Origin of the sequence: Providencia sp. 2024EL-00732, assembly GCF_044006275.1 — a bacterium.
Taxonomy (GTDB): domain Bacteria; phylum Pseudomonadota; class Gammaproteobacteria; order Enterobacterales; family Enterobacteriaceae; genus Providencia; species Providencia huashanensis.
The window spans coordinates 1-57,671 of record NZ_JBIPDG010000016.1 but is presented as its reverse complement, the minus strand read 5'-3'; the positions used below and the strand labels follow the sequence as shown (position 1 = coordinate 57,671).

Below are 57,671 nucleotides of genomic sequence, written 5' to 3'. Positions count from 1 at the left end.
GCCGCCGAATTTGCTAACCCAGTGATGCTGTATTCTATTGGAAAAGATTCGTCTGTCATGCTGCATTTAGCTCGGAAAGCTTTTTACCCTGGGAAATTACCTTTTCCTTTGTTGCATGTAGATACAGGATGGAAATTTCGCGAAATGTATGAGTTTCGTGATGCAACAGCACAGAAATATGGTTTTGAATTATTGGTGTATCGTAACCCTGAAGGGGAAAGATTAGGGATTAACCCATTTGTACATGGCAGTGCAAAACATACCGATATCATGAAAACCGAGGGGCTAAAGCAGGCTTTAGATAAATATGGCTTTGATGCGGCATTTGGAGGGGCACGACGAGACGAGGAAAAATCCCGAGCAAAAGAGCGGATCTATTCTTTTCGTGACCGATCTCACCGTTGGGACCCGAAAAACCAACGCCCAGAACTTTGGCATAATTACAATGGGCAAATAAACAAAGGTGAAAGTATCCGTGTATTTCCACTGTCAAATTGGACTGAACTCGATATTTGGCAATATATCTATTTGGAAAATATCGATATTGTTCCATTGTATTTTGCAAAAGAGCGGCCTGTTATTCAACGAGAAGGGGCCTTGTTGATGGTTGATGATGACCGTATTGATTTACAAACGGGGGAAGTTATTCGCCAGCAAACAGTACGTTTTCGAACTCTTGGCTGCTGGCCTCTTACGGGAGCCGTACCATCAAATGCGCAAACCCTGCCTGAAATTATTGAAGAAATGTTGGTTTCTACTACCAGTGAACGGCAAGGGCGGTTAATCGATAGCGACCAGTCAGCATCGATGGAACTGAAAAAACGCCAAGGCTATTTTTAAGGCCTGTGGGGAAGGTTAATACATAACGTCAGGGTCAATACGCAAGGTCAGGAGAAAAATCATGGCACAGGCCGTTTATAACGAATCAATTGCACATCAAATTGAGCAGCAAGGTGGTGTGGAACCTTATTTACTGGCTCAGCAGCAAAAAGGGTTATTACGTTTTTTAACTTGTGGCAATGTAGATGATGGCAAAAGTACTTTAATTGGCCGTTTACTGCATGATACCCGCCAAATTTATCAAGATCAGCTCTCAACACTGCAAAGTGATAGTAAGCGTATAGGTACGCAAGGCGAAAAACTGGATCTTGCGTTATTGGTTGATGGGCTCGCAGCAGAGCGTGAGCAAGGGATCACCATCGACGTTGCTTATCGCTATTTTTCCACGGAAAAACGCAAATTTATTATTGCCGATACACCTGGTCATGAGCAATACACGCGTAATATGGCGACAGGCGCATCAACATGTTCACTTTCTATTTTGTTGATCGATGCGAGAAAAGGGGTACAAGAGCAAACTCGACGCCATAGCTTTATCAGTACTTTGTTGGGGATACGCCATCTTGTTGTCGCCGTAAATAAAATGGATCTGGTGGGTTACAGCGAAGCTGTATTTGAGAAGATCAAACAGGATTATCAACAGTTTGCAACAGAATTACCCGTTGAATTGAATGTATGGTTTGTGCCAATTTCAGCGCTTGATGGCGACAATATTGTGAATAGCAGCCATCACTTACCTTGGTATCAAGGCGAAACACTATTATCGATTTTAGAAAATGTTCAAGTGGAACAAAAGGCCGTAGAACAGGCAATGCGTTTTCCAGTGCAGTATGTTAATCGTCCAAACTTAGATTTTCGAGGCTACAGTGGAACGTTATCGTCAGGTATTGTACGGGTAGGGCAAAACATTAAAGTCTTACCGTCGGGGGCGACATCTCAAATTAAACAGATTGTGACTTTTTCTGGTCCACAAGAGTTTGCTATTTCGGGGGAAGCTATCACGCTCGTTTTAGCGGACGAAATTGATATTAGCCGCGGTGATTTATTGGTTGCAGAAAATGAAACCTTACAAGCGACACAACATGCGTCAGTTGATGTTGTGTGGATGTCTGAGCAGCCTTTAGTCCAAGGGCAGCAACTCGATATAAAAGTGGCTGGTAAGCGTAGTCGAGCCAAGGTTGAAAATATTCAATATCAAGTTGATGTGAATAATTTAACGCAAAAAGTTGCCACAGAGTTACCTCTAAATGGAATAGGTTTAGTGGAGTTTTCTTTTGATGAGCCGCTATTGTTAGAAAATTATCAGCGTAATGCGGATACTGGCGGTATGATCCTGATTGACCGGTTAACTAATGTCACCGTAGGAGCAGGGCTAGTTCGCGAGACACAAGCCCCTATTTTTGAGCCAACTAGTGAATTTAGTGAATTTGAAATTGAATTAAATAAATTAGTTCGTCGTCATTTTCCGCATTGGGGCGCTCGTGATGTTCTTGGTGGAAAATAACTATGATGACAAAAGCAAATAATATAGTTTGGCATCAACATGCTGTGACTCGACAGCTACGGGAAAGCAATAATGGGCACAAAGGTGCAGTATTGTGGTTTACAGGGTTATCGGGTTCAGGGAAATCTACCCTTGCAGGGGCGATAGAACATCAATTAGCTTCAATGGGGAATAAAACCTATTTATTGGACGGTGATAATGTTCGCCACGGGTTATGTCGTGATTTAGGTTTTAGCGAAGCAGATCGGCAAGAAAATATCCGGCGGATCGGGGAAGTGGCTAAATTAATGGTAGATGCAGGCTTAATTGTTGCTACTGCATTTATTTCCCCGTTTCAACATGATCGGCAAAAGGTGCGCGATTTATTTGAGCCGAACCAATTTTTTGAATTGTATGTGGATACTCCTGTCAGTATTTGTGAACAGCGCGACCCAAAAGGTTTATATCAACAAGCCCGAGAAGGTAAAATCAAGCAGTTTACAGGGGTTGACTCCCCCTATGAAGCCCCGCAATATCCGGAGCTACAGCTTAATGGTCAACAACCGATTTCAGACTCCCTTTCTCAAATTATTGCGTTATTATTGCGCAATCAAATCATTCAAGTGGATTATTAATTGCCTTTAAATATCCCTCTTTTTTATTAAATGGTAAAATAAGAGGGAATATTTAGTGCATTTAAACCAGACTTATTCTGACTTTTTATCACTATTTTAGTATCACAGTAGCGTCATTCGTTGAGTTATGGGATGATTAGCAAATCATTTCAGGGGGCAAGATGGGTAAATTAACGCTACTATTAATCGCGATATTAGCATGGTTACAATATTCCTTATGGTTAGGTAAGAACGGCATACATGATTACGTACAGGTCAAAGATGATGTTGCTGCTCAGGAAATTGTTAACTCGCGCTTGAAAATGCGTAATGAACAGCTATTTGCGGAAATTAATGATTTAAATGATGGGCAGGATGCGATTGAAGAACGAGCTCGTAGTGAGCTTGGGATGATCAAGCCTGGGGAATCTTTTTATCGGGTGGTTAAAGAAAGTAATAACCAAAAATCCACACAATAATAACGATGCAAAAATGGTATGCCCATTAGCCTGATTATTTCTGATGTAAGAATCTAATAATGATAAATCCAGACAATACCCCACAAACCCGAGCCCTACAAAACAATGACCCTCAAATTGTTGCGCTAATTCCTGCGGCAGGGATAGGGAGCCGCATGAATGCCGATTGCCCCAAACAATATCTACGGGTGGCTGGCAAAACGATCATTGAACATACACTGAGTGCATTGCTAGCAAATAATAATGTTAAACATATTATCATTGCACTAAGCTCAGAAGATGAATATTTTCAGCAGCTAGCTATTTCAACAAACCCTCGAATTACTGCGGTTATTGGTGGAAAGGAACGTGCAGATTCGGTCCTTGCCGGTGTCAATTTTTTAGCGGCGCAACCTGAACTCTCAAATTGTTGGGTGTTAGTCCATGATGCTGCTCGTCCTTGCCTCCACCAGTCAGATTTAAATAAAATTATTCAATTAACAACAGAACAAAACTGCTGTGGTGGGATACTCGCGGCGCCTGTTCGTGACACCATGAAACGCAGTTTAAAAGCCAGCCAGTTAATCGACCATACTGTTGAACGTGAGGCTCTATGGCATGCGCTGACACCACAATTTTTCCCGCTATTATTATTACGGGACTGTCTAAGTAAAGCCTTGAAAGAAAATGCAGTGATCACAGACGAAGCCTCTGCACTTGAATATTGCGGTTATCAACCGGTATTAGTTCCGGGGCGCGCAGATAATCTAAAAGTGACACGCCCAGAAGATCTCACCTTGGCGGAGTTTTATCTTTCAAGAATGAACAATTAAGGAAAAAAAATGAGAATCGGACACGGTTTTGACGTACACAAATTTGGTGGTGAAGGCCCTATCATCATTGGTGGCGTGCGCATCCCTTACGAGCAAGGCCTACTCGCGCACTCAGATGGTGATGTTGTATTGCATGCACTAACTGACGCAGTACTCGGTGCTGCTGCGTTAGGAGATATCGGTAAATTATTTCCAGATACTGACCCTGCATTTAAAGGGGCTGATAGCCGTGTGTTACTAAGGGAAGCCTTTTGTCATGTACGTGCTAAAGGTTATCGTATTGGTAATATTGATATTACCATTATGGCTCAGGCGCCTAAAATGTTGCCGCATATTGCTCAAATGCGGGTCAATATTGCTGAAGACCTTGAGTGTCATATGGATGATGTTAATGCGAAAGCCACGACGACGGAGCAGTTGGGGTTTGTGGGGCGTAAAGAAGGCATTGCCTGCGCCGCGGTTGTTCTTTTAGTCAAAGATAATAGTAATGAAAGCAATGAATGTTCAGTACCTGCATGGTAAGCCGTTGTCTTCTGGCACGCTAAAAAGTGTTCCTGAAGATTTTATTGTCAAAGAAGATTTAGGCTTTGAGCTCGATGGTGAAGGCGAACATGTCATGGTTCGTGTCGAAAAAACAGGGTGTAATACGCTGTTTGTTGCTGAGCAATTAGCAAAGTTTGCTAAAATTTCAGCTAGAGCTGTCAGCTATGCAGGTTTAAAAGATAGGCATGCGGTGACTGAGCAGTGGTTTTGCTTACAAATGCCGGGTAAGGAAACGCCAGATTTTTCTGCATGGCAGCTTGAAGGATGCCGCGTGCTTGCCACTACACGGCAAAAACGGAAATTACGTATTGGTTCCTTGAAAGGAAATCAATTTGAAATCACTTTGCGTGATATTTCAGATGCGAAAGATGTTGAACAACGCTTAGAAAAAGTCGCATTATCTGGAGTACCTAATTATTTTGGTGAGCAACGCTTTGGTCGTGGTGGGCAGAATCTGACCCAAGCATTACGTTGGGCAAACCAAGAGATTCATGTTCGTGAGCGGAATAAACGCAGTTTTTATCTTTCTGCGGCTCGCAGTGCAATGTTTAACCATATCGCGAGTGAACGTATTGCGAATAATACGGTACATCAAGTGCTATTAGGGGATGCATTACAACTAACGGGTCGGGGGAGTTGGTTTGTTGCAACTTCGGATGAGTTATTAACACTGCAAGAACGTGTGTTATCAACAGAGTTAAGTATTACTGCCCCTCTTCCTGGTGATGGCGAGTTAGGTTCGCAAGATGACGCATTAGGGTTTGAAATTCATTGCTTAGAAGATTATCAGCCATTTATGGCTTTAATGAAAAGTGAACGCGCATCTTTGGTGAGAAGAGCCGTTATTATCAAGCCTCAGGGATTGCAATGGCAATGGTTAGATAACACGACAGTAAAGCTAACATTTTTCTTAAACTCAGGTAGTTTTGCGACAAGTGTAGTAAGAGAAATTATCAATCAAAATGGGCAGGATAATGCCGATGCTAAAGATTTTATTGAGTAATCTTTATCCATAGGTATCCATTGATAGCCATAAAAAACAGGACAACCTTAAGTTGTCCTGTTTTTTTATGGCTCGTACTGATATCTCATACGGATATAAAAATAAAATCCCACAAACCAAAAGACAAAGCGTATAACGTCACTGATAGCGATGGCCGCCTTGTATTTTATTGGTAATTTAGATTAGGGCGTATTGTAGGGTAAATTTAATTGTTATTTATTGGGGGCTCGCGTTTTTTAATTAAGTGATCGGCTTACTTTTTTGATGGCGTCATTTTGACGCCGGTAATTATTTGTGCTAATTTTAACCTATGAAGTGAATAAGACCGAAAAGGAAGGTGACAACGACTAATCGAAAAAAAATTTCTAATCCTACTGGAGTTAAAATAATGAATACTAAGGTAATGAAAAATCGAACTAATAAAATGATAAGTAAAGAAAAAATCGAAAACGAAAGAATCACAATAAGAATGCCTAAAGAAAATAAAGAGCTTTTAGATACGGCGTTAGCCCTATCTGGTTTTAGTTCGTTAAGCAGTTTTATAGCGATGGCCGCCGCTAATGAGGCCAAGAAACTAATAGCTGAAAATGCGCTATTAAAGTTGTGTCAACGCGATGCTATAGCATTCGTTGAATTACTTGATAAGCCAACAGAAATGAATGAGAAATTCATAAGGGCGGCTAAAAGACATAAGGAATTAAGTAGTAATGGAAATAGTAAAGCTTGATAAGAACATTCATAATAGAGCTGCGTTTGATTGCGGAGAGTCTGACCTAAATAATTATTTAGGTCAGACGGCAAATCAACATGCTAAAAAAGAGGTGGCTCGAACTTTTGTGCTGAGTGACTCAACTATACCAAACAAAATAGTTGGGTTTTACGCTTTGGCTATCACCAAAGTTTCATTAACTGAATTGCCGCCTAAGCTTGCATCTTTATACCCAAATGAAGTTTATTGTGCTTTGATATCCCGTTTAGCGGTAGACTTAACTGAGCAAAATAAGGGGTATGGAGGAGTCGTCCTTATTGATGCTGTTAAAAGAATAATAGCGGCAGCTGAGGACATGCCTGTGCCGATGATCATCGTTGATGCAAAAAATACTAAAGCGAAAAAGTGGTACGAAGGGTATGGTTTTAAATCGTTGCCGAATCAGTCTAATCGACTGTTTATGACTGTAAAGGCAGCGCGTGATATGTTAGGGGCTGGATAGCCCTGAGTATCAATATATTGATGAGTTTTGGCCTGCTGCATTTTCTTTCCAGAACGTGTACATTTCCCATATTCCTTCCGAAAAAGAGTAGTTCCCCGCCTTATTTACGCCATTTAATCAGTTCTAACGATTTAGCGTTAAAGTTTTTTGAAGCGCATTCAAATAGTATTTCCCCCTCTGCCCAATATCGTCATTTTAGATGCTAGGGTGCTGAGCAATTCACGCTGATTAATCAGATTATTTAGTTCTTGAATGACCTTATTTTTTCGTTAGGTCTGCAATAGTCACGTTAACAAAAACAGATACTGGCTGGTATTTGGATAGAGTCGCCAATACTAACTAATAACTGTGCCGAAATTGTGACGCAAAAATGAGAGGGGCTGATAAAATAGCAAACTAGCCTAATCACATAATAGTGTTATATCATAAACGTGATGCTGATGCTTTTCAGTGTCATTTTATTGGTCACTAAAAATTTTTAGGACAACAGGCAGGACAATATCCTTGACCTTAAAAATAAACTTCAATTACATCAAAGGATAATGTCGATGCTAAAGATTTTATTGAGTAATGACGATGGCGTAAATGCACCGGGTATCCAAACCCTAGCGGCTGCGCTACGCCAATATTATCATGTTCAAGTGATTGCCCCAGACCGCAATCGCAGTGGTGCGTCGAATGCACTAACATTAGATAAGCCTTTGAGAATTCAAACGTTAAGTAATGGTGACCTTTCGGTACAAGAAGGCACGCCAACAGATTGTGTGTATATCGGGGTAAATAAAGTGGTGCGCCCACGGCCTGATATTGTGGTCTCAGGTATCAATTGTGGGCCGAACTTGGGGGATGACGTGATTTACTCAGGTACAGTCGCTGCGGCTACTGAGGGGCGTCACTTAGGCTTACCGTCGATTGCCGTGTCATTAGATGGAGATACTCATTATGAAAGTGCGGCAAGGGTAACATGTAATATCTTGATGTTGCTGCAAAAGAGCCCTCTGCGTGCGGGTAATATTTTAAATATCAACGTACCTGATATTCCTTATGAGGATATTAAAGGTATCAAAGTGACTCGCTGTGGAAGCCGGCATGCTGCATCTGAGGTATATAGCTTAGAAGACCCGAAAGGTAATATGCTGTATTGGCTAGGCCCTGTTGGTGAAATTCGAGATGCTGGTCCGGGGACCGATTTTGAAGCTGTACAACATGGCTATGTTTCGATAACCCCATTGCAAGTTGACTTAACAGCCTATAAAACGCACACGTTAGTGGAAGAATGGCTAGAAAAATCAGGAGTGCTAGTAAAATGATAACAGGGCTCATGAAAGATCTTTTGGCTCAATTACGCCAACAGGGAATTCACGATGAGCGCCTATTAGACGCAATTTCACTCGTGCCTCGAGAACGCTTTGTGGATGAAGCTCTTTCACATAAAGCCTACGATAATATTCCATTGCCGATAGGCTATGGTCAGACTATTTCGCAACCATACATAGTGGCTAAAATGACCGCCTTGCTGTCTTTGTCACCGAATGACAAGGTGCTTGAAATAGGGACAGGGTCTGGCTATCAAACGGCAGTACTTGCTCATTTAGTTGAGCATGTTTTCTCTGTTGAACGAGTGAAAAGTTTGCAATGGTCCGCAAAGCGGCGTTTAAAACAGCTTGATTTACATAATGTGTCAACTCGCCATGGTGATGGTTGGGAAGGGTGGCAATCAAAGGGCCCTTTCGATGCTATCATTGTGACAGCTGCGCCGACTGAAGTGCCAACCATGTTACTGGAGCAATTGAAAGATGGTGGGCGGATGGTTTTACCTGTTGGAGATAAAGAACAATCTTTAAAGCTCATTACCCGTCGTGGTAATGATTACCATGCTAATGTCATCGAGAAAGTGCGTTTTGTTCCATTAGTTGCGGGTGACCTTCTTTAATCTATTTGCAATGGTATTTATCCATCACCGCACTGGGTAATTTTGTATCATTAGTCTACATAAATACTATTGCGAATACTTCATTAACTCAAATAGCAGTAAAACTATTCTAAATATGATAGTTTAACCCTCTTAAATTGGATAATAGGCTCAAACTATTGAGTCATAATCTCAAATTGTTATATTTTTGATATATTTAACTTGTTCACTATTTTGTATTTCTGTTTTAATAAGTGAAATATTTTATGGTATCTCTATTACTGACATTATTTTGCATTGTCACGTCAGATTTTTCTTCACGGGAGAAGAAGCATGAAAATTGTTAGCCCTATAAGCAGAATTCGATGGGCAGTCATCTTTTCATTTAGCGGAGCACTATTGGCAGGCTGTTCCACGCCTTATCATACGGCAGCACCTATTTCCAGTGTGAATGATAGCCAATCTCGCCAGCCAACGACGCAAAGAGTGGCACCCGTATCGTCATCAAATACGGGGGTGAGTACGGCAATGCCGTCTGCACGCCCAAATTTATCAAGTAATACCAATACACAACCGGTTAGTCGTACTTCATCTTCAGGGCCTGTTACGACCAATGGAGAAGGGCGTATTGTGTATAACCGTGACTACGGCAATATACCAAAAGGCAGTTATAGCGGTAATAGTTATACTGTTCAGCGCGGTGATACGCTATTTTACATTGCTTATATAACGGGTAATGATTTCCGTGAGTTAGCATCTCGAAACAATATTCCTGAGCCATACAGCTTAAATGTAGGGCAAGTTATTAATATTGGTAACACAAATGTGAACTCGAGCACTCAATTAGCCTCAAATTCATCAAATAGTCATCAGCAACCGGTTGATCTTCGAACAACTAATGCGTATCCTGAAAATAGTGGTGGTCAAACTACAGGTAAGATGTTGCCTAATAATAAGAAACCTGCAACGCAAGTTTCAACGACGGCAACAGCTCCGACGACCACAACTGCTTCAACCGCAGCTAGTAGTACAAATAATTCGTCAATAAAATGGCGTTGGCCGGCAGATGGGAAAATGATTGAAAGTTTCTCAGATGCTCAAGGCGGGAACAAAGGGATAGATATTGCAGGTTCTCGTGGTCAAGCTGTACTTGCTGCTGCTCCAGGAAAAGTCGTTTACGCAGGTAATGCTTTGCGTGGATATGGAAATCTAATAATTATAAAACATAACGATGACTACTTGAGTGCCTATGCACACAACGATACGTTGCTTGTGCGTGATCAACAGGATGTCACTGAAGGTCAAAAAATAGCCACCATGGGTAGTACTGGAACAAGTTCGGTTAGATTACACTTTGAAATTCGTTACAAGGGAAAATCAGTAAACCCGTTGCGCTATTTGCCGCAGCGATAAACTGGGCGGAATGCTTTGACATTCTGTCCGCATTATCAAGGGTAGGAGTCACTGATGAGCCAAAGTTCGCTGAAAGTTAACGAGTTATATAATGACCTCGACGAAAGCAATTTAGATGATGCATTTGATGAGAGTCAGTTTAAAGAAGAGGATCTAGTTTCAGAGCAGGATGAAGAAATGGATTTACTCCAGAACACAAACCAACGTGTTCTGGATGCCACCCAAATTTATCTCAGTGAAATTGGATTCTCACCGCTCCTTACAGCTGAAGAAGAAGTCTTTTATGCAAGGCGTGCATTGCGCGGTGATGTTGCGTCGCGTCAACGCATGATTGAAAGTAATCTTCGTTTAGTTGTAAAAATATCTCGCCGTTATAATAATCGAGGTCTTGCTTTACTCGACTTGATCGAGGAAGGGAATCTTGGGTTGATCCGTGCTGTTGAGAAATTCGATCCTGAAAAAGGGTTTCGATTTTCGACGTATGCAACATGGTGGATACGTCAAACGATAGAACGTGCTATCATGAACCAAACTCGTACAATTCGCCTTCCTATTCATATCGTTAAAGAACTCAATATTTACCTTCGTACTGCACGTGAATTAGCCCAAAAGCTGGACCATGAGCCAAGCCCTGAAGAAATCGCTGAACAGTTAGATAAACCTGTCGAAGATGTCAGCCGGATGTTGCGCTTAAATGAACGTATTACGTCTGTTGACACTCCAATTGCAGGGGATTCAGAAAAATCTTTGCTTGAGGTATTGTCTGATGATAATGATTCAGGTCCAGAAAATACAATTCAAGATAATGATTTAAAAGAGAATATTGTTAAATGGTTATTTGAATTGAACCCAAAACAAAGGGAGGTTTTAGCACGACGTTTTGGGCTTTTAGGTTATGAAGCAGAAACTCTGGAAGAGGTTGGGCGCGAAATTGGGCTCACTCGAGAAAGGGTTCGTCAGATCCAAGTCGAAGGTTTAAGGCGGTTAAAAGATATTTTACATGGTGAAGAGCTGACATTAGAAGCATTATTCAACATGTAGAGCACTAACTAGGTTAGTTATTCAAAATCCCTATAGATGAAAGTTTATAGGGATTTTTTTATATCAATATGCACGAGTTAAAGTGATTGGTACACCACTATGAAACTTAAAATCATCATCAGGGGTAGAAATTAGTTCAGCTTCAATAATACCAAAGTAATTAATACGTTCAGTGATATCTTGTTTGCTAATTAATTGCGCTAAGTGTAAATAATCTTGGTAATGACGTGCCTCAGAACGCAATAATGAAATATAAAAGTTAGCCAGTTGCTCATCTAAATAAGGTGCCAGTTTCGCAAAGCGTTCACATGAACGGGCTTCAATATAAGCACCAATAATGAGTTTATCAACCAAGGTTTTAGGGTCATGAGGGCTAATATAGCTAAATAAGCTTTTTGCATAACGCCCTGCGGTTATCCCATCATAGGGAATATTCCTTTGGTGCATAATTTCAAGAACTTGATAAAAATGGTGAAGCTCTTCTTTGATAAGCAATACCATTTTATCAATTAAGTCTTGGCTATAAGGCGATTGTTTTTTCGCGAGTATTTGCTTGGAAATTTGGTTTTTATTTTTTAACGTATATATATCGCCAATTCGATCATAAGCGAATGCTTCATAGGGTTTAAACCATTCAAGTAATACAGTAGCACTTTGCTTATCTACCGCATATTTGCGAATTAAAAACATGGCACTTTGCGCGGCTTTTAGTTCGCATAATAGGTGGTCTTTTAAAATAATGGGTAAGCTTTCAGGTAAACATGCTTTTTGCACCCAAGCATCGGGTGTTTCACATTGCAAAAACTGGCGGATTGGCGCCAGTAATTGTTGATACTCATTCATGTTATATATTCATGTCCTTTAAACGATAAATCCAATCAAGGGCTTGGCGAGGTGTGAGTTTATCCGGGTCAATACTGTCTAATGCCGCTAGTGCGGGTGAGGGCTCGGCTTCTTCTGTGGTTAAGAAGCTAAGTTGCGCACTATCAACATGGCTGGTATTGGCATTATTGGAGATAACCTCAAGTTCTTTCAATTTCTGTTTAGCTCGCTTGATGACATCCTTAGGGACACCAGCAAGAGAGGCTACTGCTAGGCCATAACTTTTACTGGCGGCACCATCTTGGACATTATGCATAAAGGCAATAGTATCACCGTGTTCAATGGCATCAAGGTGGATGTTGACAGCACCTTCGAGCTTTTCTGGCAGTGTAGTTAACTCAAAATAGTGGGTAGCAAATAATGTCATTGCTTTGATTTTATTCACTAAGTTTTCAGCACAAGCCCAAGCGAGTGAAAGCCCATCATAGGTGGAAGTCCCTCGTCCTATTTCATCCATTAATACTAAACTATGTTCAGTTGCATTATGGAGAATATTCGCTGTTTCAGTCATTTCAACCATGAAGGTTGAGCGGCCAGAAGCAAGGTCATCAGAAGCCCCAACACGGGTAAAGATCCGGTCAATTGGACCAATAACCGCTTTACTCGCAGGCACAAAGCTACCGATATAGGCTAGCAATGTGATCAATGCAGTTTGGCGCATATAAGTACTTTTACCACCCATATTTGGCCCTGTGATGATCAGTAGGCGACGCTGTGGTGACAGTGATAGAGGGTTAGATATAAAGGGTTCACTCAGTACTTGCTCAACAACTGGGTGGCGGCCTTCAGTAATCTGAATACCTGCTTTTTCAGTGAGTTGTGGGCAAGCATAGCCTAAAGTATCTGCGCGTTCAGCAAGGTTTGCTAATACGTCTAGCTCAGCTAGTGCTTCTGCACTGGTTTGTAATTCAGCAAGATGAGGAAGTAACATATCAAATAGCTCATCATATAATGCTTTTTCAATTGCTAACGCTTTCCCTTTTGATGTCAGTACTTTATCTTCATATTCCTTTAATTCAGGAATAATATAGCGTTCTGCATTTTTTAGGGTTTGACGACGAACATAGTGGATTGGAGTTAGGTGGCTTTGACCTCGGCTGACTTGGATATAGTACCCGTGCACCGCGTTATAACCAACTTTAAGTGTGTCTATCCCCAGTTTTTCCCTTTCGCGAATTTCCAGTTTATCTAGGTAATCTGTAGCACCATCTGCGAGTGCACGCCATTCATCGAGTTCACTGTTATACCCTGGGGCGATGACGCCGCCATCACGAACTAAGACTGGCGGAGCATCGATAATGGCTCTTTCAAGTAACGCTTGTAGTTCGTCAAATTGGCCAATCCGTTGTTGTAAATCTTGCAAGTAGGCGCTATTGGATTGCCCCAAGATTTGATGAATATCTTGGTATTGTTGGAAAGCATGGCGCATGCGCGTTAAGTCACGAGGCCGTGCAGAACGTAACGCAAGACGGGCCAATACACGTTCTAAATCCCCAATTTGACGTAAAAAAGGTTGCAGTTCAAAACCACATTCCTGTAGAGCCCCAATAGCTTGCTGGCGGTTATTCAAGACTTGAATGTTTCTTAAAGGTGTATGCAGCCAGCGTTTTAACATGCGGCTACCCATTGGGGTGACACACATATCTAAAATTGCGGCAAGGGTATTTTCTGTACCGCCGGCTAGGTTTTGTGTGATCTCTAAATTTCGACGAGTTGCTGCATCCAAAATGACATTATCATTTTGTTTTTCCATCACAATACTGCGAATGTGGGGTAACGAAGTACGTTGTGTATCTTTCACATATTGCAGTAAACAGCCTGCTGCACGAAGGGCTTTGTGGGCATTTTCGACGCCAAACCCGACTAAGTCTTTGGTACCAAACTGTAAGCCAAGCTGCTGTTTTGCCGTATCGAGTTCATATTCCCATAATGGGCGACGACGTAACCCTTTATTATGTTCAATAAGTGACATGCTAGCGAAGTCTTCTGGGTACAGTAACTCAGCAGGGCGAGTGCGCTGAAGTTCAGCTTGCAGTGCTTCTTCGTCGGCAATTTCGCTAATAATAAAACGCCCAGAGGTAATATCTAAAGTGGCATAACCAAAACCTTGTGGGTCTTGCCAAACCGCGGCCAGTAAGTTGTCTTGCCGCTCATTTAAAAGAGCTTCATCAGTAATGGTGCCGGGGGTGACAATGCGTACGACTTGGCGCTCTACCGGCCCTTTGCTTGTTGCTGGGTCGCCAATTTGTTCGCAAATTGCGACAGACTCACCCATTTGCACCAATTTGGCTAAGTAGCCTTCGGCGGCATGGTGAGGAACCCCAGCCATTGGTATAGGTTGCCCCGCAGATTGCCCGCGTTTAGTGAGCGAGATGTCCAATAATTGAGAGGCTTTTTTTGCATCATCGAAGAAGAGTTCGTAAAAATCACCCATACGATAAAACAGCAGTATGTCTGAATGTTGTGCTTTTAGTTTTAAATACTGCTGCATCATGGGGGTGTGGGATTCGAAACTTTGCTTATCAGTCATAATATTGTCTGTTCTAACGTATTGAGTTAACTAAATTCTGTGAGTTTATTCGAAGATTGTATTCAGGTAATAAAATACCACAGATCGTAATAAATGAGTGTAGATAAAAGTACATGTCGCATAATTCGCTATAGTATGACGTGGTTATGAGCAGGGGCAACAGTATTGGGAAATAAAAGCTCTGAAATGTGTGTATTCTCTCGGGATGTTGATCCGGTGAATATCTTATGATTGTTTTATATTCAAGAACAATTTAGTTTAGAATTATATTAGAGGAAGGAGTTAGCTTTGCTAGCTAAATTAATTTAATGTATATGGTTATTTGTAGACGATAAATCTCAACTAATATTTTTTTATTAATGTTAATCAACTGGTTATGGATGGGCGCTGACCTTTATCCAGAATGGATTTATTACGAAGAATCGCTTAAATATAGGTTCACAAAAATAACTAAGACTAATCCATAAATCAGGTACTTGTGTAGACCTTAATATTAGAATGAGTTAAAAAGTTAATTCATATACGAATTGAGAGGTTTTCATGAAATTTAGCACATCAAAAGCGCTAATTATCGCTACGGCAATTGCTATACCGGCATTCTCTTATGCTGATGCTACCCCAGATACTAAAGTCACAGAGGGCCCTCTCAAAGAATGCTATGAGCAAATTGCAGATGCTCCACGAACTGCGGTTCAAGCTTGTTTGCAAAGTAAATTAGATAAAGCCGATGAGCTAATGAAGCAAGCACTTACCGACAATGAAACACATCTAAAACAGTTGAATTCATCTGCGACGACACAGGCGATTACATCATTAAAAAAATCGCAGGATGATTTCCTTGCATTTAGAGTTAGTGAGTGCCAACGTCAGGCAGATGCATTACTCGGTGGAACCGGAATGGGGGATGTAATGCTAGCGTGTAAAGTGCAGCTAACTTACTCACGAATTGAAGCGCTTAACCCATAAAAGTTGTTCTTATCGGGGTGCCTTAAGTTTTTTATGCATATGGCAGTAAATTGCTTTCGTCATGGTTGCGATAAACAAGATAAGAAATGTATCCAATATGGGAATTCACCCTTATGACTGGCAATTTGAGCCCCTTAAGTTCGTATTAAGGGGCTTTGTTGGTTATTGCGCTGCCTTTTTCAGCTTTTCAACTTGCTCAACGGTAACAGGGTTACTTTGTCCTCCCCATTCGGCTCGCGCCCATGAAATTAAATCGGCTATCTCTTGTGATGTTAAATCATCTGCAAAACTTGGCATGGCGTACATACGTTGGCCATTAGGGAACGTTGTTGTCGGGATACCGGTTAATACCACACTTATAAAAGTCTCGGGGCTATCCATTGCTAAAATAGCGTTACCTTTTAAGGCTGGAATGCCATTAGGAACGCCTTCCCCTGTGATGCCGTGACAGCCTGCGCAGGTCGACATATACATCAGACGCCCTTGCTCCATAGTCCCTGCGGTATCAGCCATTTGTTGGCTATTAGCTTCAGGAAGTGGAGCTGGCGGCTCTTTTTTGCCAAGTACTTTTCCTTGTTTATCGGTCATTAAATAAATAGCCATATCATCGACATCACTTTTTTTCATCTGACTAGTGGAAAAGTGTGTGACAGTGCTCATATCTGCAAAAGCAGAGCCTTGTGGTGCGTTACCTGTGAGTAAAAATTGGCTTAGTGAGGCAGTATCATAACCATGCTTAGACAGTGCTGCGGCAGTAATATTAGGAATTGCCAAACCTGCTTCCTCTCCACCTTGAAGTGAACGTGAAAACTCTACGCCCATCATAAGGTTACGTGGTGAATGACAGGCGCCACAGTGAGCTAACCCTTCGACAAGATAAGCACCGCGGTTCCATTCGGCAGAACGTTGCGGGTCATGTGGTGCATTTCGTTTCGGGAAGTTCAGTAGTGTCCAAAAGTTCATAAACGGACGGACTGGGAGGACAAAAACCCCCGTATTTTCTTTGTTTGGCACCGCCATGGGAGGAAGTGACATCACATAAGCATATAAGGCATCAATATCTTCTGATGTTGTCATATGTGTAAAGACAAAAGGCATCGCAGGATAGAGGTTCCCTCTTTCTTTGCCAATACCGTCTTTTAATGCTCGATGGAAATCGGCACGCGTATAGTTACCGATGCCGAATTGTTTGTCGGGGGTGATATTGGTGGAATAAATGGTCCCAAATGGCGTTTCAATGGCTCGTCCTCCTGCCGCTAGCGGCCCCTCAGGCAAAGAATGACAACCAAAACAGTCTCCTGCTGTTGCCAATTCTTGGCCTCTAGGCAGTAATTTTGCGATTTCTTCTGAGGTCAGTGGTTTATCGATATTAGTTGCGATACTAGAGGTTCGAAATGCACCGAATAGGATAGAAAGCATAAGCGCTATGAATATTACGATGATGATATAGAACGTTTTACGTATGGAGCTAGATTTAGTCATTGTCTTTCCCCTTAGTCTATTACACAGCCGGGGGTGTCGAGAGCAACTTTTCTCACCGCTTCATAATAACGTACATAGCCGGTACAACGGCAAATATGTTCGTTGAGAGCTTCTTCTATTGCATGTTCTAGCTCTGCGCGTTTAATTGGGTGTTTCTTGAGCTTATCAAGAAATACCGTCGCGCCAGTGACAAAACCAGGGGCACAATACCCACATTGGAAAGAGAAGTTTTCGATAAAGGCTTGCTGGATTGGTGTTAATTCAATGACGTTGCCTTGTTCATCAAGTTTAGCTTGCCCCTCGATGGTGACAATATTTTTATGATTAAAGTAATGAGCACCAAAGATGCAGGTGCGGCTTTCAATCGTTGAGCCATCGGGTTGAATTTCCATGATGGTGCAAGCGTGGCAGATCCCTTGCCCACAGCCGAAGTGAGTACCAGTGAGGTCTAAATATTCATGTAAAAATTCAATCATTGGCATACCAACAGGGACATCAATAGGACCAATTTTTTTGCCGTTAATGGTCAGTGTTAATGGCTTGCGCTCAATAATCGGAACGGCATTTTTGATATTCATGAGAGGGCCTTTTTAATTTTATCAACCGTAATCGGGAATTCGTAGAAACGCTTGCCTGTAGCGTGGGTTAATGCATTACTAGTCGCTGGTAAGATGGGGATCATTCCAAGTTCAGCCATACCTTTTGGTGGTGAGGTCTCAGAAAGGGGCGGTAAGTAATCGATGGTTTGCTGCCATACGGCGACATCTTTAGCTCGAGGCAGAACATAGCGGTTAAAATTCCATGTTCCATTACCGGGGCCATCTTCATATAACGGGAGCTCTTCCATTAATGCGTGACCAATCCCCATTGCGGTGCCACCTTGGATTTGCCCAGATACTAATTCAGGTACAATCATAGTGCCGGGGTCCATAATCATATGGTGACGCATGATCTCGACTTCGCCAGTCATGGTATTGACATTTAGCTCAACTAAACAGGATGCGGGCGTCACTGTAGTCGGGTCGGCTTTTGCGCGCTGTGTCGGCGGGTAGTAGGCAATATTACGTTTAATGAAATGATAACCGCCTGTTGTCATTTGTTTTTTCAATTTTTGTGATGCACCATCACCATAACGTACAGATATCGCATCAAGAGGGAGGTTTTTTAAGCCAACAGTAGGAATATCAAATTCTGCACGAGCCCATTGCCAGCTTGAGTATCCATGTACGGCGACGCCTGTAATTAACCCCATTTCATGGGCTCTTTTTGCAAGTTTGTCGAAGGGAATTGGTTTCATGCCTCCGCCGCCAATACCTTCAGGCCCTACTCGGATATCTGCGAATTCGACATTTAAGCCATTGAAAGCTCCACCACCAGGACCTTCACTCCAAATACTTTTTGCGGCAGGCCAGAGTGTGTTTTCCAATAGAAAATGCCCGGCTTGGCGAGTACCGAAACCAATGTAGTAAACGCCACTAGATGAGCTCATATCAGGGATAAGAGCGGGCGTCCAATAAGGATCAGTTTTAGATAACTCATCTTGTTTTTTCTGGTCTGCCCAACTGGTTTTAAGGGGTAACTCCTCAAATTCAGTGACACCAAACTCGACAACATCAGGGGCTTTACTCAGCGCCTGCCATACCATCACTTGTTGTGCGGTTGTGCCGCCAGTACCAATTTCTTGCATACAATGGCGCATGGTGAGTTTGCCATTGGCGTCAAATTCTAGGGAGAGGATAGTAGGAACGCCACTTGAGCCGTAAACTTGTTGTACTTGAGCAAAACCAACACCGTAGAGTTTCCCCGGGTTTTTTGCTTCATATTCTGCTTTATTTTTATTACGTTCGACCCAAATTGGGTGGTTTTCTGCTAGGTTTAACATTTCTACATTGCGAGGATCGCCTGCAATAACACCACCTTGAGTATTTGGATAACCTTCTAAAATAGCGTTACGGCGGCGTAACTCGATAGGGTCAATGTTAAGATCATGGGCGATTTCATCGACCATTAACTCGGTGACCGCCATAGATTGTAATGACCCAAAACCACGCATAGAGCCGGCTTCAACTGCAGGGGTCGCCATTGCTAAGGCTGTTAAGTCCGATTTAGGGAAATAATAAATCGATTGGGCTCCACGGACAGCAACGTGAGATACGGCAACGGAAAGGTTTTCACGACCTCCGCCATTACAGTTATAAGTACCTTTTAATACATCAAATTTACCCGTTTTTTTATCACCCACAATGGTGACATCCATTTCAATGGAATGGCGTTTCATCCCCATTTGAAATTGTTCATAGCGGTCGTTTGCCATACGTACTGGTAGCCCATCGGCATAGAAACTTGCCACCATAGAATAGAACGGGAAAACCGAATAGTCTTTTGAGCCATAACCTACCGTAGAGCCAGTTAATAGCACAATATTCTCGACTGAAAAGTGTTTATTGTTTTTAGATAACTCTGCTGCTGCATTTACTACACCAGCAGGTGATTGTGTCGCGGTTAAAATATGCAGTGTTTTGGTTTGTGCATCATACCAAGTGTTACAGTTATCTGGCTCCATAGCACAGGGGTCGATAGACTGAGAAAAACCGTGGCGTTCAATGACAAATTTATTGGGGTCCTGTTTTGCAGCTTCGACCTCTTGCTCAATTTGCCGTGCGTAATCCATGGCTTTTTCTTGTTTATCGGGGTGTTTTTTTGCTTGGTGTAAGGCTTGAATAAAACCACCCCCGCGATCTTTTCGAATGACAGGTGGAATGGTTAGTGCATGTTTAGGGTCATAAGGGGGCCAAATGGGGGTATTACCATCAAAACCGCCTTTAATTCCTGAATCTTGGTAAGGAGAAAAAATGGAAGGGGAAAGTGGTGTTTCACCCCCAATGCGAACGTAACGGGCTGCTCCATAGTTAGCTGGCGGTTTGGGGCCGGTGACGGCACCGTATTTTACCGTGTTCGTTGCAAACCGTAGCATTCGTTGTGCAGCACTAAAATGATCAAAATCCTGATAAATTAAGATGGCAACAGGGTGGCCGATAATAGGGGGCGTCTCACCAAGAGGGACTAAAATATTGGTGCCATAGAACCCTTTCCCCATACTAGTATCTTGAGGAATATTTAAACCATCTCGTATAAGGTCTTCTTGCAAAACAATTTTATCGGGTTGTAGATTTGGCCCTAGCATTGAAATGTTGATGCCTTCAAAGGTTTTATTCGCTTCCGTTGCTTTTAACATAAAGGCATAACTTTGTTTTTTAGGCCAGCCAGGAATATCTTTTGCTCGGTAATCGCGTGCAAAGTTTTTACGTCCTGTTACCTTCTCCACACCGTCCCAACGAAAACGAGCTTTACCATTTTGACCGATCCAATCTGTTGGGGGAGAATCTGAATCAAGCTCCATTGCACTAGCAAAAGGTAATTTACCGACCATAACAGCAATACCTGCAATGGTTCCGAGTTTGATAAAATTGCGTCTAGAAATTTGTCCCGACATTTAGTGCTCCCTGATTATATTCTTAGGAGATTTTATTAGTGATGGAGATAAATAATTCATCTTAATTGTTAATAGTAATATTATTTTGTTTCGATGATATCTATTCTAAAATTGATGATTAATATCAGATTGCTCAGTAAGTTAGATAAGAAATTATGTAAATAGTAAGGTTATCTATAGAGGTATATCAAGAATGAGTAAAGGGATTTATTCAAGAAAGTGAATAATATTGTTAGAGTCATCTTAATATGACAGTGTTGAATAAAGTCACTGAGTTTTATCGGGGTATGATTTAATTAAATCAAATGGAATATTATTAATAAATACATAAAATCAACATGTATTTAATGATATAGAATCGGTTGTTATGCGCTGATTTGGTGGCGAACTATCGAGCTTGTTAATATTGCTACAAGCTCGATAGCTGCTTTTTAGTTGTTACTGACGTAATGCTTTAATTTTATCTGGGGTGACATCTGCGGGTTGTCCCCCCCATTGGACCCGAAGGAAATTTACCAAATCACTGATTTGCTCATCTGTAAGTTGGCCTGCAAATCCAGGCATACTTTGCATGTTTTGGTTATTTGGGAATGGTTGTTCAGGTAAACCATCCAAAATGGTATTAATTAAATTAGTACTATCTACATCACGAAGCGTTGAATTACCTTTTAGCGCAACAGCGACATTAGGTTTTCCTTCCCCATCGTATGAATGGCAGCCAGAGCAAGTTTCCAAGTAAATTTGGTGGCCCTGTGGAGAACCCTCACCTATATTTAATGGTGAAGTTGCGGGTGGGTTGTCGCCCATTAAATAGGTCGCAATGGCTTTGTTATCTTCAGGTGTGAGATGTTGTGAGCTAAGATAAATCACCGGGTGCATATCACTGAAAGCAGACCCTTGCGGAGCGATACCGGTCATAAAAAATTGTTGCAAGTCCTTTGTTGTCCAACCGCGAGCTGCGAGAGCTTCAGGTGTAATATCTGGCGCCATAAAACGGCCTAAAGACCCACCTTTCATAAAGTTATCTAAATCCATTTCACCAAGTTTTCCTCTTGGAGTATGACATTCAGCGCAGTGCTCTAACACATTGACTAAATACTTTCCTCGCAACCATTCAGGAGAGCTACCTTGTGAACTATTTGGTAGGGGCTTATCGTTAAAAAACAATAAATTCCAGCCAATCATTGCCATACGTTGGTTTAGTGGAAAGGGCAGTTCGTTCTCAGGAGGAGCGACATCGACAGCAGGTTGGCTCATGAGGTAGCTGTAAATAGCATCAGAATCTTCACGCGTTATTCCTTTATAAGAGGTATAAGGCATGGCCGGATAAAGGTGCTTGCTAGGGGGAGAAATACCCTGAGTCAAAGCGGTATAGAACTCGTCTTTTGTCCAACGACCAATACCGAAATCAGCGGATGGCGTTAAGTTACTGCTGTAAATTGTCCCGAATGGCGTATCCAGAGGGAAACCGCCTGCCAGTGGTGCGCCATTGGCACTTGTATGGCATGCAGCGCAGTCACTCGCAAGGGTAAGGTAATGGCCTCGTTCGATTTCTTGTGCTGTCGCGGTAACTTTTTGCACTGGGCCATCTAATGTACGGCTTTCGTACCAATACAGCACAGCCCAAACGATAACAATGATGGCTATAAGCCATAATAGAATGCGTTTAATCATTTTATGGCCTCCTTGAGTAACCCTGGAGTACTGAGGACCACATCGCGTACGGCTTCGTAATAACGCACATAACCGGTACAGCGGCAGATATGATTATTAAGGGCTTGTTTAATCGCTTCTTCTAAATCTTCTTCGGCAATTGGGTTTTTCTGCAGTTGCTCAATAAAAATAGTTGCAGCATTAACAAAGCCGGGGGTGCAATAACCGCATTGAAAACTAAAGTGTTCAACAAAAGCTTGTTGCACTGGGGATAAAGTAATGTCGCCGTTTTCTTCTTTAGTTGCAGCGCCTTCAATTGTGCGAATACTTTTATTATTAAAAAAATGAGCCCCTGTGATGCAGGTTCGTATTTCTTCACTTGTACCGGATGGGTTGTCTAATATCACGACACAAGCGTGACAAATACCTTGCCCACAGCCGAGCCTTGAGCCCGTTAGGTCTAGGTATTCATGTAAGAAATCAATCATCATTAGGCCAGCAGGGACATCTATCGGTCCATAGGATTGGCCATTGATAGTTAGGGTGAGAGGAAGGAAATTTATGCTCATGATATTACCTCTATGATGTCTTCAGGGCGAACTGGCAGGCGCAGGAAGTGATGTCCTGTTGCGTCAGCAATGGCGTTAACGATGGATGAAACGACAGGGATCATTACGACCTCTGCGACACCTTTAGGGGGATCTGTTTCTGAAAGCCCCGGTAGGATTTCATTTGTCTGCTTCCAGACGGCAACATCACTGGCTAACGGCATATGATAACGGTTGAAATTCCATGTTCCGTTACCCGGTCCATCTTCATAGAGAGGTAAATATTCGTGTAATGCGTGGCCTATCCCCATCGCGAGTCCACCTTGGATCTGCCCTGAGACAAGCTGAGGTACAATAAGGTTGCCACATTCAACAACAGTATGATGATCTAGAAGTTCAACATGCCCCGTTGCCTTATCAATTGAGAGCTCAGAAAGTGTAGCAACAGCACTGTAGTAGGTGACACCTGCATTATTACGTTGTGTGTCAGGATAATAGGCTTTTTCACGATGCCAAACTTGGTAATCTTGATCTGCAAAGCGTAAAGAAAGACCATCAATGTATAAACGACGTGTCTCACCATTAATTTTGAAGTCAGCTTCAGCCCATTGCCAGCGGTTAAATACGTGGCAAACGGCGCCTGTAACCCCACCCATTTGGAAAGTTCGTTCAACTAAGCGAGATAAACTCAGTACTTCTAATCCATTAGCGGTTAAGCCATTTTCAACCCAACGCGCATCTTCACGTCGAACAACGAGAGGAGCGGCTTGTCCATTACCAATACCTTCTTGCCAAATAGACATCGCAGCAGGCCATAAACCATATTCGAATATTAATCGAGCGGCTTCATTCGTACTTTGAGTGAAGTAATAAGCGGAATTACTCGCACTTGCTGGTGAACAATAATTAGGTGTCCAAAGAGGGTTCTGTGCTAAGCGTTCCTGTTCTTCTTGTGACATAGCGAATGGATTACCACTCGAAACCATCGGTAATACAGACCAATCAACGACAGAAAAATGAGCTTCTTCTGCAGGTTTACCTAGCCATTTAGCGCAAACCACCGACTGAGAGGTTGACATACCTGTGCCAATTTCCGCTCCACTGTGATAGATAGCAATTTTACCTTCAGGAGTTAGCTCGACGCGGGCAAATGAAGATTCAGCTCCTGTACCAAAGTCTTTTTGTACGCATGAAATACCTGTGCCAAATAGTTTTCCACTATTTTTTGCTTCAAAGTCGGCTTTACGTTTGGCTCTTTCTAGCCACATGGGGTGCTCAGCACAACGGGATAGCACTTCATCGGCACGAATTGCGCCGCCAGGGATAGCGCCTTGGGTATTTTTCATACCTGATTTAATCAGGTTTTTCATTCGAAACTCTATAGGGTCTGCATTCAGTAATTTTGCGGCTTCTTCCATCAACATATCGGTGGCAGCCATTGCTTGCAAAGTCCCATAGCCACGAGCTGAGCCAGCATCTACAGCCCTTGACGCAATCCCGACTGCTGAGAGATCACTACGAGGGACGTAGTAGATTGCTTGGGCGCCAGTTGCCCCGACCATAACAACCGAAGGGGTAAAGTTACAGCGCCCGCCACCATCGCCAATGAATGATGCAGAAAGCGCTTCGATTTTGTGGGTTTTTTTATTAACGGCTAACGTGTAATCCATATCAAAAGCATGGCGTTTAATACTGGATTGAAATTGCTCATAGCGGTCATTGGCTAACCGAATTGGTACACCATCACCATAGAGTGTTGCCATAGCACCATAGTATGGAAATGGTGCATGGTCTTTGGAACCATAACCCACGGTAAAACAAGGATGTAAGAAAATTTGTTTAATCGGAAATTTTGATTTTGCCAACATCTCAGGTAGCGAAGCTGCGACTTCTTGAGGAGATTGAGTTGGAATAACTAAATGGAATGATTGGTTTTTTGCATCATACCAACCATTAGCATTATCAGGCTCAAGTGCTGCGGTATCAATAGATTGTGAGAAATAGTTACGTTTAATAATTAGCCAATCTTCAGGTGGGTTTTCTAACTGCTTGGCGAGTTCATCAGCATAAAACATGCCTTCTTCGTCCAGTTTTCCGCCTTCACGCCCTTCGGGCCAAACTGGTAGATGTTTTTTCATCCCGATAGGGGAAATTGGCATGTCTTTTAGACTAGAGTATACATCTGGTGAATAAGGCGTTTCTCCGCCAATTCTTACACCGCGGTAAGTTCCCCAAGGATTGCGTTCGAGAGGGCCAGTATAAGCGCCATATTGAATGATATCATCACGGAATTTTAGCGTTTCTTTCGCGAAGTTAAATCTAGCGAAGTCATGATAAATCAATAAAGCGACCGCTTGACCTAGATATGCGGGGGTTTTCCCTGTAGGTAACAACATGTCATCACCATAAAAGTCAGGGAAGGCGACACCATCTTTTTCTAAATCTGCTGCCGTCACAAGGCGATCAGGCATTAACCCATCTTTAAGACGACTGAGGTCAAAACCTTGATAGATTTTATCGGCTTGAGTAACTCGAAGTAGAAATGCATGACCCTGTTTTTTGGGCCAGTGAGGGATATCGCGAGCGCGTATATCTCGAGCAAATACTTTTTCTCCTTGAACTTTGGAAAAGCCATCAATTCGAAATTTTATTTGCTTATCTACGGGATTCCAATCTGGAGATTGAAGGATTTTTTCCTCGAATAGCACGTCAAAGGCACGGCTATACAAAGGCGCTAAATAAACAGATATCCCAGCAATAACGGCACATTTTAGAAAGTGTCTGCGGGAGAGTTCGACATTGCTTTTGCTCATAATACACCCTTACACTTATTTTTACTGTATCAGTGTTTTTATTTTTATAATTGCATTGATATTTATTCTATATCCATTTAACTATTGTTCAACTACTAATAATTAGCAAATTAATGAAAACTAAAGCTTGTTATCTTATTGAATATACCTTATCTATGAGATACGCAATAAATATATATACACATAACGTAACCTATGAATATTGGCATTTTAATATTAGCAGCAGGAAAAAGTGAACGTTTTCAAAAGGCTGGAGGTAAAGGAAGTAAATTAAATCTCGTGCTTGATAAGCAAACAGTTTTTGAGAAAACTTTATATAATTCAATGGGTAGTGGGCTTCCGATTCATGTGGTTACTCGCCCAAATAATGTTGATGTTATTAATAATTGCTTACAATTTAACATTTCATTTTCATTGTTAAATAGTGATGGGCTGGGTGATTCTATCGCATTAGGTGTTAAAGAAACGTGGCACTTAGATGGGTGGTTGATTCATTTGGCGGATATGCCATATATAAATAGTGAGTTATTTGTATGTGTAGCTAATGAATTAAAATATCATTCATTAGTAAGACCTATATATCAGGGGTGCCCTGGTCATCCAGTGGGGATATCTGCTAAATACTATTTAGATTTAATTAGATTGACGGGGGATGAAGGTGCAAAATCGCTATTACACCATAATGTTGTTTATGAAATGGATATAAATGATAAAAATGTTATTAAGGACATTGACTATCCAAGTTTTGATAACAAATAGGGAGCAAATATGTTGCGTGAAGATGTTTCTGTTATCTCTCAAGCGGTTGTTTGGATAAAAGAAGGGCCTATCTGGCTATGTACCGTATTGAATACTTATGGCTCTTCACCTAGAAGCCCTGGCTCTCTTTTGGTTGCAAGAAGTGATGGTCAGTATTTAGGCTCGCTTTCTGGAGGTTGTATTGAGGAAGACTTTATTCAACGAATTAAACAGACTGAATATACGGATAGCAGCCAAGTCGTACGTTATGGGCGAGGTGGCATCGAAGCCAAAGTAAATTTACCCTGTGAGGGGAGTTTAGATGTTTTAATAGAATATTTACCAAATAATGAAAAATCACTTAATTATCTAATCGAAATTCAAAATGCATTATTGGGTTATTCTGCAATTATCAAAAAAGTGACATTGCCGCAGCCCGGAATGATTAATACGGTAAAGGATATTGAGTTTTCAACACAGATAGAACGAGATGGTCACGATATTCAATTATACATTGCAGCTCCCCCAAAACTGATTATTGCTGGCATTTCAACAGTTGGCGCTTATTGTGCTAATTTTGCACTCACTTTAGGCTTTGAAGTGATTATTTGTGATCATAGAAATGATGAGTTATCACGTTTTTCGCAGCAGATTCCCTCTCAGATAGAAATCATACCTGTATTTCCTGCCCGTTATTTAGAAGAAAAGGGGTGTTCCCCTAATAGTGCAATAGTTTCATTAACTCATGACCCGCGGATCGATGATTTGACATTAATGGAAGCGGTAAATACAGATGCATTCTATATTGGTGCAATGGGCTCTGTAAGAACAAGCGCTCGTCGAAGAGAGCGTTTAGTTGAGACGGGCGGTATGTCAGTCGATGAAATTAAGCGTATTCATGCACCTATTGGTATTCCTATTGGGAGCAAAACCCCCCCTGAGATAGCATTAGCTATTATGGCGGATATTGTTGCTTATAAAAATGGGGTGAATTTGTCTAATCAGGTATGTGATAAGAAAAAGTTGATGACGACAGCTTAAATAGCATGTGATATTGAAAACTAAAGTTTCCTAACCATGGCTTGGATGAAAAAACAGTGAGCCTTTAATTTTAGGCCTCACTGTTTTTATTGATAGCGAGGTATACAGTTAAAGTATATTAGGACTGGGAAGCAATAACCATAATCTCAACAAGTACTTGGTCACGAGCCATATTAGCTTCAACCGCTGCACGCGCAGGGCTATTTTCTACAGGCATCCAATTTTCCCATGCTGCATTAAAGGCGGAAAAGTCTCTCGCCATATTTTTAATCCAAACTTGAGCAGATAAAATACGGGTTTTATCACTGTTGCTTGCTGCTAATAAGGCATCTATTTTCGCAAAAACTTCTTCAGTTTGTTGCGTAATATCGCCAGTTAAATCATTCGGTACCTGCCCTGATAAATAAACAATGCCTGCATGTTCAACACTATCAGCTAAGCGTGGTTTTGGGTTATTACGTTTAATGGGCATAGTTACCTCGTGAATCCAGTTAAAGAAATAGGTGATTTTTGTTCTGTAATAAGTTTAGTTAATATTTCTGCACTACCAGCAGCGAGTGTGAAACCTAAACTGCCGTGACCAATATTTAGCCACAAATTGTGGTATGCAGTTTTTCCTAAAATTGGAGGCCCTTTAGGTGTTGATGGACGTAAACCAAACCAACTTTCGGCGCTATCAACTTGTGGTAGCTCAGGAAAGGTTTTTTTTATGATTTTTTTGAGCGCTTTTATTCTATTTTCGCGTAAGCCAGCCGTGTCATATCCAATATCGACCATGGCAGCAATACGGAGTTGGTCATTAAGTTTGGCATAGACAATCTTATTTCCGTAATCAGTCACGTTAATTTTAGGTACTGTATTTTCTGTTTGTGGATATTTCACACTTAAGCTATACCCTTTAAGACCTAATATTGGCACATTAATTTTGAGCGACTTCAATAATTCACGACTGCCGTTACCTGCACAAACAATAAAATCATCGGCTTGAATTATTCCCTGGTGTGTCGCTACGCCTGTAATACGGTTATCTTGTTTAATGAAATATTGGACTGATTGTTGTAAACAAAGATTAAATTGCGGTTGAGTTTGCAAATATTGCAGGAGATTTTTACAGAACAAATAACAATCAGCACTTTCATCATCAGGAGCATAGATGGCACCGACTAATTGGGACTGTATATGTTTTAAAGAGGGTTCCAGTTCGATGATTTCAGCGGGTGTTAATGTTTTTTGGAATTGTTTATCGGCGGTTTCGCTGGCTTTTAGAAAGCTTTTCGAATCACGGTGGATAATCAGTTTGCCTGATTTTTCCCACGCAAAATCGCCTAAATCACCTTTTTGACGCCATAAATTCATCATATTTTGGCTTAATAATGATAAGCGTAAAAGATGGTCTCCGTTGATTCTATTGGTTTTTCGGTTACAAGCTAATGTGAATTGTGCTAACCAAGACCATTGGTGCACAGACGGGGTTATCTTTAAATTTAAAGGCGAGTCGTTTTTCCCCATCCAACGCAAACCTTGTAAAGGCACACCAGCATCGGCGAGTGGGGACACATAGCGATAACTAAGCTGACCACCATTTGCAAAACTGGTGTGCATTCCAACATCTGTTTCAGACTCAATTAACGTGACAGTTTGCCCCGCTTTAATTAATGCATATGCGGTACTTAGTCCAATCACACCGGCACCGATAATCACCACATGTTTAGCCATAATATTCTATAACCAATAATCACTAAGGAGTTATTATTTAACGGTGAATAGGTTAACTAAACAATTGAGTTTTCATTACCAGAGTATAACTTTTGGTTAACTGTTTTATTCCTTTTTTCCAAAGTTAACGCCAATGTATTGACGTAATTTTGTGCCGCTTTCGTTAATGGTCTATCCGCACGATGAAAGACGGAGACTGCGAGCTGTAAATCTTCTTTGAGAGGGTAAATCATTGATTCGGGTAAGGTATGCTCAGCTGAAAAAATATCGGTGATGCTACACCCCAACCCAGCTTGGACGAATTCAGCTGCCATATGATAAGTATGAACGCTAATGTTTGACTCTAAAAACTCATGGCGTTCTTGTAATAATTGAGCCAATGAATCTGAGCCAGGGTGTATCCAACGCTGTTGATCAATATCGATAAGAGAAACAGGTGAGTGTGATGGTGGTTTACTGTCTACATAGACCAACGGAATATTAGCAATCGGCAGCATTGTGATCCCACCTTCAATACTTAGGTTGAAGCCTATGCCAATATCTAAGTCTTGCTGAGTTAATAACTGCATAATATCTGTTGTGTGATGTGTTCCTATGGTCAGTTTAATATTGGGATGTTTTTTTATAAACAGAGCCGTTACTTCGGGAACGAGGTTTAACCCCAAGCTGGGGAGACACCCTACAGCAAGTTTACCTTGAGGGTTACGTGATAAGTTTTGTGCTAAAATTCTTAGCTTTTCTAAGTTGTGATAAACTTCTTTGGCTTCTTCAAACAGCAAATTGGCTTCATCAGTAGGGAGCAATTTCCCTCTTATCCGCTGAAATAACACTAGCCCAAGTTGTTGCTCTGCATGTTTTAAGGCTTTACTGGCTGCTGGTTGTGAAATATGTAAAACTTCTGCTGCACGAGTTAAAGACCCACAGGTCATGACTGCATAAAAAATATCAAGATGCCTTAATTTCATTGTATAAAACCTACTATTTTTCGCTATATCACTATGTTAGCGAAATCATTTAAATTAATCCGGATAAGTCATCACGTTGTTACGATGAATGTGAGCGATTACTCTATTTTTCGCTAATCAAGTTTTTCTTAGCGCAAAGGAACCAGTAAAGTTCAATAGTCTTTGAGGGGAAACGTGGGTAACTGAAAAGAAACAGAGAAGCGAGCCTATAGCTTTTTGTTATAGGCTCGCAAGTTATACTATCGTGTTAAGTAAAGTAAGTACCGATTTCAATAAAGATCTTAATTATGATGCTATTTGCAATATCAACAATAAAGGCTCCAACCATTGGAACAACTAAAAAGGCTTTATGTGATGGGCTAAAAGCTTTGGTAACTGTTTGCATATTGGCAATAGCTGTAGGGGTTGCCCCCATACCAAAGCCACAATGCCCTGCACTAATAACGACAGCATCATAATCTTTACCCATCATCTTAAAGGTAACAAAACAAGCGAATAGCACCATAACCATAGTTTGTACGGCAACGATGATTAAAACAGGCCCAGCCATACTCGCTAATTGACCAAATTTGAGTGACATTAATGCCATGGCTAAAAATAGTGATAATGCGACACTGCCTAATACATCAACTGTTGGCTCAAAAACCTCATGCTTAAATACATGGGTTAATACATTACGGATAATAATACCAACAAATAAACACCACACAAAAGTAGGTAAATGCAACACGGTATCTTTAAATAATTCACTGATATATCCACCAGCGACGATGCAGATAATTAACATCGAAATGGTCTCAATCACATTATTTGCATTAATTTTACGCTTAACGCTAGGTTGTTCAAAAGCCTCAATAATTGTTTCTTTTTCAAGTTCAGTGGCTTTTGGAATAGTGACTTTTTTCAATAAGTGACGAGCAACAGGACCACCAATTAACCCACCTAAGACTAAACCGAGGGTAGCGCAAGCCATCGCTAATTCAACTGCACCTGTGACACCGTATTTATCAGCCAGTATTGGCCCCCAAGCTCCTGCATTACCATGCCCACCGGTTAACGTCACTGACCCCGCAATTAAACCAATAAATGGGCTTTCATTTAATAAAACCGCCATTCCCATTCCTACTGTATTTTGAATGGTAATCAAAATGGTTACTGCGATGGTTAATAAAACGAGAGGTTTCCCTCCTTTTATTAATCGAGAAAAATCTGAACTTAACCCAATTGATGAGAAGAAGGTGATCATTAGAATGCTTTGTAGTGAAGCATCGAAAGTAAATGAATAACCTACTGTTTTATCAACGATTAATAAAATTATGGCAACAATAAACCCACCGACAACGGCTTCAGGAATATGGTTTTTTTGAAGAAATGGTGTGTATTTAACGACAAACATACCAATCAATAGCGCCAAACAAGCGACTAATAAAGTGTAGCTGGCATCTAGGATCATTATTTTACCTCAAGTTAGTTTACCAGAACTTTCACTGTTGTTATTTAACATTAGCGACAAATTAAATTACTTTGCTTAACTTTTGTTTAACAATGAGTTTTGTTTGGGTATCTATAACTTTTAGTTAACCATGATCTATAACACTATTTAGATATTGTTTTTTTCGTCGTTGAGTATTTTTGTGAGAATATCACTAATTATTTGTTTTTATGGTTTTTTTTGTTTTTGTGCCGTTTTTATATCGTAATGATAATGGTGTAAATGAGGTGTTTTTTTATCTGAGAAAGGTAAAGAGATAATCGAAAGGAATGATAAGAAGTGTGATGTGTGACATAAAAGAAAACCGCCACTAGTAAGAAAACAAAATAGTAATCTGTATGAATAATATAAGGTTTGTATCAAAAAATTAGCATTTTAAATAGTGACAATACCGGTTTTAAATTTATGGCTTAGAATTAAATAAATAACATTATTATTAACAAAAATCACAGTTTAATTTTGTTTGTATATTGTTATTTAGTGTTTTTCAGCATCTTTTTATTATTATCATAATAGGTTAATAGTTTAACTATTTGTTTTTTATGTTAATAAAAGATTATTGACACTCATTTTTATTTTAAAGTCTTATTTTTTCTTAATATAGTGAGAATAAAATTTTTGCTATGATGTATTACTATAGCTTATGTAAATCAATGGGGAATGTAGTTTGATCAAGGCTTATAAGATTACTCGGTAGCCCACTTAGTTATGATGATTTTTATGGAGTGTTTTAAATGAAAAAAACCATTCGGCAAGTAACATTCGAATTATTACGTAAATTAGGTGTAACAACCGTTTTTGGTAATCCAGGCTCAACAGAAGAAACATTTTTAAAAGATTTCCCGAGTGATTTTCGTTACATCCAAACTTTACATGAGTCTTCGGCTGTTGCCGCAGCTGATGGTTATGCTCAAGGTATGCGTAAGGTTGCTATGGTGAATGTACATACATCAGCAGGTTTAAGTAATGCGATGAGTAATATATTAACCGCCTATATGAACCGGACACCATTGATTATTACTGCCGGCAATCAAACGAGAGAAATGTTATTAATGGAACCTTGGCTGACAAATATCGAACCCGAAACACTTCCGAAACCGTGGGTGAAATGGAGCTATCAGCCTGTACGTGCTGAAGATGTCCCTGCTGCATTTATGCGGGCTTATGCTATGGCGTTGCAACCACCCGCAGGGCCTGTGTTTTTATCAATTCCGCTGGATGACTGGGATAAAGAGACACAAATGACGATGCCAACTGTTCGTTCAGTTTCGGAGCGTATTGGTTATGATCCTCTTCGTTTACAGGAATTTGCAACTGCTTTATCTAACGCTGAAAACCCCGTTTTGATTTACGGTTCAGCAATTGCAAGGGGGCAAGGGTGGGATGTGGCTATTCAATTGGCTGAAAAAATCAATGTACCAGTCTGGTCTGCTCCTGCATCCGAACGGCCTCCATTTCCTGAGGATCATCCTTTATATGCTGGTGGATTGCCTTTTGCGACAAAGCCATTATCAGAAAAACTGAAAGGTCATGATTTAGCTATTGTGGTCGGTGCACCCGTTTTTCGCTACTACCCTTATGTTGCGGGAAGCTATATCCCTGATGGTATGCGCTTATTGCATATTACAGATGACCCTATTGAGGCGGGGAGAGCCCCTGTTGGTGATAGTTTATTAAGTGATGCCGTTTTAGCGCTGGAAGGGTTGCACCAATTGGTGATGCCAAGAAAAATGGCTAAAACAGTGGTTAAGCAACCGCATGGTATGGCTCCTCATTCTACAGCAGAGACTCAGAACACTTCGGAAATATTAAGTGCCTCTCAGTTATTCCGCGCTCTGAGAGAGGTTTCCCCAGAAGATACTGTACTTGTTGAAGAATCTCCGTCTAATTTAGGCGAGTTACACCAAGAATGGCCGATAACGTTACCCGACTCTTTTTATACATTTGCGAGTGGTTCGTTAGGTTGGAATTTACCCGCGAGTGTTGGTATTGCACTAGCAGAGAGAGACAGTGGGCGGCATCGTCCTGTGATGGCAATTATTGGTGATGGTTCAATGCAATATTCTATTCAGGGTTTATGGAGCGCAGCTCAACATAATTTACCGATTGTTTTTGTGATACCTAAAAATAATGAGTATGCGATTTTAAAATCATTTGCGGTACTCGAGAAAACACCGGGGGTACCGGGGCTTGATATTCCAAACCTGGATATAGTTGCATTGGGTAAAGGATACGGTTGCAGCGCGGTAAGGGCTCAAACCGTTGATGAAGTCAAAAAAGCCTGCCAAGAAGCATTCAATCGTAATGGACCCACGGTGATTGAAGTTCCTATTTTAGCGTCTATTCCTCCACTTATCTAATTAACAAAAATAGTCCCTAGAATGGGGCTATTTTTGCCTATCTTTTATTGCAATAATAGCTAAATTAGCGTCACTCATGTGGAGTTAGAAAACATTATAAAAAGGTTTTTAGAGCGTTATGAAAAATTCATATCAGGTAGCGCAAACATTGTCGATTTTACAACGGCATCTTTGCGATTCATTGATTGCCGTTTATCTTCATGGTTCAGGCGTGTCTGGCGGTTTAAAGCCGGCAAGTGATATTGATATATTAGTTGTCATTGATAAAGAAATGACTCATGACCAGAGAACGCTACTGGTTTCTGATTTTATGGTAATTTCTGGGCTTTATCCTAGCGATCCTCAAGGGCGTCGGCCATTAGAAATAGCTGTTTTTGTTTCAGGCGAGTTAGCCTCTCTTTCATACCCAGCAAAATGTGAACTAATGTATGGGGAATGGTTACGGCAAAGTATTGAGCAAGGGCAGTTGGAAGGTCAAGTTTACGATCCTGAATTTACTTTGATGTTAGCGCAAGCACAGCAAGAAGCTGTTAGTTTATGGCAATCAAAAGAATATCAACTCCCTGTTGTTAATGAACAGCAAATAAAGCAAGCGATGTTAGATTCTCTCCCTAATTTATTGTCATCTTTAGACAGTGATGAGAGAAATGTTTTACTGACATTGGCTAGAATGTGGAAAACCATGGAAACTGGGCAGTTTGTGACAAAAGATAAAGCCGTTGATTGGGTCATAAACCGGGTTCCGGATGAACTACAACCCATCCTAATAGGTGCCAAAATGGCTTACTTAAATGGCATCCCAACTGATTGGATAAAGAAAAAAATTGAAATACAGAAGCTAGCAAAGTTTATGGAACTCGGTGTCATGAATAGTTTTAAATAAACTTTATCAATATATGTAGCTTTAAATGCGTTATTTGTTTCAACAGATAGAATTTGTCTGATACTTAGATACTTCAATAGAATTTTCTTTATAATTTACAGTTGGTTGATATTTTAAAACGGATAAAAAATGACAAAAAAATTAATTAACCCTAAAACGGTATTTAACTCTTTGCAGTATGGCTTTAGCCAAGCAATAGAAACGAGTGGAACACGCCAATTATTTTTATCGGGGCAGGTTGGTGTAAATGCTGAACAAGAGACTGTAACTGGTGGGATGTATGAACAAACAGTTCAGTCACTGATTAATATTGAGCATGTATTACGTGAAGCGGGTGGGGATTTATCCCATGTCGTGATGTTACGTATCTATATTAAAGCAGGTTATGATAGTGACGAAGAGCAGCTTGCTATTACAAATGCATTAAAAGAAAAGTTTGGTGAAATGCCTCCCGCCTCTTCTTGGATTATTGTGACAGGCCTTTCATTGCCAGAATGGCTAATAGAAATAGAAGCACAAGCGGTATTAAATTAGTGTTAGCTTAATTAAAAAAGGCCGCTGATTATGAGCTGACCCCAGTCATTGGGTAACCAATTTCTGGGGTTCACGTCATTATTTAAACTCTGGCCTTTTTATCATTCAGTGAGTATTAGTGTTTTACTAGTGTTGAGAAATAATACACGAGAGGGACTGCTAGAATCCATAAACTGATAGGGATCTCGCGCCATTTACCAGCAACAGCTTTAATTAAAATATAGAATAACAACCCGCCAGCAATCCCTGTTCCAAAGCTATTGGCAATTAAGGTGATCATCACCATCATTAAAACAGGTAACCCATCAGTAAAGTTGCCTAAATCAACTTTACGTAGACCACTAAACATATTTAGACCAATCAAAATTAATGCGGGCGCGGTGGCTTGTGCTGGGATCATTAATGCAATAGGGGTAAATAATAACATTAATAAAAACATAAATGCTGCGGCAAGAGCTGTCATTCCTGTTTTACCACCCGCTTCAGCGGCTGCCGACGACTCTATTAATGCTGTTGCAGCTGGAATGCCGACCATTGGTCCTAATGCTGCTGCGATTGAGTCAACGATAAATGGGCGGTTTATATTCGGCATATTACCTTCTTTATCTAATAGACCTGCTTCGCCGCCAACGGCTAATGTTGTTCCCATGGTAGAGAAAAATTCAGCAGCAAAAAAGACAAATAAGAAGGGTAAAAATGCAATATTCAACGCACCAATTAAATCAACTTGCCCAAGAACTGGTGCGATAGAATGAGGAACACCAATAAAACTTTCAGGTAGTTTTGTGACACCAAATGGAATACCTAAAATAGTCGCAAATAAAATGGCCCATAATATTCCACCGGGAATTTTACGCGCTTGTAATGCGATAGCGACAAAAAAACCTGCAAGGGCAACTAAAGCACCCGGTGAAAGGAAATCACCTAACATTAATGCATTAGTTTTTGGATTGGCTAATACTAGCCCAGCATTGCGAAAGCCTAATACAGCAACAAAAAGCCCAATTGATGCAGTTAATCCGAGTTTAATTGATTGGGGTACTGAACGAGTTACTACTTCACGTAAGCCGAATTTGGTTAACAGAAAAAATAAAATACCAGACCAGCACGCAATACCTAACCCTATTTGCCAATCTATTCCTTCGCTGCCCGCTAGGGTAATACCAACGAGTACCGACCCGCCAATTCCAGGACCCACAATAAAAGGTAAATTTGCATAAAAAGCCATTAATAAGCTGGCAAGCACAAAGACAATAATGGTCCCTGTTGTTGCAGCGCCTTTATCCATTCCACCCGCGGCTAATAAACCAGGAATTACCACCAATAGATAAGCGGCAGCTAAAAAGCCCGTGATACCCGATAAACACTCAGTTTTAATTGAACTTCCGCGTTCTTTTAATGCGAAGCGTTTTTCTAACCAACTCCCTGATGTTGGCGTATTTATTGAATTTTCAGCCATTAATAGGCTCTCCTGTCATTATTTTTGGTATATTCGTATTTTTAGTCATTAGTGCTCGGAAAAATGAAGAACGGCATCAACAAGTTGACGTGTTGTTCCATCTGTTAATCCTAAGTCGGTTAAATGTGGCCCTGCATTACAGGCTAGACAAGTTCCTTCTATCGCTTTGAAAACACGATAAGGCGGTTCCCAGTCAGCAATTTTATGGCTTAACTCACGTAATTGACGGAACTGCTCGGCGAGTTCTGAGGCGGGTAAATCCGATAACATGCCCGCAATTGGCATAGCTACATGGGCTAAAATTTGTCCATTTTGGACTAAGGCCATGCCTCCACCGCTTTCTATCAATAAATTGGCGGCAATCGCCATATCCTGTGGGTCACGACCGAGCACGACAAGGTTATGAGAGTCATGTGAATAGCTAGTAGCGATGGCGCCGCGTAATTCACCCCAACCTTCGAGCAGGGCAATCTGTGGTCGTGCATCATGACGCCCATGGCGGTGCTGAACGCGAATAAAACTAAAATTATCAGGAAGTTGTACTATGCCATTAGTAACTTGCACATCAACTTCTCCCCATTGAGTAAAGCGGGCGCCATGGATATGCCGCAATCTAGCTATTCCATTATTCACTCCATCAATTTTAAGTTGGCAATCATCCGCGGTAATTGGGGAAAGATGCATAGTATCTCGAGGTGGTAAAATATCTGATGGAGAACTAATGGCATGTATTAATTTGCCTTTTTCTGCAATTTTTTTACCTGCTACATAAACGGCTTGTGCTTTTAACGTTGTCAGTGAGTCAAAGAGTACGAAGTTAGCTTTTCTGCCTGCGGCAATTAAACCAAGGTCATTACGTTGTAAGCGAATAGCCGCATTGAGTGTTGCAAAGCGCAGTGCATCAGTTGCTGGCATGCCATATTCAATCAATAGGTTGAGTAAAGCGATAATACCACCTTTTTCTATCAGCATATCGGGTGGAACATCGTCGGTACAGACTGTGATTTGCGATGATAAATGGGGCAATGATCTCAGTGCATTCACAATGTCAGGGAGTAAGTAGGGATGGGAGCCTCGAATTTCTAAAGTAAGGCCCGCTCTGAGTTTTTCCAGCGCGTCATCTGCGGAAGTTAACTCATGGTCTGAAGTAACGCCTGCCGCGAGGTAAGCCTGTAATTCGGCACCTTTTAACCCTCGAGCATGCCCTTCTATTAATTTACCGGATTGGAGCCCTGCATTCAGCACTTCCTCCATTTTTTCGCTGCCATTGAGTACGCCATGCATATCCATAACCTCGGCGACCCCCCGCACTTCAGGCCAACTAAGCATAGTTGACATTTCTTTGCCTGCGAAATCTGCCCCCGACATTTCCAACCCTGGCGTAGATGGGACGGATGATGGTGCAGCAACCATAACGTCTAAAGGTAAATTACGACTAGAGTCAATTGCATAGCGGACTCCCTCTAATCCTAATACATTAGCAAGTTCATGGGGGTCCCAAAAGACGGCAGTTGTTCCTTGAGTTAGAACGATTTCTGCATAACGAGCTGGTGGAAGGTGAGAACTTTCTAAATGGACGTGAGTGTCAATTAACCCAGGTGAAATAAAATAACCCGATAAATCATGAACTTCTTTTGCATCAGTGCGTGAACCTGTTGGGTGGACACTTGCAATCAAATTATCTACGATACCGATATCTGCGGAGCGTATCTCGCCTGTTACCATATCAACGATATTGGCTTGTGTGAGTAAAAGGTCAAAAGGAATATTGCCTTTTGCGGCTTGAATAGCATTACGCCGAGTTTGCTCTGTTATGTTCATAAAAATACCATTTATATGATTTATGGTTGCTACTTTATGAGCAAGGCAAACGTTTGCCAAGATGATAAAATTTATCAGGCTATAAGAGAAGGTTATGATAGGATGAATATTCCATGATTATTCAATCTGCAGACAATTAACGATTATGACAGAACCTTGGCAACGGCTGCCGGCACTGACGCTCAAACAATTACAGTATTTTGTCACTTTGGCAAAGCTGCGTCATTTTACTGAAACAGCTAATCGTTTAGCTGTAAGTCAGCCTGCACTTAGTAGTGCTTTACGGCAAATTGAATCTGTTTTAGGTGGAAAGCTAATTAATCGAACGGCATCATCAGTCACATTAACGGAACTAGGTGCTGCTATTTTACCTCATGCACAGCAAATCCTCAGTGTGTCGCATCGTGCATTTAGTGATATTCAAAAAATCATCGAGGATGGTGGTGATGGTATAGTGCGTATAGGGCTTGTTCCTTCTGTGAGTTCATTAGTATTTCCATCTGTTCCTGAACAATTAAACCAATTATTTCCTAGATTAAAAACCGAGTTTTATGATCAAACTAATGACTCACTCGTGAACCAGATAATTAATCATGAAGTTGATTTTGGCATAGGGGTTCTAGACAGTTCAGTTCCACAAGAGCTGAGTATTTCCCCATTACAAGATGACCCTTTTGTTGCTGTTATTCATCATGATGACAGGTTAGCGAACAATGAATTTCATTTACCTTGGAAATTACTGAATAATCGCGACATTGCTGTATTTTCTAAAGGGAATATTCAACGTTTAGTTGCTGCAACAGTAGAAAGCCATCGGCTCAAATTAAATATTCGTTATCAAGTTGATTATATTGAAACTCTATATGGTTTAGTTCGTTCTAAACTAGCTATTGCCATCCTACCTCAACTTTATACTGTTCATTTACGTGACCCTGAACTGAAAGTATTACAACTTCAGCAGCCTGAATTAACTCGTACAGTCGCTTTAATATGTAATAATCAGCCTCTTACACCAATGATGGAGGATGTTTATCAAGTATTATTAAAAGTATTACGTGGTCATAATGGATAATATTTAAACTATTTTAGGGTGTTGATTGCAACAAAATAGATAGTTAACAGTAAATTAGTTAGTTAAAGCACTTATCGTAAAGTTATTTTTATCAATATCAATTAATAATATACTGTTAGCATTGCTGGTAATATTTAAAGTGAGAGATAACCCCCCTCATTCAGGTGTAACATTCTGATTATTTAGAATAACTATAAAATTATCATTTGGAAATAATATTATGAAAATCATCCTAAAAATTATTTGGTTTATTGCCGCAGTCATATCTATTTCTGCTTGTGATGATTTTCAGGCGTTAGATGGAAAAGGTAAATTCTATTACACTAACCCTAGTACAGATACAATGACCTTTAAGTTAGATGGTAAAGGTTATGATATTTTACCGGATGGGAAAGGGGTTATTCTAATTTCTAGTGGGTTACATCACTTAGAAGATGAAAAAGGGCATATAACTGACTTTTTTGTTTTTGAAAATAATTCAGGTGGGATTATTAACCCAAATCAGTTTGTTTATTATACTTTATCTGAAGTGTATGCGGTTGATGGTAAAGAAAATAGGTTTCAGCCTGCTAGTTACCCTGTTACCATTAATGGTCATGAGTTAGAAATGCCTATTCGAAGCTCAAATGCCACGATCATTGATGCAAATATATTTAGATGTAGTTACCCTGTAGGGGAAGCATTTCCTGAGTCAATTACCCTTTATGACGATAATTTAGATGGGAATATTAAATCTAAGTGCTTTGATAAGCTTGAATTAATTCAATATATAAAAAATGAATATAACAAAAACCTATTACCTCAGAAAAATCATCATGGTTTTTTAGATTCCGTGAATATAGATTTTATGTATGTAGAACCCACCGCTGATTTTGCTAATGCTAATGTGCAATTAAAAGCAGAAAAACTAGTAAAATTGGTTAGAAAGCTGAAAGATTCTGATGATGCTGATATACATAAAAAGCTGAATGAAGAATTCTATCAAGCGACAACTGAATTAGTTCATGAATATGCGCAGAGTTCTACATCTAATACCGTTTCTGAAAATGTGAAATATAATGAATTTATCCAACAAATTAATTTACTCAGGGAAAATGGTATTTGGGTAAGGTAAATTTAACTTATTCTAATTACAGTGATATTTCTACACATAAGAGCTAATTATTTAGTAATGGTTCGTCTCATTCTTAATTAAGAAAATGCTTATTAAGTAAGCAGAGTAATCTTATTTGAAATAATAGTAGGAAAAGAGACATTGGATATGGAAGTCTTTATATCAACCATACCAAGGAACTCGGCAATGAACCTATCAAAGCAATCTGTTTTTGCTGTTATATCAGCAGCATTTTTATTGTTGTTCACTACTGTTGCAAGTAGCAAATCAGTTGTCGAAATTAAGAAAGAACCTGATGTTTTAGATCTCGTTTTTATTCTCGATAAAAGTGGATCAATGTCTGGTTTCGAATCAGATACTATTGGCGGCTATAACAGTGTTCTTGCTGAAAATAGAGACAAAAAAGCCAAAACTTACATTACGACACTGCTATTTAATGATAAAACAAGCCTGCTCTACAATAGGGAACCTATTGATAAAGTAGCTAATTTAACGCTGGATGATTACCCAGTTGGCGGTTATACCGCACTATTAGACGCAATTGGGGAAGGCATCGAAAAAATGCGTGAAAATAGAAAAGTGACTAAAAATAATAATGTTCTATTTATCATTATTACGGATGGTCAAGAAAATAGCAGTCGTAAATATTCTCAAGCTAAAATTAAAGCGATGATTAAATCAGCGGAAACGGAAGATAAATGGGATTTTATTTTCTTAGGTGCAAATATTGACGCAATTTCTGAAGCTGAAAACATTGGCATTAAAGGTGCTAATGCGACGGGGTATGTCCAAGATGGTACGGGATATGATAAAGCTTATCGTGCTGTCAATAAAGCGGTTGAATCAAAGCAGATGTCTGCACCAATATCAGAGGATTGGAAACAGGAAGTTGAAGCGGATGTGAAGGAACGCCAAAAATAATAAATGCAGTAAAGCCTAAACAACAGTGATGAGTAGATAATATTTAGGTGATATAGCCAATGGCTAGTGATTAAGAATATTAATTGTAAATGGTAAAAGCCCCTCAGTAATTGATTGTCTAACTACTGAGGGGCCTTTTACATGATAGGAGAGTTAAATCACTTTATTTGGTTTGTTTTAATGCTGTAAACATTTTTTCAGCAAGATAACCTTGTGAATTTTTTACCCCCGGCAAGACGAAGTAGTACCCACCACCGAAAGGCTTTATGTATCTCTCTAGGGGTTCACCATTGAGACGTTTTTGAGTATCAATAAAACCCGTTTTTAAATTTTGTTGAAAAGATACAAAGATTAGCCCCATATCTAGAGCACCAGACTCTGTTAAGCCTAAAGAATAGCTGTAACTTCTGCGCCTAAGCTTGGCAGTATAACGTTCAGGATTACGAGGCTCAGCACGGCGCATATGAGAGTCAAACAATATACGATCGCCATGTGGGTCTTTTTCAAAGGCTGGGTCATCATGTTCATTTTTCATCCCTATTGGTGCTCCGGAGTCTTTATGACGTCCAAAATCGTTTTCTTGATCTTCTAATGGCGTTCTATCCCAAAATTCAAGATTGAAGCGTATTAAGCGCACGGCTTGGTATGTACCGCCATCACACCAAGAAGGTTCTTTACTTCCATCTGTTATCCAAATCAGTTTATTCATCAATGATGTGTCAGAAGAGGGGGCATTGCCCGTTCCATCCTTAAAACCGAACAAGTTAATTGGAGTCGAGTGATTGTCGATATCTCGTGCAGGTAAGAAGCCGTCAATTTTCCATAATGGGAAGCAATAGGGAGATACATGGCGTAAAATATCCCTTAATGCATAAATAACACTTTCTTGGCTGTTGGCACATATTTGTAGTAAAAAGTCCCCACCACACCATTTTTTCTCTAGCCTATCGTTAGGAAAACTCGTCATTTCACTGAGGTATTTAGGTTTAATTTTGTTGAGACCAAATCGGTTATCAAAAAGGGAGTTTCCTAGGGCCACAGTGATAGTGAGTAGGTCAGGTTGCAAATGTGTCCCGAGAATACCGGACTCAGCTGGAGGCATTTTATCATTTTCTGTTGAAGGTATTGTTTGTGGTTGGGTAAGGTATGCAATGCGCTCGGTTAACAAAGCGAAAATAGTTTGTAGTTCTTCAACAGTATTCGACGTAATATTGAAAGCGATAAATGAGGCATTTTTAGGCTCGGGTGTTAATACACCGGCTTGGTGTTCTCCAAGATAATTAACCGCTTTATTGTAAGTGGGTTGGCAATCAGCGAATTTTTCTTTAGCTTTTAAAGTTGGAATAGTTAAAACCGCGCTACCAATAGCGAAAGCTTTTAATGCATTTCTTCGTGACATTCCTGTTGCTTGCAAAATACTTCTAGGTTTAGCTTGCATAAATTTATGCCTTAATATTTATAGTAAACATCAACATCGAGCTGAGCCCGTAACTTTGCTAAAGTTTCGGCTTGTTGAGTGAGTAATGAATAAAGTGCCATTTTGTCTTGTTGTTTTAGCTGGCTATAAGGTTGATATGTGCTATCAGCCATATAATATGGCTGCATGATTTTATTGATCCGTAGAGTATTTTCTTGTAATTGCTTAAGTGTATTCTTTTCAATAAAAGGTTGAATAACGTTGATGATTTCTTGCGAACCTTTTAAGTTAGCAGCAATATCGGTTAAATCAGATAAGCTGTAGATATTTTCTTTACCCTCTAATTTTGTTTCTAGGATCATTTCAATAAAGTCAGCGGAAGCCTGTACTAATTTAGGGATCTCAATAGTTTCTGTTGTGACTCGTTTATGCAAATCGCGCCCTTTAATGAGTAACTCTTCATTAGCCGCTAATGCTTGTGTTGGATTTTTTGCAGCAAATAATTGGTATTCAACAAGATGAAACCCAGTAAAGCGATAGTCTTTTTCTTTATCGAGAAAATAATCTGCCCTAGGGTTAATGGTTCTATCTGTGTTACCGAATAACACTATAATTGGACGAACAGTCTCGTAGTGTTGATGGGCTATGATGTAAGCGTGTTGAGCTGCCGATAGCTTCCCTTGTTGTAAATTTTGCTGTAGTAACTCTAGCTGGATAACCATTTCTGCTAATTCAGCAGTGATAAAATTCATGTAGGTATGGATTGAATCTTGGTATTTCTCTGGAGTGGGGATATCCCCTTTAGCAATAATGATGTTATCCCCAGTCTGTACTGGGGACCTTAGTGCTTTGCCATAACTTAATGAAGGAACAACGACCCCTAATATTAAGCTAAAAAATAACCATTTGAATTTATACCTTAGCAAGCTGCACATTTTTTTTGCTCCTTGCAAATAGCGGTATCACAATTACCCAATAGAGAATAAAGGTTATTACACTTAGCCATATCGGTTGTGAGCGATAGGCAAAGAAAGAGGAAATAAAATTCCCCGCAATACCTGAATCATCCAGTAAAGCGGTAGTATCCCAAGCGGGATAAATTAAAAACTCGGGGATAGCAAAATCATACTCAATCAGTAGGTTAGCACTTTCTTCCACCCCTTTTAGTAGAAGTGATAATGCAAGGAAAAGTAGGATCACCCCTGTAACTTTGAAAAATATAGCCCAAGAGATTAAGCGATTGGTCAATAAAAAAGCGTAAAGGGTCAGGGCAGCAATTGCTATTCCGCCAGCGACTTCGATAAAGAATTCAGATGCATTATTGGTTGTTAATGACATAATAAAACTAGAAAGGAATACCACAATTTCACTCCCTTCACGGGCAATTGCGATGGCGATAATGAGTGAAGCTCCCCACCAGTTATGGTGTGCAGCATTGCGGTTAATCCCCGACTCAATTTCTGCTTTCATAGAACTACCGTGTTTATTCATCCAATAAACCATTTGGACGATAAGAACACAGGCAAGTAATTCCATAAAGATCATAAACAATGATTGGCCTGTATCATCGAGGACGTTAAATACGCCATAGATAAGCAGTGCAAGCAATATGGACATTGCTAGCCCAAGGGCAACGCCCCCCCATAGGTATTTCATGCCATTACGAGCATCAGGGTGACGTTTTATCCACGCATAGATGATACCGATAACTAAAAGCGCTTCAAAACTTTCTCGCCACACAACAAAGAGAACTTGCCCCATGTTACATCCTTTTATTTAGCAATGATCTCGCCTTTCGGGTGAGAAAGGTGAAAGTCATCGAAGAAGCTATAAGTACCTGGTTTTAGCGGCGCAATGACAACAACAGAACTTGCGCCTGGCGCTAAAACTTTTTCTTTTCTCAATTGAATACTTTCAAATTCAGCAGGTTCTGTACCCGTATTTTTGATTTTAATGCGAATAATTGTTTTGGCGGGGACTTCGAGCACTCGAGGAATGAGGTCTCCATTTTTCATTTCTAATTCGACTGTGAATTTTTCTGCCGCAAGTGAATATTGCGGCGTAATAGTGCAAGCAATAAGCAGTATAAAGCTCAGTATTGTTTTCATCTTGGCTTATCCATTTTAAGCGCAAATAAAAAAGGGCTTGCGTGGAAAGATTCCCGGTTAAGCCCTTAACTAATTTGGTGAGAAATTAGTAACTACCTTTACGACCAATACCCGCGTAGTCAAAGTCCCAAGAGACTTCAAAAGGCTGGAACCAAGGAGCGACACCTGTTTCTTTATCAATATGGCGACCAAAGGCAACATCTTTATTGTGTGAAGGTGGATAAATTTTGTAGACCACACGATATTTACCATTACCGTCTAATTTGATGTTTTCCCCATAGTGAGGGCCATCACTCGCTACCATTGGCATAAACGTACCTGTTTGCGTTTGTGGTTTATCACCAAGTTTTGTAACGGAATATTCGATTGTTAGGTAAGGGACCCAATCGCCTTCGGCGAAGCCATTCGGATTATCTTCAACAGCATGGATATCAGCTTCTAAATGAACATCTGCTTTGTCTGCGGGTAAATGAGACATTGCATGGTGACCTTCTTCAGTATCCATTGTGATGGGTTGTAAATAGACCCCTTGGATTTCCATTCCATTTTTGATCACTGGGTGGCCAAGTGGATATTCTTGAGCGAATGCAGCGATTGAAAATAGCGTGAGACCCGAAACAGCAGCTTTGTATGCGAGTTTCATTATTTCGTCCTTACCATAAGTAATATTGAGTCGTAATGATAATCATTACTATTGGTAAAAAACAAGCAGTAATTTTAAATGGAATAGGCATTAAAAGGTTAAAAGTACACTTTTTTTATAAAAATCTATATGTTAGAAAAAGTTATTATTCTTAAAAAAATAACTTATTCATAATGTGTTCTATTAGGCAGTTTATAATTTTATACATGATATATTTCGCTGATTGTTATGAAATTAGTTAAAGTTCTTTTAATAAATTCTTTTGATTGATAAAGAAAGGGACAACTATGCAAAAACGTTATCTTGATTGTTCAGCCTCAGAGATTGCCAAGCTAAGTAAAAAGACGCTATTAGAGTCAATTAAGGCCAGTGAGGGGCGGCTATTGGTTTCTGAAACCATTGGCACTATTCAACCCGTATTAATGACAGTCACGAATGCGGAGCTAGCCGCGAGTCAAGGTGCTGATATTTTGCTGTTAAATGTTTTTGATGTTAATCAACCTATTCTACAAGGGTTACCAGAAGGAACGGCTCCTGAGGCGGTGATTCGCACTCTTAAGCATTTAACGGGTCGGGCGATCGGTGTGAACCTCGAACCAGTTCCAGCAGGGTTTAATAACCCAACGCAAGATGCACAGTGGAAAATATCGGAAGGGCGCTTGGCAACAGTAAAAAATGCACTGAAATTAAAAGAAATGGGGGCTGATATTATTGTTCTAACGGGCAACCCCGGGAACGGTGTTACCAATGAAGAAATTAACCAAAGCCTTAAAGAGCTTAAAGCCGTGGTAGGCGAAGATATTGTTCTTATTACAGGGAAAATGCATGCAGCGGGTGTTTTGAATGCTTCTGCTGAACAATTAATTACGGAAGATGATATTCGGGCATTTATTGCCAGTGGTGCTGACATTATTTTATTATCAGCGCCCGGTACCGTCCCTGGGATTTCATTAGAATTTGTACAAAAAATGGTTGGTTATTGCCATTCTCAAGGGGTTATGACAATGACAGCAATTGGAACCTCCCAAGAGGGAGCTGACTTACAAACGATTAGGCAAATTGCGTTAATGTGTAAAATGGCAGGGACTGATTTACATCATATTGGCGATTCGGGCTACAACGGAATTGCATTACCAGAAAATATTTTAAATTATGGTATTGTGATCCGTGGTGTTAGGCATACTTACTCGCGAATTGCCCGTTCAATCAATCGTTAGTGCAATTTATTTTCTAGTTAAAAGGGCTATTCTGATTGGCTCTTTTAGCTTTAAAAATTCATTATTATCGCTAAAAATTTATACAATTCCTTTTCTTCTTCAGGTAAAATTTCGCCCATTTTTCTAAAATAATAAAAGAAGTGAGTTATGTCGCAAAATACTAATTCGGTGCCTAAAATTGGCTTCGTTTCCCTTGGTTGCCCGAAAAACCTAGTTGATTCAGAACGTATTTTGACTGAGTTACGCACAGATGGCTATCAAGTGGTGCCAAGTTACGATGATGCAGATTTAGTCATCGTCAATACCTGTGGTTTTATCGATAGCGCAGTACAAGAATCGTTAGAGGCGATTGGTGAGGCGTTAAACGAAAACGGCAAAGTTATAGTGACTGGGTGCCTCGGCGCAAAAGAAAATCAAATTCGTGAAGTTCATCCAAAAGTCTTAGAAATCACAGGCCCACATAGCTATGAACAAGTACTAAACCATGTTCATCACTATGTCCCTAAACCAGAACATGACCCTTTCTTTAGCTTAGTTCCCGAACAAGGGGTTAAACTAACGCCTAAGCATTATGCTTATTTAAAAATTTCGGAAGGGTGCAATCATCGCTGTACTTTTTGTATTATTCCTTCAATGAGAGGGGATTTAGATAGTCGTCCAATTGGTGATGTATTAAATGAAGCGAAGCGTTTAGTTGCATCTGGCGTAAAAGAATTACTCGTGATTTCACAAGATACTTCTGCGTACGGTGTTGATGTTAAACATAGAACGGGGTTTTGGGATGGGCAGCCAGTAAAAACCAGCATGGTTGGTTTATGTGAACAACTTGCTTCTATGGGGGTATGGGTGCGTTTACATTATGTGTATCCATATCCACATGTTGATGACGTGATCCCATTGATGGCTGAAGGAAAAGTATTACCTTATTTGGATATACCTTTGCAACATGCTAGTCCAAAAATCCTCAAATTAATGAAACGTCCTGGGGCAGTGGAAAGGACATTGGAACGGATTAAGCGTTGGCGAGAAGTTTGCCCTGAGTTAACGTTGCGTTCGACTTTTATTGTTGGCTTTCCAGGGGAAACCGAGGAAGATTTCCAAATGCTATTGGATTTCTTAGCTGAAGCTAAGCTAGATAGAGTCGGGTGCTTTAAATATAGCCCAGTAGAAGGTGCGAAAGCGAATGAGCTTGAGGATCAAGTACCTGAAGAAATTAAAGAAGAGCGCTACCATCGTTTTATGCAATTACAACAACAAATTTCAACGCAGCGTTTACAAGATAAAATTGACAGTACAATTTTAGTGATTATTGACGAAGTTGATGATGAAGGGGCTGTTGGGCGTAGTATGGCAGATGCACCTGAAATCGATGGTATGGTTTATCTAAATGGTGAGTTTAATGTTAAGGCCGGTGATATTGTTAAAGTTAAGGTCGAACATGCTGATGAATATGATTTATGGGGCTCGATAGTTACCGATTAATAACTTATTGATTAGTACATTTTATAGCCTGCTTAAAGATAAAAAAAGCAGGCTATTTTTATTCATTGATGGCGAACTATTCGATTGCGGGTGGTAAATTGATGTAGATCAATGGTGAAAAAACTATCAATAAATAACTTGATCTAGAATATAAAAATTAAATGGGAAATTGACATAATCAAATAACTCTTATCGAAGAATAAGGATGACTATGTCGGCTCATTTAATATTTCCAACAGCAATATCGAATAAATTTAATCATTATAATTCAATTGATTATGATTTTATGATGGACCTTGTTAGTGGGACCATCATGGATGGATTATCGCCATTATATAATTTCAACATCGATGTTTCATGCATTAGCACGCAGGGCGAAACGCTATGGCTAAGTAATGAATCGAAAGGCGCTTTTGAAATTGCAAACCTATTATTAGGGGATATGACTGAAGGTGCGAGAACAAGGTTATTTGCCAGCCCAATTGAGTTACATGGTACATTCTATTATTTAGCCCCTGTATATTGGCCTACCGATGAACTATTCCTGATCGTGGCTTTTTCAACCGTTGGAGATAACGGTAATCTTCTGCTCGCGCTAGCTCAATCTCTTGCTAGAGAAGCAAGTGAAAAACTAAAGTGTCACTATTATTTGCAGAAAATACCGTATGAAGCGAAAGGGGAACAACGTTTTGCTAACATGGATATTCAATCTGTTGAAAAAGAATTGATTATTGAAGTCGCGCAAGCCTGTAAAGGTAAAATCCAACAGATGCATCAGGTGCTCAATATGGGGAGAACAACGCTGTGGCGTAAGCTAAAACAATATGAGATCAATATTAAAGAATATAAGTAATCTATAGCCTAGTTGTATCACTGCATAAAGTCAAAAAGAGTGCGCTTCTGACTACTCTTATGGCCAGTCATGAGCCATAAAAATAGTGAAGCGCAAAAGAATTAGCCAATATTGTGATCGGTCGTATGGAAAGGCAGATTTGGCTTACCTCTCTGTACTGCTATCAGATGTATTGGAATAAAGAGAAATGAAAAAGTAAGCTCATTATGACGAAGTAGATGAGGTATGTATGTTGTAAAAAGCCTTATTTTTTTATATTTTCGCTCGAAGGAATTGTTAGCAAAAAGCAACAGATTTCATAAAAATATGTTATATAAAATATTTTTGAACAGTAGCTTAATAAAGCTTAATTCTATCATCTTATTAGATAAATTCGGAAGGTTATCATTACGACTGAAATTATTAATTAACTTAAGTGGCTCTTTAGTCAAATATAGTGTATTTGTATTTTTTCTGTAATTTATGAATTTTAGTTATTATTTTTAAATATACAGGATTTTAATCTATATTTATCTTAGATTATATAGATTAATCATTTTTAAGGGAGAGAATTTCTGATGGTTTAATATTAAACCATCAGAAATAATAATTTACATAAGAAAGGAAACATATCATATAGATTAAATATGTTTAGGATAGGTATTGATATAGTCGTATTCTTGAATAAGCTGAGGAAGTGATTTAATACCTAGTTTTGTATAAATATTAGAGCGATGAACCTCTACAGTTCTAGGTGATAAAGAGAGTTTTTCTGCCGTTTCTTTACTCGTATTACCTTCTAATATCATATCCATGATTTCTCTTTCTCTAGTCGAGAGGCGAGCAAACTTATCAGATAGGTAGGTATATTTTTTGTGCTCTTCATGCATAGAGACGAACAGTTCTGTTGCATTACTAATAGCATTCAAAATTTCAATATCTTTGAAAGGAAAAGGGAAAAAATCAAAAGCTCCAGATTTAAAGCTTTCGCGACACAGATTGATAGAAGGCTCTTCAGTAAGAACAATAAATGGCACAATACCGAAATTGCTACTTATATTGTTTAATCTATTAATACGGTTCTCATCATTATTTAAGAATAATAAAATACATTCTTTCACATTGCTCTCGAAAGGGTAAGTATAATTACTCATAAATGTTTCTTCGTTATTATAAAATTTAAAGATAAAACCAAAAGATTCCATCATTAATTTCAGCTTATTCTTAAAGACATTATCACTATCTATGATTACGTGAATGGTGTTATTCATCACCATACTCCTGTTAAACTGATTTGATATTCATATTAATTTGATAAAATACGTAGATAAATAAACCGAAAAATGAATTTCACGGTAATATTTTCTACTGATCGTTGTTCTTTTTATTAATGTATTACTGACCTTAATTTATATTAAAAATATCATCTAGTTAAATTTAATATAAAAATAGAAACAATGGTTAAAGTTTGTGTCAATGCGTAAGATTCGATTAATGTTATGTAACATATTAGGTGGTTTTACTTGTTTAACGAGTTTTTTCCCTAACAAAATATATAAAAAATTTATAAGTTCTTCCAATAATATCGCAAATAGCTAATCATAAAAAGTCTAAAATGTGGGGCTGAGTGAAGTTCTGTTAAGTATTTATACTTGTTTTAGATTGATTAACAGTGGGTGCTTTTTATATCTAACATGCTAAAATTTATCCTCGACCTTTTTTAATGAGTGAATATACTTAATGGCTTCTTTAAAAGATGTAGCGCGACTAGCAAATGTTTCATTGATGACGGTATCAAGGGCAATTAATAGCCCTGGCTTACTCAAACCTGAAACATTGAAACAGGTTCAACAAGCTATTGAGTCACTTAATTATGTCCCAGATTTTTCTGCTCGGAAGATAAGGGGGAAAAGTTCAAAAATTTCTACAGTAGGTGTTTTAGCGCTCGACACAGCGACAACTCCATTTTCAGTAGAAATGATCCTTTCAATAGAACAAACAGCAAGGCAATTTGGTTGGAGCAGTTTTGTGGTTAATATCACATCAAGTGAAGACAGCGAAAGAGCGGTTCGCCAACTATTGTCCCAACGTCCTGATGGTATTATTTATACCACAATGGGGCTTCGAGAAGTCTCTATTCCAGAAACGCTACATAATAACCGTCTTGTTTTAGCTAATTGTGTAGATAAAGAAAATAAATTTCCGGCCTATATACCAGATGATTTTAATGGCCAATATAATGCAGTTGAGCGTTTAATTGATAAGGGATATCGCCATCCATTGTGTCTTTATATCCCACAAGAAACATTGGCTGGGAAAATTCGCAGTGAAGCAGTTGAGGCGGCGTGGAATAATGCTAATTTACCTAAACAATCTTTAAAACAATATCATTTAGAACTAGGTGATGAACATTATTTGGATGTTATAAATTTAATCAATCGCCACTTTAAAAATAAGAAACCAGATTTTGATGTCGTCATTTGTGGAAACGACCGCATTGCATTCTTAGCATATCAAGTGTTGCTTAGCCGTGGATTACGCATCCCTCAAGATATTGCGGTGCTTGGTTATGATAATATGATTGGTGTTGGGGAATTATTTTACCCACCATTAAGCACTGTGGTATTACCGCATTATCAATTGGGGCAACAAGCCGCTTTACATATTATAGAAGAACGCCAGTTAGATGGGGTTCAATACGTTGCATGCGACTTGTTAGAACGTAACTCATTTTAATATGAAAATATTTAGCTATTTCAAGAGGTTGTTGGCTAGTGGTGTAGTAACAGCTTCTTAATATTTCCAACAGAACTTCTCTACTTATACGATAGCCTTTTCGAGATGCCAATAGGTTGCTTTCTCTAACTTTGCTTGGTTATTTATTGCAAATAGTTTTAAATCTCGCTCCCCCTCATGTGGGTAGATACGGCAACTAAAATTAATGTCACCATCATTAATGAATATTTCAAGACTGGAGCGGTCAACAAAAGCATGTATTTTTAGCTGCTGGGTTTCAGGTAATGGAACACTGCGGCTATCACTAATTGTATATTCAGGATAATGGCGCATTAAGGTTAATAGTTGGTTTTGGTTATCAATATAAAATTGCACTCCGTAACCAATCCAAAAACCAAATTTCTCCGCGGGGCTCTGTTGTAAATCCCAAATAAGTTCTAGTTCACAACTGGAGGCATCTTCATTCACTAAAACCGTTGTGTTCTTTTCTAAATTTATTGTGGATAAGTGCGTAGTGGATTGCCGTAAAGACTTTAATTCTTCAATAGGTCTAGAAATAATTTTGCCTTGTTCATTAAGAGTAAGCTCTCTGGGTAAAGTAAAACAACCTGACCACCCATCTTTTTGGGATGGCATATGACTTTCCCACATATCCATCCAAGCTATTGCAATACGGCGACCATCTTTCGATAAAAAAGTTTGTGGTGCGTAAAAATCCTGCCCAAAATCTAATTCGGTAAATTGGTGAGTAATTGTATAAGGGGAGTTTGGTGACCAATTCCCGACTAAATAACCATTTTGAAAAAGATTACGATATTGGTACTTTTCAGCTTTTTTCCCTTGAGGTGAAAATAAAGCAATAAAATGTTTCCCTAGAGGAAAAAAATCAGGGCATTCCCACATATAAACACCCTTATCATCAGTTTTAGCCAGCACTTGGTAGTTTTGATCCCAATTTAATAAGTCTGAAGTGCTAAATAAGAGTATTTGACCATGATTATGGGGATCTCTTGCACCGACCACCATCCACCACTTATTGTTTTGCTGCCAAACTTTTGGATCACGGAAATGCATAAACCCTTCAATTGGCGGAATGACAACTCCTTTTTTTTCAAAATGAATACCATCTGTACTAATCGCAACGCATTGAGACTGAATAATTTGGCTGTCATCACCTTGATTACCCAACCAAATATGACCCGTGTAGAACAGATAGAGTTCACCGTTATGGCTAACTGCGGAACCCGAAAAACAGCCATCACGGTCATACTCTTCACTAGGTGCTAATGCAATAGGTTGGTGCTGCCAGTGGACCATATCAGTACTTGTTGCATGCCCCCAATGCATAGGCCCCCAGCTAGCGCTAAATGGATGATGTTGATAAAAAGCATGATATTGACCTTGGTGATAAATCAACCCATTTGGGTCATTCATCCAGCCAGCAAAAGGAGCGAGATGATATTGAGGATAGAATTGAAAATCTAGGTTTTTTCTTGATGTTTGAATGGTGTTATTCGCTAATTCAAGTTGATTTTTCATTGTGCTTCCTTAGTTATTTCCCCATACCGAAATGGATAAATAAGATGAGATAACTCGTGCGTTTCTTTAATGATGTATTTATACTAATGTTAACGTTAACAGTTTGCTAGTGAAAATTTCATTAGTAGGTAATGTATATATTCATTAATAGATAATAAAAACACGTAGTCAGTAAAGGAGATATGATGAAAGTCTGGGCTTTAGGCGATGCAGTAATTGATTTGCTCCCCCTTAAAGGGATGCAATATGAAGCTTGTGCTGGTGGAGCCCCCGTTAATGTCGCCGCTGGCGTTGCACGTTTAGGGCAAAACAGTGGTTTTATTGGCAGGGTAGGGGAAGAGGCTTTTGGGCATTTTATGCAGAAAACCTTATTTGAACTAGGAGTGGATACCAGTGCGATGGAGTTTGATGACAAATATAAAACGAGTACCGTTTTAGTATCATTACATGAAAATGGTGAACGTGAATTTTCTTTTTTAGTTTCCCCTTCAGCAGATCAATTTTTAACTGCAAAAAACTTACCTAAATTTGGTAATGATATTTTGCACTTTTGCTCATTAGCATTGGTACATGAAACCTGTCGGGCATCGTTATCAACAGCAATAAAAAATATACAGCAAACAGGGGGATTACTGAGTTTTGATATCAATATTCGCCCACAAATGTGGGCTGATCCCGATGAAATGCATTGTGTTATCGATACTTTTGCAACGCAAGCAGATATTTTAAAACTATCGGATGATGAATTATTGTGGCTAACAAAGGAGAGCTGTTTTGATGATGCGATTTCTAAATTACAAAAGTATCCTGCCAGTTTAAAAATAGTCACTCAAGGCGCTAAAGGTTGCCAAGTATTTACGTCCTACACATCTATAGCAGTTAGTGCCTATTTAGTTGATAGCATTGATACAACAGGGGCTGGCGATGCTTTTATGGCGGGTTTACTTGCGGGAGTTTCTCAATATGGTTTATCAAATACTGGCGACAGCTTAATGAAAATTATTTCTCAAGCGTCAGCTTGTGGAGCTTTGGCAACGACTAAAAAAGGGGCGATTTCAGTAGCGCCAACGCAACAAGAATTAATCGAATTTATACAACAGCAACCACTATTATCCCAAAGGGAAATCCTTTGAAAAGTATCTATATGGAAGGTAAATAGAAGATGGTTGCCTAATCCACTTTTATTTATATTTACTTCGATATAAATCGACCAATATTGGAGGTGCAATCAGTTTTATTTTCTATATTTTGGCGTATGATACGAAGCTAATTTCACTTAATTAGTTTTTATTGCGGGTAAACTATGTTGCTGCGTTCAGGAGTGGCTCTTGCCATTTTTTCTTATATTCTATGGGGTATAACACCGTTATTTTACCGTTTACTTCCTGGCGCCGAACCTTTAGAACTACTTGCTGAACGTCTTATTTGGTCAGTACCAATACTTTTTTTTATTCGTTTAATTATTAAGAATAAATCTTTATGGGGCCAAGTCTGGGCTGACAAAAAATCAATTGTTTTATGTTTCTTTAGCTCATCGATTATGGCTATTTCATGGACTGCATTCACTTATGCGTTAACTCATGGACAAGTTCTAGCGGCAAGTTTGGGATATTTTATTAACCCTTTATTTTCAATTTTACTCGGGGTTATCTTTCTCAGAGAGCGACTTGTCTTTTCTGAAAAAATGGCAGTTATTTTTATATGTGCCGGTGTCGGTTATCAAATATGGCAGTATGGCGAACTACCTATTCTAGCGTTAGTGATGGGGAGCGCATTTGCGATATATGGATTAATACGTAAATTTATTCGGTTTGATGTCATTACTTCTTTATTTTTAGAAGCTCTTTGGTTATTGCCAATAGCAATAGGAATAACTTGGTGGTTAAACTCAAATGGTTTAAGTGCGGTAGCAGAAGGGGATTGGCAAGTTAAAATTCTTTATATGCTAGCGGCTCCGGTAACGATTATCCCATTGCTATTTTTCACGGCTGCAATTAAAAGAACTTCATTGACTGTAATTGGTTTAGCACAGTATATAGAACCCACAATCCAATTTTTACTTGCGGTATTTTTATTTAATGAGCTATTTGATTGGGTAAAAGGTGTCAGCTTCTCATTAATATGGATTGGTTTGATGTTCTGTATTTTAGCGATTTTGCGCAAGCAATATACTAAGTTCTCTCATAAAGATCCCTTTATTACTGGGCGTGATAAGACACCATTAGGCTAGATACTAGGCTCAGCATTCATGAACTTTGTTTCCTCTGATAGTAAAAGCAAACGATTGCGTATATAATCACATTTATTATTTTTGCGGATAAGGTCATTAATCATGAATCAATTGGGTACTGCGCTGTGCGCTTCAGCAACCAAAGTCATGTTGCTTGGGGCGGGTGAACTGGGTAAGGAAGTCGCTATTGAATGCCAACGTTTAGGCATTGAGGTGATTGCTGTTGATAGATACGATAATGCGCCAGCTATGCACATTGCTCACCGCAGTTACACAATTAACATGCTTAATGGCGAAGCATTAAAACAGCTTGTTGCCTTAGAAAAACCTGATTTTATTGTCCCTGAAATTGAAGCTATTGCGACAAAAACCTTAGTTGAACTGGAAGAACAAGGGCAAAGAGTCGTGCCATCTGCGAAAGCCGTTTTTCTTACCATGGACAGAGAAGGGATACGTCGCTTGGCAGCGGAAACACTTCATTTACCGACCTCTGATTACCGATTTATTGAAAATAAAGCGGATTTTATTACTGCAGCAGAGAAAATCGGTTTTCCTTGTATTGTAAAACCAGTCATGAGTTCGTCAGGAAAAGGGCAGAGTGTTATCCGCTCGGCAGCAGAATTAGAACAAGCATGGGAATATTCTCAACAAGGTGGGCGCACGGGACAGGGCCGCGTTATTGTTGAAAAAATGGTTAATTTTGATTTTGAGATCACCTTGTTAACAGTCAGTGCAGTTGATGGCATTCATTTTTGTGCTCCTGTTGGTCATCGCCAAGAGAAAGGGGATTATCGTGAGTCTTGGCAACCTCAACAAATGAGTGATATTGCATTGAGGAAAGCACAAGAGGTTGCCCAAAAAATAGTTAGCGCATTGGGAGGCTATGGGGTATTTGGTGTTGAGTTATTTGTGTGCGCAGATGAGATCATTTTTAATGAAGTCTCACCTCGCCCTCACGATACAGGAATGGTGACGTTAATTTCACAAAATTTATCTGAATTTGCCTTACATGTTCGGGCTTTCCTAGGGTACCCAATAGGCGCAATTCGTCAATATGGGCCAAGTGCTTCTGCGGTTATTTTACCTGAATTGCATAGCAGCGATGTGGTATTTGGTCATATTGATACTGCATTTGGGTCGGATATCCAGTTACGTTTATTTGGTAAACCTGAAATTGCAGGAACTCGTCGACTCGGGGTTGCTTTAGCTGTTGCTGATTCTATTGAACAAGCATTGGAAATGGCTAAGACTGCGGCTGATAAAGTTAAAGTATCAGGTTGATTTCTAATAAAAAGAGCTCATTCACATTATATGAATGAGCTTTTAACTATTAAGAATTAAAATGATAACGAAGGGTTATTCAAGAAAAAATTTTGTTGTAAAGCAGCAGTGGTTATCTCTCTGATAAATGGTATAAGTCATAAGCTTGCACTAATATGACGGTACCTGCATAATTTTAAAAAAGAATTTAATTGTTGCATTAGGTTATACTTTTTTATTTTAGGCGACTACTGGCATTCCGCCGTTAAAGTTCTTACTGGCGAATCTGCAGTAACTGCAATCGTGTCTAATGCAGAATAGTTAATGGTACACTGACCCGATTGACCACCCCATTTAACGTTAATACGACCAG

50 protein-coding genes (1 of these 50 running past the window's edge) are annotated in these 57,671 nt (G+C 39.7%); 29 read left to right on the top strand and 21 right to left on the bottom strand.

Features of this window, described 5'->3' with window-relative positions; all coding sequences use genetic code 11:
- The 13 genes from cysD to rpoS all read left to right on the top strand — a co-directional run.
- Positions 1-840, top strand: the 3' portion of a protein-coding gene (cysD, locus tag ACHB7C_RS18785) for a sulfate adenylyltransferase subunit CysD (RefSeq protein WP_042848936.1). Its footprint begins 69 nt before the window's first position; 840 of the gene's 909 nt are visible here — the last part of the coding sequence; its start codon lies beyond the left edge, outside the window; the stop codon is at positions 838-840.
- 61 nt (positions 841-901) lie between these two features.
- Entirely contained in the window at positions 902-2,344 is a 1,443-nt protein-coding gene (cysN, locus tag ACHB7C_RS18780) for a sulfate adenylyltransferase subunit CysN (RefSeq protein ID WP_395348180.1), read from the top strand.
- Positions 2,345-2,349: 5 nt separating this feature from the next.
- Entirely contained in the window at positions 2,350-2,958 is a 609-nt protein-coding gene (cysC, locus tag ACHB7C_RS18775) for an adenylyl-sulfate kinase (protein ID WP_094301238.1), read from the top strand.
- Between the two features lie 161 nt (positions 2,959-3,119).
- A complete protein-coding gene (gene ftsB, locus ACHB7C_RS18770; RefSeq protein WP_042848932.1) occupies positions 3,120-3,416 on the top strand; it encodes a cell division protein FtsB in 297 nt (98 codons plus the stop codon).
- Positions 3,417-3,475: 59 nt separating this feature from the next.
- Positions 3,476-4,228: a 2-C-methyl-D-erythritol 4-phosphate cytidylyltransferase gene (ispD, locus tag ACHB7C_RS18765; RefSeq protein WP_071548561.1), complete on the top strand. Its 753-nt coding sequence runs from the start codon at positions 3,476-3,478 to the stop codon at positions 4,226-4,228.
- 9 nt (positions 4,229-4,237) lie between these two features.
- Positions 4,238-4,750 carry a 2-C-methyl-D-erythritol 2,4-cyclodiphosphate synthase gene (gene ispF / locus ACHB7C_RS18760; protein WP_042848930.1) on the top strand — a complete coding sequence of 171 codons (513 nt, stop codon included), beginning with the start codon at positions 4,238-4,240 and terminating at the stop codon, positions 4,748-4,750.
- Entirely contained in the window at positions 4,716-5,774 is a 1,059-nt protein-coding gene (truD, locus tag ACHB7C_RS18755; protein ID WP_071548560.1) for a tRNA pseudouridine(13) synthase TruD, read from the top strand. The genes ispF and truD overlap by 35 nt, the downstream gene beginning before the upstream one ends.
- A 388-nt stretch (positions 5,775-6,162) precedes the next feature.
- Entirely contained in the window at positions 6,163-6,501 is a 339-nt protein-coding gene (locus tag ACHB7C_RS18750) for a DUF1778 domain-containing protein (RefSeq protein ID WP_240133598.1), read from the top strand.
- The gene (locus ACHB7C_RS18745) at positions 6,482-6,985 is read left to right on the top strand and encodes a GNAT family N-acetyltransferase (protein ID WP_349488924.1); all 504 of its coding nucleotides are present in this window, start codon (positions 6,482-6,484) and stop codon (positions 6,983-6,985) included. Before ACHB7C_RS18750 ends, ACHB7C_RS18745 begins: the two co-directional genes overlap by 20 nt.
- Positions 6,986-7,533: 548 nt before the next feature.
- Complete coding sequence (surE, locus tag ACHB7C_RS18740; RefSeq protein WP_395348176.1) at positions 7,534-8,295, top strand: 5'/3'-nucleotidase SurE; 762 nt, start codon at positions 7,534-7,536, stop codon at positions 8,293-8,295.
- A complete protein-coding gene (locus ACHB7C_RS18735; protein ID WP_042848927.1) occupies positions 8,292-8,918 on the top strand; it encodes a protein-L-isoaspartate(D-aspartate) O-methyltransferase in 627 nt (208 codons plus the stop codon). Before surE ends, ACHB7C_RS18735 begins: the two co-directional genes overlap by 4 nt.
- 312 nt (positions 8,919-9,230) lie before the next feature.
- Complete coding sequence (gene nlpD, locus ACHB7C_RS18730; protein WP_042848926.1) at positions 9,231-10,310, top strand: murein hydrolase activator NlpD; 1,080 nt, start codon at positions 9,231-9,233, stop codon at positions 10,308-10,310.
- A 54-nt stretch (positions 10,311-10,364) separates the two neighbouring features.
- Positions 10,365-11,351 (top strand): RNA polymerase sigma factor RpoS, encoded by a 987-nt coding sequence (gene rpoS, locus ACHB7C_RS18725; RefSeq protein WP_129467095.1) that lies wholly within the window; start codon positions 10,365-10,367, stop codon positions 11,349-11,351.
- Positions 11,352-11,414: 63 nt separating this feature from the next.
- On the opposite strand, the gene miaE is transcribed toward rpoS, so the two are convergent.
- The gene (gene miaE / locus ACHB7C_RS18720) at positions 11,415-12,194 is read right to left on the bottom strand and encodes a tRNA isopentenyl-2-thiomethyl-A-37 hydroxylase MiaE (RefSeq protein ID WP_042848923.1); all 780 of its coding nucleotides are present in this window, start codon (positions 12,192-12,194) and stop codon (positions 11,415-11,417) included.
- A gap of 1 nt (position 12,195) precedes the next feature.
- Positions 12,196-14,763, bottom strand: a complete 2,568-nt coding sequence (mutS, locus tag ACHB7C_RS18715) for a DNA mismatch repair protein MutS (protein WP_042848921.1) — start codon at positions 14,761-14,763, stop codon at positions 12,196-12,198.
- A 540-nt stretch (positions 14,764-15,303) separates the two neighbouring features.
- Here mutS and umoC point away from each other — a divergent pair.
- Positions 15,304-15,729 (top strand): lysozyme inhibitor LprI family protein, encoded by a 426-nt coding sequence (gene umoC, locus ACHB7C_RS18710; RefSeq protein WP_048608137.1) that lies wholly within the window; start codon positions 15,304-15,306, stop codon positions 15,727-15,729.
- 162 nt (positions 15,730-15,891) lie between these two features.
- Here umoC and ACHB7C_RS18705 read toward each other — a convergent pair whose 3' ends face one another.
- The 6 genes from ACHB7C_RS18705 to ACHB7C_RS18680 all read right to left on the bottom strand — a co-directional run bounded on the left by ACHB7C_RS18705 (position 15,892) and on the right by ACHB7C_RS18680 (position 25,718).
- Positions 15,892-17,211, bottom strand: coding sequence for a cytochrome c (locus ACHB7C_RS18705; protein ID WP_395348172.1), 1,320 nt, complete (start codon positions 17,209-17,211; stop codon positions 15,892-15,894).
- A gap of 11 nt (positions 17,212-17,222) precedes the next feature.
- The gene (locus tag ACHB7C_RS18700; RefSeq protein ID WP_042848919.1) at positions 17,223-17,789 is read right to left on the bottom strand and encodes a (2Fe-2S)-binding protein; all 567 of its coding nucleotides are present in this window, start codon (positions 17,787-17,789) and stop codon (positions 17,223-17,225) included.
- Positions 17,786-20,704, bottom strand: coding sequence for a xanthine dehydrogenase family protein molybdopterin-binding subunit (locus ACHB7C_RS18695; RefSeq protein WP_395348169.1), 2,919 nt, complete (start codon positions 20,702-20,704; stop codon positions 17,786-17,788). Before ACHB7C_RS18695 ends, ACHB7C_RS18700 begins: the two co-directional genes overlap by 4 nt.
- Before the next feature lie 438 nt (positions 20,705-21,142).
- Positions 21,143-22,378: a cytochrome c gene (locus tag ACHB7C_RS18690; protein WP_042848917.1), complete on the bottom strand. Its 1,236-nt coding sequence runs from the start codon at positions 22,376-22,378 to the stop codon at positions 21,143-21,145.
- Positions 22,375-22,926, bottom strand: coding sequence for a (2Fe-2S)-binding protein (locus tag ACHB7C_RS18685; protein WP_129467145.1), 552 nt, complete (start codon positions 22,924-22,926; stop codon positions 22,375-22,377). The genes ACHB7C_RS18690 and ACHB7C_RS18685 overlap by 4 nt, the downstream gene beginning before the upstream one ends.
- Complete coding sequence (locus ACHB7C_RS18680) at positions 22,923-25,718, bottom strand: xanthine dehydrogenase family protein molybdopterin-binding subunit (protein WP_048608130.1); 2,796 nt, start codon at positions 25,716-25,718, stop codon at positions 22,923-22,925. The genes ACHB7C_RS18685 and ACHB7C_RS18680 overlap by 4 nt, the downstream gene beginning before the upstream one ends.
- 195 nt (positions 25,719-25,913) lie before the next feature.
- Here ACHB7C_RS18680 and ACHB7C_RS18675 point away from each other — a divergent pair, with 195 nt between their 5' ends.
- Positions 25,914-26,477, top strand: a complete 564-nt coding sequence (locus ACHB7C_RS18675) for an NTP transferase domain-containing protein (protein ID WP_042848914.1) — start codon at positions 25,914-25,916, stop codon at positions 26,475-26,477.
- 9 nt (positions 26,478-26,486) lie between these two features.
- On the top strand, positions 26,487-27,497 hold the full coding sequence (locus ACHB7C_RS18670; RefSeq protein ID WP_206227348.1) for an XdhC family protein: 1,011 nt from the start codon (positions 26,487-26,489) through the stop codon (positions 27,495-27,497).
- A gap of 118 nt (positions 27,498-27,615) precedes the next feature.
- Here the strand turns inward: ACHB7C_RS18670 and ACHB7C_RS18665 are convergent, their stop codons facing one another.
- The 4 genes from ACHB7C_RS18665 to gltS form a co-directional block, all read right to left on the bottom strand.
- Entirely contained in the window at positions 27,616-27,969 is a 354-nt protein-coding gene (locus ACHB7C_RS18665) for a RidA family protein (RefSeq protein WP_042848912.1), read from the bottom strand.
- A 2-nt stretch (positions 27,970-27,971) separates the two neighbouring features.
- The gene (locus ACHB7C_RS18660) at positions 27,972-29,213 is read right to left on the bottom strand and encodes a D-amino acid dehydrogenase (RefSeq protein WP_042848911.1); all 1,242 of its coding nucleotides are present in this window, start codon (positions 29,211-29,213) and stop codon (positions 27,972-27,974) included.
- Between the two features lie 56 nt (positions 29,214-29,269).
- On the bottom strand, positions 29,270-30,178 hold the full coding sequence (locus ACHB7C_RS18655) for a LysR family transcriptional regulator (protein ID WP_129467147.1): 909 nt from the start codon (positions 30,176-30,178) through the stop codon (positions 29,270-29,272).
- A gap of 247 nt (positions 30,179-30,425) precedes the next feature.
- A complete protein-coding gene (gene gltS, locus ACHB7C_RS18650) occupies positions 30,426-31,631 on the bottom strand; it encodes a sodium/glutamate symporter (protein ID WP_042848909.1) in 1,206 nt (401 codons plus the stop codon).
- A 773-nt stretch (positions 31,632-32,404) separates the two neighbouring features.
- Here gltS and mdlC point away from each other — a divergent pair.
- The 3 genes from mdlC to ACHB7C_RS18635 all read left to right on the top strand — a co-directional run bounded on the left by mdlC (position 32,405) and on the right by ACHB7C_RS18635 (position 35,447).
- Complete coding sequence (gene mdlC / locus ACHB7C_RS18645; RefSeq protein WP_206227408.1) at positions 32,405-34,030, top strand: benzoylformate decarboxylase; 1,626 nt, start codon at positions 32,405-32,407, stop codon at positions 34,028-34,030.
- Between the two features lie 118 nt (positions 34,031-34,148).
- Entirely contained in the window at positions 34,149-34,913 is a 765-nt protein-coding gene (locus ACHB7C_RS18640; protein WP_129467149.1) for an aminoglycoside adenylyltransferase family protein, read from the top strand.
- Positions 34,914-35,042: 129 nt separating this feature from the next.
- Positions 35,043-35,447, top strand: a complete 405-nt coding sequence (locus tag ACHB7C_RS18635) for a RidA family protein (protein ID WP_042848906.1) — start codon at positions 35,043-35,045, stop codon at positions 35,445-35,447.
- A gap of 115 nt (positions 35,448-35,562) precedes the next feature.
- On the opposite strand, the gene ACHB7C_RS18630 is transcribed toward ACHB7C_RS18635, so the two are convergent.
- Both ACHB7C_RS18630 and ACHB7C_RS18625 read right to left on the bottom strand, forming a co-directional pair.
- Positions 35,563-36,906 (bottom strand): NCS2 family permease, encoded by a 1,344-nt coding sequence (locus ACHB7C_RS18630; RefSeq protein ID WP_042848905.1) that lies wholly within the window; start codon positions 36,904-36,906, stop codon positions 35,563-35,565.
- Positions 36,907-36,954: 48 nt separating this feature from the next.
- A complete protein-coding gene (locus tag ACHB7C_RS18625) occupies positions 36,955-38,727 on the bottom strand; it encodes an adenine deaminase (RefSeq protein ID WP_105880874.1) in 1,773 nt (590 codons plus the stop codon).
- A gap of 145 nt (positions 38,728-38,872) precedes the next feature.
- On the opposite strand from ACHB7C_RS18625, the gene ACHB7C_RS18620 reads away from it, so the two are divergent.
- From ACHB7C_RS18620 to ACHB7C_RS18610, 3 genes are all read left to right on the top strand, one after another.
- Positions 38,873-39,799, top strand: a complete 927-nt coding sequence (locus ACHB7C_RS18620) for a LysR family transcriptional regulator (RefSeq protein ID WP_129467151.1) — start codon at positions 38,873-38,875, stop codon at positions 39,797-39,799.
- A 220-nt stretch (positions 39,800-40,019) separates the two neighbouring features.
- On the top strand, positions 40,020-40,913 hold the full coding sequence (locus ACHB7C_RS18615) for a hypothetical protein (protein WP_395348162.1): 894 nt from the start codon (positions 40,020-40,022) through the stop codon (positions 40,911-40,913).
- A 186-nt stretch (positions 40,914-41,099) separates the two neighbouring features.
- The gene (locus ACHB7C_RS18610) at positions 41,100-41,834 is read left to right on the top strand and encodes a vWA domain-containing protein (RefSeq protein WP_131680838.1); all 735 of its coding nucleotides are present in this window, start codon (positions 41,100-41,102) and stop codon (positions 41,832-41,834) included.
- 163 nt (positions 41,835-41,997) lie between these two features.
- Here the strand turns inward: ACHB7C_RS18610 and efeB are convergent, their stop codons facing one another.
- From efeB to ACHB7C_RS18585, 5 genes are all read right to left on the bottom strand, one after another.
- Positions 41,998-43,272, bottom strand: coding sequence for an iron uptake transporter deferrochelatase/peroxidase subunit (gene efeB, locus ACHB7C_RS18605; RefSeq protein ID WP_048608123.1), 1,275 nt, complete (start codon positions 43,270-43,272; stop codon positions 41,998-42,000).
- An 11-nt stretch (positions 43,273-43,283) separates the two neighbouring features.
- Positions 43,284-44,186 carry an EfeM/EfeO family lipoprotein gene (locus ACHB7C_RS18600; RefSeq protein WP_129467154.1) on the bottom strand — a complete coding sequence of 301 codons (903 nt, stop codon included), beginning with the start codon at positions 44,184-44,186 and terminating at the stop codon, positions 43,284-43,286.
- Positions 44,164-45,012 carry an FTR1 family protein gene (locus tag ACHB7C_RS18595; RefSeq protein ID WP_042848952.1) on the bottom strand — a complete coding sequence of 283 codons (849 nt, stop codon included), beginning with the start codon at positions 45,010-45,012 and terminating at the stop codon, positions 44,164-44,166. The genes ACHB7C_RS18600 and ACHB7C_RS18595 overlap by 23 nt, the downstream gene beginning before the upstream one ends.
- 11 nt (positions 45,013-45,023) lie before the next feature.
- Positions 45,024-45,359 (bottom strand): cupredoxin domain-containing protein, encoded by a 336-nt coding sequence (locus tag ACHB7C_RS18590; RefSeq protein ID WP_395348158.1) that lies wholly within the window; start codon positions 45,357-45,359, stop codon positions 45,024-45,026.
- A gap of 85 nt (positions 45,360-45,444) precedes the next feature.
- Positions 45,445-46,002, bottom strand: a complete 558-nt coding sequence (locus ACHB7C_RS18585) for an iron transporter (RefSeq protein ID WP_042848899.1) — start codon at positions 46,000-46,002, stop codon at positions 45,445-45,447.
- Between the two features lie 287 nt (positions 46,003-46,289).
- On the opposite strand from ACHB7C_RS18585, the gene ACHB7C_RS18580 reads away from it, so the two are divergent.
- The 3 genes from ACHB7C_RS18580 to ACHB7C_RS18570 all read left to right on the top strand — a co-directional run bounded on the left by ACHB7C_RS18580 (position 46,290) and on the right by ACHB7C_RS18570 (position 49,554).
- Complete coding sequence (locus ACHB7C_RS18580) at positions 46,290-47,219, top strand: haloacid dehalogenase-like hydrolase (RefSeq protein ID WP_395348156.1); 930 nt, start codon at positions 46,290-46,292, stop codon at positions 47,217-47,219.
- Positions 47,220-47,366: 147 nt separating this feature from the next.
- On the top strand, positions 47,367-48,701 hold the full coding sequence (gene rimO, locus ACHB7C_RS18575; RefSeq protein ID WP_042848896.1) for a 30S ribosomal protein S12 methylthiotransferase RimO: 1,335 nt from the start codon (positions 47,367-47,369) through the stop codon (positions 48,699-48,701).
- A gap of 211 nt (positions 48,702-48,912) precedes the next feature.
- Positions 48,913-49,554 carry a helix-turn-helix domain-containing protein gene (locus tag ACHB7C_RS18570; protein ID WP_129467157.1) on the top strand — a complete coding sequence of 214 codons (642 nt, stop codon included), beginning with the start codon at positions 48,913-48,915 and terminating at the stop codon, positions 49,552-49,554.
- Between the two features lie 620 nt (positions 49,555-50,174).
- On the opposite strand, the gene ACHB7C_RS18565 is transcribed toward ACHB7C_RS18570, so the two are convergent.
- The gene (locus ACHB7C_RS18565) at positions 50,175-50,804 is read right to left on the bottom strand and encodes a response regulator transcription factor (RefSeq protein WP_166685842.1); all 630 of its coding nucleotides are present in this window, start codon (positions 50,802-50,804) and stop codon (positions 50,175-50,177) included.
- 469 nt (positions 50,805-51,273) lie between these two features.
- On the opposite strand from ACHB7C_RS18565, the gene ACHB7C_RS18560 reads away from it, so the two are divergent.
- The gene (locus ACHB7C_RS18560) at positions 51,274-52,269 is read left to right on the top strand and encodes a LacI family DNA-binding transcriptional regulator (protein WP_166685841.1); all 996 of its coding nucleotides are present in this window, start codon (positions 51,274-51,276) and stop codon (positions 52,267-52,269) included.
- An 84-nt stretch (positions 52,270-52,353) separates the two neighbouring features.
- Here the strand turns inward: ACHB7C_RS18560 and ACHB7C_RS18555 are convergent, their stop codons facing one another.
- Positions 52,354-53,808, bottom strand: a complete 1,455-nt coding sequence (locus tag ACHB7C_RS18555; protein WP_349483997.1) for a glycoside hydrolase family 32 protein — start codon at positions 53,806-53,808, stop codon at positions 52,354-52,356.
- Between the two features lie 185 nt (positions 53,809-53,993).
- Between ACHB7C_RS18555 and ACHB7C_RS18550 the strand changes: the two genes are divergently transcribed.
- From ACHB7C_RS18550 to purT, 3 genes are all read left to right on the top strand, one after another.
- Positions 53,994-54,941: an aminoimidazole riboside kinase gene (locus tag ACHB7C_RS18550; RefSeq protein WP_395348189.1), complete on the top strand. Its 948-nt coding sequence runs from the start codon at positions 53,994-53,996 to the stop codon at positions 54,939-54,941.
- 170 nt (positions 54,942-55,111) lie between these two features.
- Positions 55,112-56,038 carry an EamA family transporter RarD gene (gene rarD / locus ACHB7C_RS18545; protein WP_042848890.1) on the top strand — a complete coding sequence of 309 codons (927 nt, stop codon included), beginning with the start codon at positions 55,112-55,114 and terminating at the stop codon, positions 56,036-56,038.
- A gap of 102 nt (positions 56,039-56,140) precedes the next feature.
- The gene (gene purT, locus ACHB7C_RS18540) at positions 56,141-57,319 is read left to right on the top strand and encodes a formate-dependent phosphoribosylglycinamide formyltransferase (RefSeq protein WP_264403568.1); all 1,179 of its coding nucleotides are present in this window, start codon (positions 56,141-56,143) and stop codon (positions 57,317-57,319) included.
- Positions 57,320-57,671 lie beyond the last annotated feature (352 nt).

Excerpts from the sequence above, each read along its gene's own strand:
- ACHB7C_RS18745 (WP_349488924.1), top strand. The coding sequence starts at position 6,482 with ATGGAAATAGTAAAGCTTGATAAGAACATTCATAATAGAGCTGCGTTT.
- ACHB7C_RS18625 (WP_105880874.1), bottom strand. The coding sequence starts at position 38,727 with ATGAACATAACAGAGCAAACTCGGCGTAATGCTATTCAAGCCGCAAAA.
- mdlC (WP_206227408.1), top strand. The coding sequence starts at position 32,405 with ATGAAAAAAACCATTCGGCAAGTAACATTCGAATTATTACGTAAATTA.
- cysC (WP_094301238.1), top strand. The coding sequence starts at position 2,350 with ATGACAAAAGCAAATAATATAGTTTGGCATCAACATGCTGTGACTCGA.
- ACHB7C_RS18665 (WP_042848912.1), bottom strand. The coding sequence starts at position 27,969 with ATGCCCATTAAACGTAATAACCCAAAACCACGCTTAGCTGATAGTGTT.
- cysN (WP_395348180.1), top strand. The coding sequence starts at position 902 with ATGGCACAGGCCGTTTATAACGAATCAATTGCACATCAAATTGAGCAG.
- ACHB7C_RS18615 (WP_395348162.1), top strand. The coding sequence starts at position 40,020 with ATGAAAATCATCCTAAAAATTATTTGGTTTATTGCCGCAGTCATATCT.
- gltS (WP_042848909.1), bottom strand. The coding sequence starts at position 31,631 with ATGATCCTAGATGCCAGCTACACTTTATTAGTCGCTTGTTTGGCGCTA.
- ACHB7C_RS18690 (WP_042848917.1), bottom strand. The coding sequence starts at position 22,378 with ATGATTAAACGCATTCTATTATGGCTTATAGCCATCATTGTTATCGTT.
- ACHB7C_RS18595 (WP_042848952.1), bottom strand. The coding sequence starts at position 45,012 with ATGGGGCAAGTTCTCTTTGTTGTGTGGCGAGAAAGTTTTGAAGCGCTT.
- ACHB7C_RS18600 (WP_129467154.1), bottom strand. The coding sequence starts at position 44,186 with ATGTGCAGCTTGCTAAGGTATAAATTCAAATGGTTATTTTTTAGCTTA.
- nlpD (WP_042848926.1), top strand. The coding sequence starts at position 9,231 with ATGAAAATTGTTAGCCCTATAAGCAGAATTCGATGGGCAGTCATCTTT.
- ispF (WP_042848930.1), top strand. The coding sequence starts at position 4,238 with ATGAGAATCGGACACGGTTTTGACGTACACAAATTTGGTGGTGAAGGC.
- ACHB7C_RS18590 (WP_395348158.1), bottom strand. The coding sequence starts at position 45,359 with ATGAAAACAATACTGAGCTTTATACTGCTTATTGCTTGCACTATTACG.
- ACHB7C_RS18610 (WP_131680838.1), top strand. The coding sequence starts at position 41,100 with ATGAACCTATCAAAGCAATCTGTTTTTGCTGTTATATCAGCAGCATTT.
- ACHB7C_RS18580 (WP_395348156.1), top strand. The coding sequence starts at position 46,290 with ATGCAAAAACGTTATCTTGATTGTTCAGCCTCAGAGATTGCCAAGCTA.
- mutS (WP_042848921.1), bottom strand. The coding sequence starts at position 14,763 with ATGACTGATAAGCAAAGTTTCGAATCCCACACCCCCATGATGCAGCAG.
- rarD (WP_042848890.1), top strand. The coding sequence starts at position 55,112 with ATGTTGCTGCGTTCAGGAGTGGCTCTTGCCATTTTTTCTTATATTCTA.
- ACHB7C_RS18570 (WP_129467157.1), top strand. The coding sequence starts at position 48,913 with ATGTCGGCTCATTTAATATTTCCAACAGCAATATCGAATAAATTTAAT.
- purT (WP_264403568.1), top strand. The coding sequence starts at position 56,141 with ATGAATCAATTGGGTACTGCGCTGTGCGCTTCAGCAACCAAAGTCATG.
- ACHB7C_RS18735 (WP_042848927.1), top strand. The coding sequence starts at position 8,292 with ATGATAACAGGGCTCATGAAAGATCTTTTGGCTCAATTACGCCAACAG.
- ACHB7C_RS18555 (WP_349483997.1), bottom strand. The coding sequence starts at position 53,808 with ATGAAAAATCAACTTGAATTAGCGAATAACACCATTCAAACATCAAGA.
- ACHB7C_RS18685 (WP_129467145.1), bottom strand. The coding sequence starts at position 22,926 with ATGAGCATAAATTTCCTTCCTCTCACCCTAACTATCAATGGCCAATCC.
- ACHB7C_RS18560 (WP_166685841.1), top strand. The coding sequence starts at position 51,274 with ATGGCTTCTTTAAAAGATGTAGCGCGACTAGCAAATGTTTCATTGATG.
- ACHB7C_RS18550 (WP_395348189.1), top strand. The coding sequence starts at position 53,994 with ATGAAAGTCTGGGCTTTAGGCGATGCAGTAATTGATTTGCTCCCCCTT.
- truD (WP_071548560.1), top strand. The coding sequence starts at position 4,716 with ATGAAAGCAATGAATGTTCAGTACCTGCATGGTAAGCCGTTGTCTTCT.
- ACHB7C_RS18750 (WP_240133598.1), top strand. The coding sequence starts at position 6,163 with ATGAATACTAAGGTAATGAAAAATCGAACTAATAAAATGATAAGTAAA.
- rpoS (WP_129467095.1), top strand. The coding sequence starts at position 10,365 with ATGAGCCAAAGTTCGCTGAAAGTTAACGAGTTATATAATGACCTCGAC.
- ACHB7C_RS18585 (WP_042848899.1), bottom strand. The coding sequence starts at position 46,002 with ATGAAACTCGCATACAAAGCTGCTGTTTCGGGTCTCACGCTATTTTCA.
- ACHB7C_RS18620 (WP_129467151.1), top strand. The coding sequence starts at position 38,873 with ATGACAGAACCTTGGCAACGGCTGCCGGCACTGACGCTCAAACAATTA.
- miaE (WP_042848923.1), bottom strand. The coding sequence starts at position 12,194 with ATGAATGAGTATCAACAATTACTGGCGCCAATCCGCCAGTTTTTGCAA.
- ACHB7C_RS18695 (WP_395348169.1), bottom strand. The coding sequence starts at position 20,704 with ATGTCGGGACAAATTTCTAGACGCAATTTTATCAAACTCGGAACCATT.
- ACHB7C_RS18655 (WP_129467147.1), bottom strand. The coding sequence starts at position 30,178 with ATGAAATTAAGGCATCTTGATATTTTTTATGCAGTCATGACCTGTGGG.
- ACHB7C_RS18635 (WP_042848906.1), top strand. The coding sequence starts at position 35,043 with ATGACAAAAAAATTAATTAACCCTAAAACGGTATTTAACTCTTTGCAG.
- ACHB7C_RS18675 (WP_042848914.1), top strand. The coding sequence starts at position 25,914 with ATGAATATTGGCATTTTAATATTAGCAGCAGGAAAAAGTGAACGTTTT.
- ACHB7C_RS18700 (WP_042848919.1), bottom strand. The coding sequence starts at position 17,789 with ATGAATATCAAAAATGCCGTTCCGATTATTGAGCGCAAGCCATTAACA.
- umoC (WP_048608137.1), top strand. The coding sequence starts at position 15,304 with ATGAAATTTAGCACATCAAAAGCGCTAATTATCGCTACGGCAATTGCT.
- ftsB (WP_042848932.1), top strand. The coding sequence starts at position 3,120 with ATGGGTAAATTAACGCTACTATTAATCGCGATATTAGCATGGTTACAA.
- ACHB7C_RS18640 (WP_129467149.1), top strand. The coding sequence starts at position 34,149 with ATGAAAAATTCATATCAGGTAGCGCAAACATTGTCGATTTTACAACGG.
- ACHB7C_RS18630 (WP_042848905.1), bottom strand. The coding sequence starts at position 36,906 with ATGGCTGAAAATTCAATAAATACGCCAACATCAGGGAGTTGGTTAGAA.
- rimO (WP_042848896.1), top strand. The coding sequence starts at position 47,367 with ATGTCGCAAAATACTAATTCGGTGCCTAAAATTGGCTTCGTTTCCCTT.
- efeB (WP_048608123.1), bottom strand. The coding sequence starts at position 43,272 with ATGCAAGCTAAACCTAGAAGTATTTTGCAAGCAACAGGAATGTCACGA.
- ACHB7C_RS18670 (WP_206227348.1), top strand. The coding sequence starts at position 26,487 with ATGTTGCGTGAAGATGTTTCTGTTATCTCTCAAGCGGTTGTTTGGATA.
- ACHB7C_RS18660 (WP_042848911.1), bottom strand. The coding sequence starts at position 29,213 with ATGGCTAAACATGTGGTGATTATCGGTGCCGGTGTGATTGGACTAAGT.
- surE (WP_395348176.1), top strand. The coding sequence starts at position 7,534 with ATGCTAAAGATTTTATTGAGTAATGACGATGGCGTAAATGCACCGGGT.
- ACHB7C_RS18680 (WP_048608130.1), bottom strand. The coding sequence starts at position 25,718 with ATGAGCAAAAGCAATGTCGAACTCTCCCGCAGACACTTTCTAAAATGT.
- ispD (WP_071548561.1), top strand. The coding sequence starts at position 3,476 with ATGATAAATCCAGACAATACCCCACAAACCCGAGCCCTACAAAACAAT.
- ACHB7C_RS18705 (WP_395348172.1), bottom strand. The coding sequence starts at position 17,211 with ATGACTAAATCTAGCTCCATACGTAAAACGTTCTATATCATCATCGTA.
- ACHB7C_RS18565 (WP_166685842.1), bottom strand. The coding sequence starts at position 50,804 with ATGAATAACACCATTCACGTAATCATAGATAGTGATAATGTCTTTAAG.